57 protein-coding genes (2 of these 57 running past the window's edge) are annotated in these 54,320 nt (G+C 72.2%); 32 read left to right on the top strand and 25 right to left on the bottom strand.

Features of this window, described 5'->3' with window-relative positions; translation table 11 throughout:
• A protein-coding gene (locus tag ACWDX6_RS02515) for a rodlin (protein WP_451483100.1) crosses the window boundary here: on the bottom strand, positions 1–56 show its 5' end (the start). It extends 334 nt beyond the left edge of the window; 56 of the gene's 390 nt are visible here — the first part of the coding sequence; it begins with the start codon at positions 54–56; its stop codon lies off the left edge, out of view.
• A 278-nt stretch (positions 57–334) separates the two neighbouring features.
• Here ACWDX6_RS02515 and ACWDX6_RS02520 point away from each other — a divergent pair, with 278 nt between their 5' ends.
• Complete coding sequence (locus ACWDX6_RS02520) at positions 335–3,601, top strand: tetratricopeptide repeat protein (protein WP_451483101.1); 3,267 nt, start codon at positions 335–337, stop codon at positions 3,599–3,601.
• A 50-nt stretch (positions 3,602–3,651) separates the two neighbouring features.
• On the opposite strand, the gene ACWDX6_RS02525 is transcribed toward ACWDX6_RS02520, so the two are convergent.
• Both ACWDX6_RS02525 and mca read right to left on the bottom strand, forming a co-directional pair.
• Complete coding sequence (locus ACWDX6_RS02525) at positions 3,652–3,891, bottom strand: hypothetical protein (protein ID WP_451483102.1); 240 nt, start codon at positions 3,889–3,891, stop codon at positions 3,652–3,654.
• Positions 3,884–4,765 (bottom strand): mycothiol conjugate amidase Mca, encoded by an 882-nt coding sequence (gene mca, locus ACWDX6_RS02530; RefSeq protein WP_451483103.1) that lies wholly within the window; start codon positions 4,763–4,765, stop codon positions 3,884–3,886. The genes ACWDX6_RS02525 and mca overlap by 8 nt, the downstream gene beginning before the upstream one ends.
• A gap of 98 nt (positions 4,766–4,863) precedes the next feature.
• Between mca and ACWDX6_RS02535 the strand changes: the two genes are divergently transcribed.
• Positions 4,864–5,265 (top strand): DUF4307 domain-containing protein, encoded by a 402-nt coding sequence (locus ACWDX6_RS02535; RefSeq protein WP_451483104.1) that lies wholly within the window; start codon positions 4,864–4,866, stop codon positions 5,263–5,265.
• 188 nt (positions 5,266–5,453) lie between these two features.
• On the top strand, positions 5,454–5,951 hold the full coding sequence (gene greA, locus ACWDX6_RS02540; protein WP_403288124.1) for a transcription elongation factor GreA: 498 nt from the start codon (positions 5,454–5,456) through the stop codon (positions 5,949–5,951).
• Positions 5,952–6,042: 91 nt separating this feature from the next.
• On the opposite strand, the gene ACWDX6_RS02545 is transcribed toward greA, so the two are convergent.
• The 3 genes from ACWDX6_RS02545 to ilvA all read right to left on the bottom strand — a co-directional run bounded on the left by ACWDX6_RS02545 (position 6,043) and on the right by ilvA (position 9,369).
• Complete coding sequence (locus tag ACWDX6_RS02545) at positions 6,043–6,900, bottom strand: ABC transporter permease (protein ID WP_451483105.1); 858 nt, start codon at positions 6,898–6,900, stop codon at positions 6,043–6,045.
• A complete protein-coding gene (locus ACWDX6_RS02550; RefSeq protein ID WP_451483106.1) occupies positions 6,897–7,928 on the bottom strand; it encodes an ATP-binding cassette domain-containing protein in 1,032 nt (343 codons plus the stop codon). The genes ACWDX6_RS02545 and ACWDX6_RS02550 overlap by 4 nt, the downstream gene beginning before the upstream one ends.
• A gap of 211 nt (positions 7,929–8,139) precedes the next feature.
• Complete coding sequence (ilvA, locus tag ACWDX6_RS02555) at positions 8,140–9,369, bottom strand: threonine ammonia-lyase (protein ID WP_451483107.1); 1,230 nt, start codon at positions 9,367–9,369, stop codon at positions 8,140–8,142.
• A gap of 146 nt (positions 9,370–9,515) precedes the next feature.
• On the opposite strand from ilvA, the gene ACWDX6_RS02560 reads away from it, so the two are divergent.
• From ACWDX6_RS02560 to ACWDX6_RS02575, 4 genes are read left to right on the top strand one after another with little or no spacing between them, the layout of a single operon-like run.
• Positions 9,516–10,031: a MarR family winged helix-turn-helix transcriptional regulator gene (locus ACWDX6_RS02560; RefSeq protein WP_403288119.1), complete on the top strand. Its 516-nt coding sequence runs from the start codon at positions 9,516–9,518 to the stop codon at positions 10,029–10,031.
• Positions 10,032–10,062: 31 nt separating this feature from the next.
• Positions 10,063–10,542, top strand: a complete 480-nt coding sequence (locus ACWDX6_RS02565) for a sigma factor-like helix-turn-helix DNA-binding protein (protein WP_451483108.1) — start codon at positions 10,063–10,065, stop codon at positions 10,540–10,542.
• Positions 10,539–10,790 carry a hypothetical protein gene (locus ACWDX6_RS02570; RefSeq protein ID WP_451483109.1) on the top strand — a complete coding sequence of 84 codons (252 nt, stop codon included), beginning with the start codon at positions 10,539–10,541 and terminating at the stop codon, positions 10,788–10,790. Before ACWDX6_RS02565 ends, ACWDX6_RS02570 begins: the two co-directional genes overlap by 4 nt.
• A gap of 54 nt (positions 10,791–10,844) precedes the next feature.
• On the top strand, positions 10,845–11,036 hold the full coding sequence (locus tag ACWDX6_RS02575) for a DUF1059 domain-containing protein (protein ID WP_451483110.1): 192 nt from the start codon (positions 10,845–10,847) through the stop codon (positions 11,034–11,036).
• Between the two features lie 90 nt (positions 11,037–11,126).
• Here the strand turns inward: ACWDX6_RS02575 and ACWDX6_RS02580 are convergent, their stop codons facing one another.
• A complete protein-coding gene (locus tag ACWDX6_RS02580; protein ID WP_451483111.1) occupies positions 11,127–12,281 on the bottom strand; it encodes a cystathionine gamma-synthase in 1,155 nt (384 codons plus the stop codon).
• Between the two features lie 84 nt (positions 12,282–12,365).
• Between ACWDX6_RS02580 and ACWDX6_RS02585 the strand changes: the two genes are divergently transcribed.
• From ACWDX6_RS02585 to ACWDX6_RS02595, 3 genes are all read left to right on the top strand, one after another.
• Positions 12,366–13,475, top strand: coding sequence for a hypothetical protein (locus tag ACWDX6_RS02585; protein WP_451483112.1), 1,110 nt, complete (start codon positions 12,366–12,368; stop codon positions 13,473–13,475).
• 93 nt (positions 13,476–13,568) lie between these two features.
• Entirely contained in the window at positions 13,569–14,228 is a 660-nt protein-coding gene (msrA, locus tag ACWDX6_RS02590) for a peptide-methionine (S)-S-oxide reductase MsrA (RefSeq protein ID WP_451483113.1), read from the top strand.
• Positions 14,229–14,500: 272 nt separating this feature from the next.
• The gene (locus tag ACWDX6_RS02595; RefSeq protein ID WP_451483114.1) at positions 14,501–16,207 is read left to right on the top strand and encodes an ABC-F family ATP-binding cassette domain-containing protein; all 1,707 of its coding nucleotides are present in this window, start codon (positions 14,501–14,503) and stop codon (positions 16,205–16,207) included.
• On the opposite strand, the gene ACWDX6_RS02600 is transcribed toward ACWDX6_RS02595, so the two are convergent.
• Positions 16,190–16,558 carry a DUF1330 domain-containing protein gene (locus ACWDX6_RS02600; protein WP_451483115.1) on the bottom strand — a complete coding sequence of 123 codons (369 nt, stop codon included), beginning with the start codon at positions 16,556–16,558 and terminating at the stop codon, positions 16,190–16,192. The two genes, ACWDX6_RS02595 and ACWDX6_RS02600, sit on opposite strands and share 18 nt — an antisense overlap.
• Before the next feature lie 89 nt (positions 16,559–16,647).
• Positions 16,648–17,691 carry an NAD(P)-dependent alcohol dehydrogenase gene (locus ACWDX6_RS02605; RefSeq protein WP_451483116.1) on the bottom strand — a complete coding sequence of 348 codons (1,044 nt, stop codon included), beginning with the start codon at positions 17,689–17,691 and terminating at the stop codon, positions 16,648–16,650.
• Between the two features lie 129 nt (positions 17,692–17,820).
• Here ACWDX6_RS02605 and ACWDX6_RS02610 point away from each other — a divergent pair, with 129 nt between their 5' ends.
• The gene (locus ACWDX6_RS02610) at positions 17,821–18,684 is read left to right on the top strand and encodes a helix-turn-helix domain-containing protein (protein WP_451483117.1); all 864 of its coding nucleotides are present in this window, start codon (positions 17,821–17,823) and stop codon (positions 18,682–18,684) included.
• Positions 18,685–18,768: 84 nt separating this feature from the next.
• Here the strand turns inward: ACWDX6_RS02610 and ACWDX6_RS02615 are convergent, their stop codons facing one another.
• A complete protein-coding gene (locus tag ACWDX6_RS02615; protein WP_451483118.1) occupies positions 18,769–20,037 on the bottom strand; it encodes a L,D-transpeptidase in 1,269 nt (422 codons plus the stop codon).
• Between the two features lie 201 nt (positions 20,038–20,238).
• Positions 20,239–20,613 (bottom strand): hypothetical protein, encoded by a 375-nt coding sequence (locus tag ACWDX6_RS02620; RefSeq protein ID WP_451483119.1) that lies wholly within the window; start codon positions 20,611–20,613, stop codon positions 20,239–20,241.
• A 108-nt stretch (positions 20,614–20,721) separates the two neighbouring features.
• Here ACWDX6_RS02620 and ACWDX6_RS02625 point away from each other — a divergent pair, with 108 nt between their 5' ends.
• Positions 20,722–21,009 (top strand): hypothetical protein, encoded by a 288-nt coding sequence (locus ACWDX6_RS02625; protein ID WP_451483120.1) that lies wholly within the window; start codon positions 20,722–20,724, stop codon positions 21,007–21,009.
• A 167-nt stretch (positions 21,010–21,176) separates the two neighbouring features.
• Here ACWDX6_RS02625 and hutH read toward each other — a convergent pair whose 3' ends face one another.
• The 5 genes from hutH to ACWDX6_RS02650 all read right to left on the bottom strand — a co-directional run bounded on the left by hutH (position 21,177) and on the right by ACWDX6_RS02650 (position 27,082).
• Positions 21,177–22,718, bottom strand: coding sequence for a histidine ammonia-lyase (gene hutH, locus ACWDX6_RS02630; RefSeq protein ID WP_451483239.1), 1,542 nt, complete (start codon positions 22,716–22,718; stop codon positions 21,177–21,179).
• Between the two features lie 110 nt (positions 22,719–22,828).
• Complete coding sequence (locus tag ACWDX6_RS02635) at positions 22,829–23,944, bottom strand: diguanylate cyclase domain-containing protein (protein WP_451483121.1); 1,116 nt, start codon at positions 23,942–23,944, stop codon at positions 22,829–22,831.
• Between the two features lie 109 nt (positions 23,945–24,053).
• Positions 24,054–24,851, bottom strand: a complete 798-nt coding sequence (locus tag ACWDX6_RS02640) for an enoyl-CoA hydratase/isomerase family protein (protein WP_451483122.1) — start codon at positions 24,849–24,851, stop codon at positions 24,054–24,056.
• Between the two features lie 41 nt (positions 24,852–24,892).
• Complete coding sequence (locus ACWDX6_RS02645; protein ID WP_451483123.1) at positions 24,893–26,029, bottom strand: adenylate/guanylate cyclase domain-containing protein; 1,137 nt, start codon at positions 26,027–26,029, stop codon at positions 24,893–24,895.
• A 201-nt stretch (positions 26,030–26,230) separates the two neighbouring features.
• Positions 26,231–27,082, bottom strand: a complete 852-nt coding sequence (locus ACWDX6_RS02650; protein ID WP_451483124.1) for a biotin--[acetyl-CoA-carboxylase] ligase — start codon at positions 27,080–27,082, stop codon at positions 26,231–26,233.
• Positions 27,083–27,215: 133 nt separating this feature from the next.
• On the opposite strand from ACWDX6_RS02650, the gene ACWDX6_RS02655 reads away from it, so the two are divergent.
• The gene (locus ACWDX6_RS02655) at positions 27,216–28,808 is read left to right on the top strand and encodes an acyl-CoA carboxylase subunit beta (protein ID WP_451483125.1); all 1,593 of its coding nucleotides are present in this window, start codon (positions 27,216–27,218) and stop codon (positions 28,806–28,808) included.
• Positions 28,809–28,826: 18 nt separating this feature from the next.
• Positions 28,827–29,039 (top strand): acyl-CoA carboxylase subunit epsilon, encoded by a 213-nt coding sequence (locus tag ACWDX6_RS02660; protein WP_356885767.1) that lies wholly within the window; start codon positions 28,827–28,829, stop codon positions 29,037–29,039.
• Positions 29,040–29,126: 87 nt separating this feature from the next.
• Here the strand turns inward: ACWDX6_RS02660 and ACWDX6_RS02665 are convergent, their stop codons facing one another.
• Entirely contained in the window at positions 29,127–30,371 is a 1,245-nt protein-coding gene (locus ACWDX6_RS02665; RefSeq protein ID WP_451483126.1) for an SGNH/GDSL hydrolase family protein, read from the bottom strand.
• A 79-nt stretch (positions 30,372–30,450) separates the two neighbouring features.
• Here ACWDX6_RS02665 and ACWDX6_RS02670 point away from each other — a divergent pair, with 79 nt between their 5' ends.
• From ACWDX6_RS02670 to ACWDX6_RS02680, 3 genes are all read left to right on the top strand, one after another.
• Positions 30,451–31,089, top strand: a complete 639-nt coding sequence (locus ACWDX6_RS02670; protein WP_451483127.1) for a TetR/AcrR family transcriptional regulator — start codon at positions 30,451–30,453, stop codon at positions 31,087–31,089.
• 75 nt (positions 31,090–31,164) lie between these two features.
• Positions 31,165–31,293 (top strand): morphogenic membrane protein MmpB, encoded by a 129-nt coding sequence (gene mmpB / locus ACWDX6_RS02675; RefSeq protein ID WP_451483128.1) that lies wholly within the window; start codon positions 31,165–31,167, stop codon positions 31,291–31,293.
• A gap of 41 nt (positions 31,294–31,334) precedes the next feature.
• On the top strand, positions 31,335–31,940 hold the full coding sequence (locus ACWDX6_RS02680) for a Maf family protein (RefSeq protein ID WP_451483129.1): 606 nt from the start codon (positions 31,335–31,337) through the stop codon (positions 31,938–31,940).
• Between the two features lie 6 nt (positions 31,941–31,946).
• Here the strand turns inward: ACWDX6_RS02680 and ACWDX6_RS02685 are convergent, their stop codons facing one another.
• The gene (locus ACWDX6_RS02685; protein ID WP_451483130.1) at positions 31,947–32,378 is read right to left on the bottom strand and encodes a hypothetical protein; all 432 of its coding nucleotides are present in this window, start codon (positions 32,376–32,378) and stop codon (positions 31,947–31,949) included.
• Between the two features lie 359 nt (positions 32,379–32,737).
• Between ACWDX6_RS02685 and ACWDX6_RS02690 the strand changes: the two genes are divergently transcribed.
• Positions 32,738–34,492, top strand: coding sequence for an acetyl/propionyl/methylcrotonyl-CoA carboxylase subunit alpha (locus ACWDX6_RS02690; RefSeq protein ID WP_451483131.1), 1,755 nt, complete (start codon positions 32,738–32,740; stop codon positions 34,490–34,492).
• Between the two features lie 110 nt (positions 34,493–34,602).
• Positions 34,603–35,148 (top strand): TetR/AcrR family transcriptional regulator, encoded by a 546-nt coding sequence (locus tag ACWDX6_RS02695; RefSeq protein WP_451483132.1) that lies wholly within the window; start codon positions 34,603–34,605, stop codon positions 35,146–35,148.
• Between the two features lie 58 nt (positions 35,149–35,206).
• On the opposite strand, the gene ACWDX6_RS02700 is transcribed toward ACWDX6_RS02695, so the two are convergent.
• Positions 35,207–36,139 carry a DeoR/GlpR family DNA-binding transcription regulator gene (locus tag ACWDX6_RS02700; protein WP_451483240.1) on the bottom strand — a complete coding sequence of 311 codons (933 nt, stop codon included), beginning with the start codon at positions 36,137–36,139 and terminating at the stop codon, positions 35,207–35,209.
• A 213-nt stretch (positions 36,140–36,352) separates the two neighbouring features.
• A complete protein-coding gene (locus ACWDX6_RS02705; protein ID WP_451483133.1) occupies positions 36,353–37,792 on the bottom strand; it encodes an NAD(P)H-quinone dehydrogenase in 1,440 nt (479 codons plus the stop codon).
• A gap of 194 nt (positions 37,793–37,986) precedes the next feature.
• Here ACWDX6_RS02705 and ACWDX6_RS02710 point away from each other — a divergent pair, with 194 nt between their 5' ends.
• The 4 genes from ACWDX6_RS02710 to ACWDX6_RS02725 all read left to right on the top strand — a co-directional run bounded on the left by ACWDX6_RS02710 (position 37,987) and on the right by ACWDX6_RS02725 (position 42,624).
• Entirely contained in the window at positions 37,987–38,424 is a 438-nt protein-coding gene (locus ACWDX6_RS02710; RefSeq protein WP_385148936.1) for a gamma-glutamylcyclotransferase, read from the top strand.
• 230 nt (positions 38,425–38,654) lie between these two features.
• Positions 38,655–39,458, top strand: a complete 804-nt coding sequence (locus tag ACWDX6_RS02715) for a purine-nucleoside phosphorylase (protein WP_451483134.1) — start codon at positions 38,655–38,657, stop codon at positions 39,456–39,458.
• Between the two features lie 158 nt (positions 39,459–39,616).
• Positions 39,617–41,266, top strand: coding sequence for a phospho-sugar mutase (locus ACWDX6_RS02720; protein ID WP_451483135.1), 1,650 nt, complete (start codon positions 39,617–39,619; stop codon positions 41,264–41,266).
• A gap of 179 nt (positions 41,267–41,445) precedes the next feature.
• A complete protein-coding gene (locus ACWDX6_RS02725) occupies positions 41,446–42,624 on the top strand; it encodes a hypothetical protein (RefSeq protein ID WP_451483136.1) in 1,179 nt (392 codons plus the stop codon).
• Positions 42,625–42,754: 130 nt separating this feature from the next.
• On the opposite strand, the gene ACWDX6_RS02730 is transcribed toward ACWDX6_RS02725, so the two are convergent.
• Positions 42,755–43,381, bottom strand: coding sequence for a PH domain-containing protein (locus ACWDX6_RS02730; protein WP_451483137.1), 627 nt, complete (start codon positions 43,379–43,381; stop codon positions 42,755–42,757).
• A gap of 170 nt (positions 43,382–43,551) precedes the next feature.
• Here ACWDX6_RS02730 and deoC point away from each other — a divergent pair, with 170 nt between their 5' ends.
• Genes deoC through ACWDX6_RS02745 form a run of 3 tightly spaced genes read left to right on the top strand, consistent with a single transcriptional unit; the run spans position 43,552 to position 46,864 of the window.
• On the top strand, positions 43,552–44,544 hold the full coding sequence (deoC, locus tag ACWDX6_RS02735) for a deoxyribose-phosphate aldolase (protein WP_451483138.1): 993 nt from the start codon (positions 43,552–43,554) through the stop codon (positions 44,542–44,544).
• A gap of 6 nt (positions 44,545–44,550) precedes the next feature.
• The gene (locus ACWDX6_RS02740) at positions 44,551–45,987 is read left to right on the top strand and encodes an aldehyde dehydrogenase family protein (protein ID WP_451483139.1); all 1,437 of its coding nucleotides are present in this window, start codon (positions 44,551–44,553) and stop codon (positions 45,985–45,987) included.
• Entirely contained in the window at positions 45,980–46,864 is an 885-nt protein-coding gene (locus ACWDX6_RS02745; RefSeq protein WP_451483140.1) for an aldehyde dehydrogenase family protein, read from the top strand. The genes ACWDX6_RS02740 and ACWDX6_RS02745 overlap by 8 nt, the downstream gene beginning before the upstream one ends.
• A 132-nt stretch (positions 46,865–46,996) precedes the next feature.
• Here ACWDX6_RS02745 and ACWDX6_RS02750 read toward each other — a convergent pair whose 3' ends face one another.
• Positions 46,997–47,299, bottom strand: coding sequence for a hypothetical protein (locus ACWDX6_RS02750; RefSeq protein WP_451483141.1), 303 nt, complete (start codon positions 47,297–47,299; stop codon positions 46,997–46,999).
• Between the two features lie 119 nt (positions 47,300–47,418).
• Between ACWDX6_RS02750 and ACWDX6_RS02755 the strand changes: the two genes are divergently transcribed.
• Complete coding sequence (locus ACWDX6_RS02755; protein ID WP_451483142.1) at positions 47,419–48,048, top strand: ATP-binding protein; 630 nt, start codon at positions 47,419–47,421, stop codon at positions 48,046–48,048.
• Positions 48,049–48,154: 106 nt separating this feature from the next.
• Here ACWDX6_RS02755 and ACWDX6_RS02760 read toward each other — a convergent pair whose 3' ends face one another.
• Entirely contained in the window at positions 48,155–48,883 is a 729-nt protein-coding gene (locus ACWDX6_RS02760) for a SigE family RNA polymerase sigma factor (protein WP_451483143.1), read from the bottom strand.
• 159 nt (positions 48,884–49,042) lie between these two features.
• Between ACWDX6_RS02760 and afsQ1 the strand changes: the two genes are divergently transcribed.
• The 5 genes from afsQ1 (at position 49,043) to ACWDX6_RS02785 (ending at position 52,824) form a co-directional block, all read left to right on the top strand.
• Positions 49,043–49,720, top strand: coding sequence for a two-component system response regulator AfsQ1 (afsQ1, locus tag ACWDX6_RS02765; protein WP_175439295.1), 678 nt, complete (start codon positions 49,043–49,045; stop codon positions 49,718–49,720).
• A gap of 8 nt (positions 49,721–49,728) precedes the next feature.
• Positions 49,729–51,201 (top strand): ATP-binding protein, encoded by a 1,473-nt coding sequence (locus tag ACWDX6_RS02770; protein ID WP_451483241.1) that lies wholly within the window; start codon positions 49,729–49,731, stop codon positions 51,199–51,201.
• Positions 51,198–51,839 carry a hypothetical protein gene (locus ACWDX6_RS02775; RefSeq protein ID WP_451483144.1) on the top strand — a complete coding sequence of 214 codons (642 nt, stop codon included), beginning with the start codon at positions 51,198–51,200 and terminating at the stop codon, positions 51,837–51,839. The genes ACWDX6_RS02770 and ACWDX6_RS02775 overlap by 4 nt, the downstream gene beginning before the upstream one ends.
• 109 nt (positions 51,840–51,948) lie before the next feature.
• Complete coding sequence (locus ACWDX6_RS02780) at positions 51,949–52,563, top strand: VanZ family protein (protein WP_451483145.1); 615 nt, start codon at positions 51,949–51,951, stop codon at positions 52,561–52,563.
• A gap of 60 nt (positions 52,564–52,623) precedes the next feature.
• Entirely contained in the window at positions 52,624–52,824 is a 201-nt protein-coding gene (locus ACWDX6_RS02785; protein ID WP_451483146.1) for a PspC domain-containing protein, read from the top strand.
• Positions 52,825–52,905: 81 nt separating this feature from the next.
• Here ACWDX6_RS02785 and ACWDX6_RS02790 read toward each other — a convergent pair whose 3' ends face one another.
• A complete protein-coding gene (locus tag ACWDX6_RS02790; protein ID WP_451483147.1) occupies positions 52,906–53,271 on the bottom strand; it encodes a hypothetical protein in 366 nt (121 codons plus the stop codon).
• A gap of 161 nt (positions 53,272–53,432) precedes the next feature.
• Positions 53,433–54,320 carry the 3' portion of an adenosine deaminase gene (locus ACWDX6_RS02795; RefSeq protein ID WP_451483148.1) on the bottom strand. Its footprint extends 267 nt past the window's final position, so only the last 888 of its 1,155 coding nucleotides appear in the window; the start codon falls outside the window, past its right edge — the gene reads right to left on this strand; the stop codon is at positions 53,433–53,435.

Here is a 54,320-nt window from a genome sequence, read left to right on the forward strand (position 1 = left end):
GACATACCGACGACGGAGGCCGCAACTGCCGCCGTAGCGAGAACCTTCTTGATCACGAGATTTCCTTCTTGAGCTGGAGGGCCCTGGAATGCTCCGTTACCGAAGCGCCCTGATCAACTGCCGGGATGGGGATTGGTTCCGGCGGCTCACTCGGACGCGCTATTCGGCAGATGAACGCCACCGGACGTGAGGTCGACGGTCAGCCGTTCGATCCGGGCCGTTCCCGTGGGCGGTCCTGGTCGGGGCTCCGGTCCTCGGCCCCGCTCCCTCGCGCCGACGCGCGTCGCGCAGGACACTTGTTCCCGGAAGCGGAAGCTTGCGGAGGGGGACGCACATGCGGGACAGCCACCGGGCCGAAGCCGAGGGGTTGCTGGCACGCCTCGTGGAGGAGGAGGTGCGGCGCTCCGGGGGCCGCTCCGACTCCACCGCGCTGATGACGCGCGGCCGGGCCGCACTGGACACCATGGCGGCGGCCGCCGCCGACGAGTACGCGGCTTATCTGCGGGCCGTGGAGGGGGCGGAGGCCGGCCGGCGGTCACTGTCCGAAGCGTTCAGCGGGCCGGCGGTGGGCACCCCGGCGCTGGTCACCGCCGTGGCGGCGGCCGCCGCGATCGGCGCCGACCTGGTGCTGGGGACGGCGGCGGGGACGGCGCTGGGCGCCGGGGCGGTCGTGGCGGTGGCGGGTGCGGCGGCGACCGTCCTGAAGGTGACCGCCTCCCACTGGCCGGCCGCGCACCGCAGGGCCGGCGTGCTGAGCAGGCCGGGCGGGGCGGAGCAGTCGCGGCTGCGGTGGCTGTCGGCTCTGGAGGTACGGGGTGTGCGACCGTTCCTGGACCAGCAGCGGGTCCTGCTCGCGGGTGCGAAGGAGCCGCCGCGGAAGGTGGTGGCCCCGTTACGGGGCGTGGACCGCAGCGCGGCGGCCCGGCGCCGTACCGTACTGGAGCAGTCCTTCGGTCATCTCCCCGATCCGGCCGGGCCGTTCGCGGGGCGGCGGGCCGAACTGGCGCGGATCACCCGGTGGGTGCAGGCCGGGCGGGCGTCGACGGCGACCCGGCCGACGGTCGTGGTGCTGCACGGCGAGCCCGGTGCCGGACGTACGACGCTCGCCGTACGGGCGGCGCATGCGCTGAAGGACCAGTTCCGCGGGGCGTGCGTAGTGGATCTGCGGGGTGGCGGGACGCGGGGCGAGAAGCCGCTGTCGACGCGGGAGGCGCTGCTGCACCTGCTGAACCGGCTGGGCGCGCCGCGCGAGCAGCTGCTGTTCCGGGAGCGGTCGTCGCCCGAGCAGCAGGTGCGCCGCCTGGCGGAGTTGTACCACCAGCATCTGACCGGGCTGCCGGTGACGGTGGTGCTCGACGACGCGGTGGACGCGGAGCAGGTGCGGACGCTGCTGCCGGAGCGCTCGGACAGTCTGGTCCTGGTCACCTGCCGGGAGCCGCTGGAGCTGGGGGCCGACGTGCCGGCGGCCGTGCACCAGCTGCCGGTGACCGCCCTGGACGCGGCGGGCGCGGAGGAGCTGCTGCGGGAGGCGGCGGAGGCGCCCGACCCGGGGCCGTACGACTCCGACGCCTTCGACCGGATCCGGGAGCTGTGCGGCGGGCTTCCGCTGGCGCTGCGGGTGGCGGGGTCGTTGCTCGGGGGCCGTTCGATGAGCGATCTCGCCGGTCTGCTGGCGGGGGCCGGGAGCTCCGATCCCCTCGAACGGGCCTTGTCCGTACGGTACTCCGCCGATCTCGACGAGGACGGGCGGCGGTTGCTGCGCCGGCTGTCGCTGGCCGGGCGGGCCTCCCTGGGGGCGGCGGCGGCCGCCGCGCTGCTCGGCGGGAGGGGGCAGGACGGGGCCCGGCTGCTGCGGGAGCTGTCGCGGGCCGGTCTCCTGGACCATGTGCGCGGGGGTCCCGCCACGGCGCAGGGCGGGGGCGGGGAGCGGTACCGGCTGCACGACTCGGTGCGCGGTTTCGCGGCCGTCCGGCTGGCCGAGGAGGAGGACGCGGCGGAGGTCGCGGCGGCGCAGGAGCGGCTGATCCGGAACTACGCGGAGCTGGCGGACGCGGTGATCCGGATGGTCGACGGGAAGATGTCGACACGCGTCAACCGCGCTGACCGGTTCGGCGGGCACGGCTTCGGTTCGCTGGACGCGGCCCTGCGCTGGCTGGACGAGGAGTCGAGCTTCATCACGGCGGCGCTGCGGCACGCCGAGGGCGTCGACCAGCAGGCCGTGTCGAATCTGCTCGGCGCGCTCTGCGACTACTGCCTGTTGCGCGGCGACCTGTACCGGCTCGGGGAGATCAACGAGCTGACCGACGCCGTCGGGCAGGGCCTGCTGTCCCGGTCCGTGCAGTGGCGGACCGGTATCGCGGCCCGGCAGCTCGGTGATCTCGACAAGGCGCGCACCACGCTGGCGTCGGTGGTCTCCCTCTATCAGGAGGCGCACCAGGACGCGGAGGCGGCGCTCGCGCTCTGCTCGCTCGGGATCACCCTGCATCACCAGGGCAATCTGACGGAGGCGTCGGCGAAGCTGCGCGAGGCGCTCGTGCTGCAGGAGCCGGAGTCGCTCGCCGCCGACCGCGGCTGGACGCTGCACGCCCTGGCGGCGGTGGAGCGGGACCGGGGCCGGCCGGCGGAGGCGCTGTCCCTGCTCGACCGTGCGCTCGCGCTGCACCGGGAGAACGAGTCGCTGCACGGCGAGGCGTGGGCGCATTTCCAGCTCGGCCAGGTCTGTCTGCGGATGGGCGACGCGCGGGGCGCGGAGACGGCGCTGCGGCAGGCTCTCGACCGGTACGGACGGACCCACGACGGGCGGGGGCAGGCGTGGGCGATGACCCAGCTGGCCCGTGCCCGGCTCGTCGAGGGGGACGCCCCCGCGGCGGTCGACGGGCTGCGCGAGGCGCTCTCGCGGCACCGGGAGCAGGAGGACGTCCGGGGTGAGGCGTGGACCCTGTACTACCTGGGGCACGCCCTGGAGGAGTCCGGCGATCTGGACCAGGCGGTGCGGGAGCTGGAGCGGGCGCGCACGATGTTCTCGCGGATGCGGGACGTGTACGGGCTGGCCTGCGCGCGGCACCACTCGGGGCGGGTGACCCGCGACCAGCGCGCGGCCCGGACCGGCAATCTGCGCAACTCCGGTTTCGCCCGGCAGCTGCTGGTCGACGCCCGGGCGGACTTCCACCGGATCGGGGTGGCTCACGGCGAGGCGTGGACCTGCCTGGAGCTGGCGATCGTCGACGCGGGGAACAACCGGGCCGCGCAGGCGCTGGAGCTGTGCGAGGAGGCGGCCCGGCTGTTCCTCTCGTACGACGACCGCCGGGGCGCGGACTGGGCGCGCTTCTTGCGCTGCACGCTGCTTCCGTACGCCTTCCCCGGCGGTGCGGAGGCCGGTGCGGCGGCGGCGCGTGAGGAGCTGGCCCGGCTGGTCGAGGACCGGCACGCGACCCGCGACGGCAAGCTGGAGGACTGCGCGGAGGCCTACGGCCTGGTCCTGGAGCGGGGTGTCCGGTCCGCGGCGGGCTGGCAGGCCTGGGGCCTGGGCATGGTGCCGAACCGGCACGCCCGGGAGGTGATGGGGGTGCCGGTGCCGGCGAGGGGACAGGGGCGCCCCTGAGCGGGCCCCGGGCGGTCCCGGGGCCTCGCGTCAGGGGTGCGAGGGCCCTGCTACTCCCGCGTGGCCGCCTTCGCCGCCTTCGGTGCGGCGGCGGCCGGGTCCGGGGCCTCCTCGAAGGTGACCTTGCCCATGTGGCGGTTCATCGACTTCATCAGCATCCAGACGGCGGCGGCCATCACGGCGAAGACGACGAAGCCGAGGACGCCGGGGGTCACCTTGTTCTTGTCCAGCTCCTGGGCGGCCAGGGGGACAAGGTGGGTCAGTGCCAGGTGTGCGCTCATGTCAGGCATTGTCGCGGATGCCCGCGAAGAGGTCGCTCTCGGGGAGGGAGGTATCGACCAGCGACTTGCTGAGTTCGTACTCCTCCGTCGGCCAGACCTCCTTCTGGATCTCCATGGGCACGCGGAACCAGCCGCCGTCCGGGTCGATCTGCGTACGGTGGGCGACCAGGGCCTTGTCGCGGGTCTCGAAGAAGTCCGCGCACGGCACGGACGTGGTCAGCGTGCGCTCGGCGGGCTGGAACTCCTTCCAGCGCTCCAGCCACTCGCCGTACGGGGACTCCAGGCCCCGGTCGAGCAGCGCCTGGTGCAGGGCGAGCGTGCGGGGGCGGTTGAAGCCCTGGTTGTAGTAGAGCTTCTGCGGCTGGAAGGCCGGGCCGAACTCCGCCTCCGGGTACTTCTCGGTGTCCGCGGCGGCGTCGAAGGCGACCATCGTGATCTTGTGGGTCATGATGTGGTCGGGGTGGGGGTATCCGCCGTTCTCGTCGTAGGTCGTGATGACCTGCGGACGGAAGGAACGGATCTTGCGGACCAGCTCGCCGGCCGCCGTGTCGACGTCCTGCAGGGCGAAGCAGCCCTCGGGCAGCGGGGGCAGCGGGTCGCCCTCCGGCAGGCCGGAGTCGACGAAGCCCAGCCACTCCTGCTTCACGCCGAGGATCGCGCGGGCCTCGTCCATCTCCTTGCGGCGCACCTCGTGGATGTTCGCCTCGATGTAGGCGTCGCCCTGGAGCTTGGGATTGAGGATGGAGCCGCGCTCGCCGCCCGTGCACGTGACCACAAGGACGTCCACCCCCTCGGACACATACTTGGCCATCGTCGCCGCGCCCTTGCTCGACTCGTCGTCGGGGTGGGCGTGAACGGCCATCAGTCGCAGCTGCTCAGTCAAGACTCGGTCCTCGGTGATTCGTCGCGGAGGGAGGTCTCTATAGTGACGGAACCGGGGGGCGGAAAATTCCGGGTGCCCCGGCGTCGAGAGGAAAGACCATGAGCGCGGTGCGAGAGCAGCTGCCCGAGGGGCGCTACGGCCGCTCCGCGGACGAGCGCGCCGACCGGACGCTGAAGGTCGCCGGCGCTGTTCTGGGTGTGCTCTTCCTCGGCCTGATGGGCTGGTTCGGCTGGTACTACGTCGCCGACAACAAGATCAGCGCCGAGATGATCAAGTTCGACATCGTCAGCGACAGCGAGGTCCAGGTGCATCTGGAGGTCCGCAAGGACACCGGCGCCAAGGGCGTCTGCACGCTGCGTTCGCGCGCCGAGGACGGGGCGGAGGTCGGCCGCAAGGACGTCCGCGTCGAGGAGGCGGGCGACCGGATCGACCGCGTGTGGACGATCCGTACCACCGCGCGTGCGACCAGCGCCGAGCTCGTCGGGTGTAGCGCCCGGTAGCAGCGGGTAGGGACCCCTCGGCGAGGCGGACCGTGTCCACCCGCTGACCTGGGGCGACGGCATCCTGATGGTTGAGGTCCTCCCCCTTTCCGCCACTAATTGTTAGGCTCGTGGTTTCGCCCACTCAGGAGGGAAATCCTTCCGGGTAGGGCGATGCTTTGTATTCCCGGTACCTACGAGGAGCACCTGTGACCCAGACCAGCGACAACGTCACCTGGCTCACCCAGGAGGCGTACAACCAGCTCAAGGCCGAGCTGGAGTACCTGTCTGGTCCCGCGCGAACCGAGATCGCCGCCAAGATCGCCGCGGCGCGCGAGGAAGGCGACCTGCGCGAGAACGGCGGGTACCACGCGGCCAAGGAGGAGCAGGGCAAGCAGGAGCTCCGGGTGCGCCAGCTCACCCAGCTCCTGGAACACGCCAAGGTGGGCGAGGCCCAGGCCGACGAGGGTGTCGTCGCGCCCGGCATGGTCGTCACGATCGCGTTCGACGGTGACGAGGACGACACGATGACCTTCCTGCTCGCCTCCCGCGAGTACGCGAGCAGTGACATCGAGACCTACTCGCCGCAGTCGCCGCTCGGCGTGGGCGTCAACGGCAAGAAGGCCGGCGAGGACGCCGAGTACGAGCTGCCGAACGGCAAGAAGGCCACGGTGAAGATCCTGAGCGCCAAGCCGTACACCGGCTGACGCCTGCTCCTTCGAAGCGGAGGGCCGGACCCCACGGGGTCCGGCCCTCCGCTCTTCGGCGTCCTGGTGGTCTCGGGCTGTCCGCCCTGATTCACGCGGTCGCCGAGCGGTACTTCCGTACGGCCAGGGTGCGGAACACCAGGATGATCAGGACCGACCAGATGATCGAGGCCCACACCGGGTGCTGCATCGGCCAGGCGTCCGGCGCGCGGTAGCCCGGTGGGAGGTTGCCGAAGAGTTCGCGGGCCGCCTGGACCGTGGCGCTGAACGGGTTCCACTCCGCGATGTGCCGCAGGAAGGCCGGCATGTTGTTCGACGGCACGAAGGCGTTGGAGATGAACGTCAGCGGGAAGAGCCAGATCAGGCCGCCGGAGGTGGCCGCCTCCGGGGTCCGTACCGAGAGGCCGATCAGGGCGCCGATCCACGAGAAGGCGTAGCCGAGGAGGAGCAGGAGGGCGAAGCCTCCCAGGACCTTGCCCAGGTTCTCGTGCGTGCGCCAGCCCACCAGGAGTGCGACGACGGCGAGGACCACGATGGTGAGGGCGGTCTGCACCAGGTCGGCGAGGGTGCGGCCGGTCAGGACCGCGCCGCGCGCCATCGGCAGGGAGCGGAAGCGGTCGATGAGGCCCTTGTGCATGTCGTCGGCGATGCCCGCGCCCGCGCCGGCCGTGGCGAAGGTGACCGTCTGGGCGAAGATGCCCGCCATCAGGAACTCGCGGTAGGCGGCGGGCGAGGTGCTGCCGCCGACGGTGATCGAGCCGCCGAAGACGTAGCTGAACAGCACCACGAACATGATCGGCTGGATCAGCCCGAAGATGATCATCTCGGGGATCCGGGTCATCCGGATCAGGTTGCGTTGCGCGACGACCAGGGAGTCGCTGATCGACTGGGCCACTCCCCCGCGCGGCCTGGGGCCCTTGAGCCGCGGGGTCTCCGTCACTGCGGTCACTTGGCCGCCTCCTTCCGGCTCTTCGAGCGGCCCTTGGCGTCCTGCGGCGCCTCGCCGTTCTCCTCGTCCGCCAGTTCGGCGGCGTGGCCGGTCAGCGAGATGAAGACGTCGTCGAGGGTGGGCCGCCGCAGTCCGATGTCGTCTATCTCGACGCCCCGGGTGTCGAGATCGCGGATGACCTCGGCGAGCAGCTTGGCGCCGCCGGTGACGGGGACGGTCAGTTTGCGGGTGTGTTCCTCGACCGCGACCTCGCCGTGGCCGATGCCGGCCAGGCCGTAGCGGGCGAGCACGTCGCGGGCCGGGCCGATCATCTCGCGCTCGTGGACGACGACCTCGACCCGCTCGCCGCCCGTCTGGGCCTTGAGCTGGTCCGAGGTGCCGCGCGCGATGACCTTGCCGTGGTCGACGACGCAGATGTCGTGGGCGAGGTGGTCGGCCTCCTCCAGATACTGGGTCGTCAGGAGCAGGGTCGTACCGCCCGCGACCAGCTCCTGGATGACCTCCCACAGCGCCTGCCGGTTGCGGGGGTCGAGGCCGGTGGTCGGCTCGTCCATGAACATCACCGGCGGTGAGACGACGAGCGCGGCGGCGAGGTCGAGGCGGCGGCGCATGCCGCCGGAGTAGGTCTTGGCGGGGCGGTCGGCCGCGTCGGCGAGGTTGAAGCGCTCCAGGAGTTCGCCCGCCCGGGCCTTCGCCCGCTTGGCGTTCATCTGATAGAGCCGGCCGACCATCTGGAGGTTCTCACGTCCCGTCAGATACTCGTCGACGGCGGCGAACTGTCCGGAGAGGCCTATCGAGCGGCGCACTTCGTTGGGGTGCTTGAGGACGTCGATTCCGGCGACGACCGCCTTTCCGCTGTCCGGCTGGAGCAGTGTCGTCAGGACGCGGACGGTGGTCGTCTTCCCCGCGCCGTTCGGGCCGAGCAGACCCAGGACCGTGCCCTCGGGTACGTCGAGGTCCACTCCGTCCAGAGCTCGTACGTCGCCGAAGGTCTTCACCAGACCCTCGGCGTAGATCGCGCCTGGCATGTGGTTTCTCCCAGGGATGTGGGCGTTTCACGCGAGTTTAGGTTTGAAGGGCGGGCGTCGCCCACCGAATTTGTGATCCCACCACACGGTAACGCGATACATCGCGATACACAACCCCGCTCGTACGCGCATACGAGAACGGCGCGGGTGACCTCTCCGGTCTCCCGCGCCGTGCCGTTCCCGCTTCGGCTTCCGCTTCCGGCCGCCGCCGCTAGCCGATCACCGTGTACCCCGCCTCCCGCAGCGCCGTCGCGACCTCCTCGCAGTGCTCCGGGCCCTTCGTCTCCAGGTGCAGCTCGACCTCCGCCTCCGTGAGCCCCAGACGCGGATCGGTCCGCACATGGCTCACGTCCAGGACGTTGGCGTCGACCACCGTCAGCACGGCGAGCAGCGTCGCCAGCGCCCCCGGCCGGTCCGTGACCCGCAGCCGCAGGCTCAGATAGCGGCCGCCCGCCGCCATGCCGTGCCGCAGGACCCGCTGCATCAGGAGCGGATCCACGTTCCCGCCGGACAGCACGGCCACCACCGGCCCCTGGAACGCCTTCGGGTCGCTCAGCAGCGCCGCCACCGGGCTCGCGCCCGCCGGTTCGACCACCAGCTTCGCCCGCTCCAGGCAGAGCAGCAGCGCCGTGGAGAGCGCGTCCTCCGAGACCGTGCGGATCTCGTCGACGTACTCCTGGACGATCGCGAACGGCACGTCGCCGGGCCGCCCCACCTTGATCCCGTCCGCCATCGTCACCGGCGCGTCGATCGCGACCGGGTGCCCCGCGGCCAGCGAGGGCGGGTAGGCGGCCGCGCCCTCCGCCTGGACGCCGATGACCTTCACATCGGGGCGCACCGACTTCACCGCGAGCCCGACGCCGGCCACCAGGCCGCCACCGCCGACGCCGACCAGGATCGTGCGGACCTCCGGGCACTGCTCCAGGATCTCCAGGCCGACGGTGCCCTGCCCGGCGATGATGTCCGGGTGGTCGAAGGGGTGGATGAAGACCGCGCCGGTCTCCGCCGCGTACTGTTCCGCCGCCGCCAGCGTCTCGTCGACGACATGGCCGTGCAGCCGCACGTCGGCGCCGTACTCCCGGGTCGCGGCGACCTTCGGCAGCGGGGCCCCGACCGGCATGAAGACCGTCGCGTGGACGCCGAGGAGGGCGGAGGCGAGCGCGACCCCCTGCGCGTGGTTGCCCGCCGAGGCGGCGACCACCCCGGCCGCCCGCTGCTCGGGGCGCAGCCCCGAGATCCGCACGTACGCCCCGCGCAGCTTGAACGAACCCGTCCGTTGCAGGTTCTCGCACTTAAGGTGCACCGGCGCCCCCACCAGCGAGGACAGATAGCGGCTGCCCTCCATCGCCGTCACCCTGGCCACACCGGAGAGCATCTTCTGCGCCCCGCGCACATCGTCGAGGATCAGGGGATGCAAGGGGCGAGGCGTACGGAAGCTCATGACAGCAAGTCTCGCAGCTCACGGGCCCCATGGCCGCCCGGGGAGCGGGGCCGCATCGGGTTTGCGCAGCGCCGGTACGGACTCACGCCGCTCCGCGTACTCTGTCCCCCACCAACCGACCACCGCACGAGAGAGCCCCCACAGCCATGCCCACATCTCAGGACATGACGACTGAGCTCGACCCCGGTCTCCTCGATGCCCTCCAGCACCAGGTGGCCGTCTTCGCCCGCCGGGCCGAACAGACCCGCCTCGGCGGCACCGGCCAGCTCCGCAACTCCATGGACCGCGCCGCGTACCTGCTCCTCAACCGGCTGGACCAGGAGGGCCCGATGGGCGTCAAGGCGCTCGCGGCGGGCATGGGCATCGACTCGTCCACCGTCACCCGCCAGGTCGCCCCGCTCGTCGACACCGGCCTGGTCAAACGCACCTCGCACCCGGAGGACGGGCGGGCGGTCGTGCTCCAGCTCTCCCCGCGCGGGCTGGCCCGCCTGGAGGAGGTCCGTTCCTCGCGCCGGCAGCTGATGGCCGAGGTGACGGAAGGCTGGACCCCGGCCGAGCGCGAGTCGTTCTGCACCCTGCTCACCCGTTTCAACTCGGCCCTGTCCGCACGGCAGACGGGCCTTCCCGCGCACCCGGAAGCGGAGTCCTCCCCGACCTCTTGACCCGGGGCCCGGCCTGACCTCATATGAGGACGTGCGAGATCGGCGGGACGGTCCGGGCGGTGAAGGGCGCCGCCGCACCCGGCAGTTCGAGGGATTCGTGGCGGGCGCGGCGGGGCGGCTGCTGCATGCGGCGACCCTGCTCACCGCCGAGACCCGGGCCCGCAACCCGCGCGCCCAGGCGCTGTTGACCGCCTCCCTCGCCCACACCTACGCCCACTGGGACCGGCTGCGCGGGGAGGATCCGTACGACGTCACCCGTGCCGACCTCGCCGCCCGCTTCGCGCGCGCCGCCTGGCGCCACCATCGCGCCCGGGGCGGTGGCATCCTCGCCGCGCTCACTCCGCAGGAACGTCTCGTCGTGGTGCTGCGGCTGTACGAGGGGGTGGCCGAGGAACAGGCGGCGGCGCTCCTCGGACTGCCCGAGGAGCGGGTCCGGGCGATCTGCGCCCGCGCCGTCTCCGCCCTGAGCGACCGGCGGGCCGGCGCTCCGTCGAGGAGGGCGGCCTCATGATCCGGCCCGAGCGGCCGGAGGACCAGGTCCGGCGCATGCTCGAATCCCCGCACCCGCAGGTCCCCGGCGACCTGGCGGCGCGGGCGGTGGAGCGCGGCACCCGTCTGCTGCACCGGGGCCGGATGGTGCGCCGGGTCCTGTGGACGCTCCTGGCGGCGGCCGTGATCGCGTTCGCGGTGTGGGCGTCGGTGGCGGAGCCGTGGGCGGTCCCGCCGGCCGGGACCACGCCGCCTCTCGAAGGCTGGTGACAGGGGGGCTAGCGTGGAAGGTGCAGCAAGCGGTCCGACACCGAGGAGACCGTCATGACCAGGAAAGTCGCCGACTGCCGCAAGACGCCCAGCGTCATGAACTGCACGCTCACCATCATCGGCGAGGAAGAGGAAGTCGTACGGGCCGCGGCCGAGCACGCCGTCTCCGTGCACGGTCACGCCGACAGCCCCGAGCTGCGCGCGATGGTCCGCGAATCTCTGGAGGACGAGAAGGTCGACGCCTGAGCCGTAGCCGGGCGCCCCGACGGGAGCGCCCGGCCGACGACGTACCGACGGACCGGACGTAGGGACCGGGCGTACGGACCGGCGTACCGACTAGCCGAGCGCCTGGCGCAGGTCCGCGAGCAGGTCGTCGGCGTTCTCGATGCCCACGGAGAGGCGCACCAGGTCCGCCGGGACCTCCAGGGCCGATCCGGCGACGCTGGCGTGCGTCATCCGGCCCGGGTGCTCGATCAGCGACTCGACGCCGCCGAGGGACTCCCCGAGCGTGAACAGCCGCGCCCGGTTGCAGACCTCGACGGCCGCCTCCTCGCCGCCCGCCACCTGGAACGAGATCATTCCGCCGAACGCCCGCATCTGCTTGGCGGCGATCTCGTGGCCCGGGTGCTCCGCCAGACCCGGGTAGAGCACCTTGGTGACCTTCGGGTGCTGGGTGAGCATCTCGGCGATCTTGCCGGCGTTCTCGCTGTGCCGGTCCATCCGGACGGCGAGCGTCTTGATGCCGCGCAGCACGATCCACGAGTCGAACGGACCGGCGATCGCGCCCATCGCGTTCTGGTGGTACGCCAGCTCCTCGCCGAGCGCCTCGTCGGCCGTCACCAGCGCACCGCCGACGACGTCCGAGTGGCCGCCCATGTACTTGGTGAGCGAGTGCACCACGACGTCCGCGCCGAGGGCCAGCGGCTGCTGCAGATACGGGGAGGCGAAGGTGTTGTCGACGACCAGCTTCGCGCCGGCCGTGCGGGCCAGGTCCGCGACCGCCGCGATGTCGGTGATGCCGAGCAGCGGGTTCGACGGGGTCTCGACCCAGATCACCTTCGTACGGTCGTTGATCGCGCCTCGCACCGATGCCAGGTCGGAGCTGTCGGCGACCGAGAAGTCGACGCCCCAGCGCTGGACGACCTTGGCGAAGAGCCGGAAGGTGCCGCCGTAGGCGTCGTTCGGGACGACCACGTGGTCGCCGGGGGCCAGCAGCGTGCGCAGCAGGCAGTCCTCGGCGGCGAGCCCGGAGGCGAAGGCGAGGCCGCGGCGGCCGCCCTCCAGCGCCGCCAGGTTCTCCTCGAGGGCGGTACGGGTGGGGTTGGCGCTGCGGCTGTACTCGTAACCGCCGCGGAGCCCGCCCACACCGTCCTGCTTGTAGGTGGACACCTGGTAGATGGGCGGGACGACCGCGCCGGTCAGCGGGTCGGCGGTGTTGCCCGCGTGGATCGCGCGGGTCTCGAAGCTCTGGTGTGAGTGCTGGTCGCTCATGAGGCAGGAGCGTAGTCCGGACGACGGTCCCCCGCCGCCCACCGTCTCAGCCGGTGTCTCACGGGCGTACGGGAGAATGGGCGCATGGAGATTCTCTGGTTCCTGCTCGCGATGGGCCTGCTGTTCGCGGTCGTCGCTCCGTACGTCCGCCGCCGTCGGGGCGGTGGCGGCATCCAGCAGGTGGCGCCCGGCTCGCCCGACGCCGCCGACCCGGAGGCGTACGGCTTCCTGCGCCAGGAGGAGCAGGACGTACGGATGCCGGGGCCCGACCGGGATCTGATCGACGTCCTCGACGTGGTGCAGGCGACCCAGGACTGGCGGGCGGCCTCGCAGCTGCTCGCCGGCACCGACAAGGAGAGCGAGGTCCGCTGGCAGCGCGTCCAGGCGTTCGCGGGCGCGGCCTCCCTGGAGCTGCGGCAGCGGCCGGGGGCCGGCGGGGCGTGGCTGCGCGCCTGGCGCTCGGACTCGCCCAAGGACGCGGGCGGCGCGGCGGTGCACGCGGAGTTCCTGGTGCAGCAGGCGTGGCGGTCCTCCGCGGCCGGCACGGACGACTTCCGGATCATCCTCGAAGAGGCCCGAAAGGTGAGCGAGGAGGCGGCGCTGCTGGCTCCGGGCGACCCCGTTCCGTACATCACGCAGCTCGCGGTCGCGCGTGGACTCGGATACAGCCACGAGGAGTTCGACCAGGTCTGGGCGAAGATCATCGACCGGGCGCCGCAGCACATGGGCGCGCATCTGGCGGCCCTGCACTACTGGTGCGAGAAGTGGCACGGCTCGCGCGAGGACGCCGACCGCTTCGCGACGGCTGCCGCCGCCCGCGCCCCGCGGGGCTCGCTGCTCGCCGCCCTGCCGCTGTTCGCGGTGTACGAGCATCTGCCCGAGGTGGCGCTGGTGCGGGACTTCTACGGCTCCGCCGTGGTGAGCAGGGCGATGGAGGGCGCGCTGTACGCGGTCCACTCGGCCCGCCCCGACGACCCGATGCTCGCCCACGTCCGCCACCTCCTCGTCTTCTTCCTGGTCCGCGCGGAACGCTGGTCCGAGGCGATGCACCAGCTGGTGCACGTGGACGGCCATGTCGGCGCCCTGCCGTGGACGATGAACGGCGACCCGGCGGCGGAGTACACCGTCTACCGCAACCTGGCGGTGGCGGGCTACGAGGCGAACGGCGGCAGCCCGGCGACGCTGCCGCGGTAGGGGGTGCCGCTCCCGTTGCCCCGGCGGGGGCCCGGGGAATCCCTCCCGGGCGCCGGGTGTTGTGGGTAACGCCCACCGTCGAGGAGATGCCGCATGTTCCTGTCACGCACCCCCGTCCTCCCCACCCCCGAGCAGGCGCTCAAGGGGCGCCCGGAGCCCGAGTTCGCCGTGCCGGAGCGCCACACGGTCCTCGGCAACCCGCTGCTCGGGCCGTACCCCGAGGGTCTTGAGATCGCGGACTTCGGGCTCGGCTGCTTCTGGGGTGCCGAGCGCAAGTTCTGGCAGACCGAGGGCGTCTGGACGACCCTCGTCGGCTACCAGGGCGGTCTGACCCCGAACCCGGTCTACGAAGAGGTCTGCTCGGGCCTCACCGGCCACACCGAGGCCGTGCGGGTCGTCTTCGACCCGCGGACCGTCTCGTACGAGCGACTGCTCAAGCTCTTCTGGGAGTCCCACGACCCGACCCAGGGCTTCCGCCAGGGCAACGACGTCGGCACCCAGTACCGCTCGGCGATCTACACCCACTCCCCCGCCCAGGCCGAGGCGGCCGAGTCCTCCCGCGCCGCGTACCAGAAGGTCCTGACCGGCTCCGGCCACGGCACCATCACCACCGAGATCCTCCCCGCCGAAGGCCGCGCCTTCTACCCGGCGGAGGGGTACCACCAGCAGTACCTGGACAAGAACCCGGCCGGCTACTGCGGCATCGGCGGTACGGGCGTCTCGTGCCCGATCGGCGTGGCGAAGGCCGAGTAGCACCCGCCCGCCCCAGCGGCGTGATCCCGGCCCCGGTGACGTTCCCGGGGCCGGGCCCGTCCGCCCGCGCGCGAGTCGGTGGACGATATTCACCGCGTCGTCGGCGGGCCGCCCGTCTACACTCGAGCGCATGGGTACGTACTACTTCTTTCTCTGATTCCGGCCGTGGACACGGCTCGACCCGCTGATCGCGTCACAGGGCGCGACGGTGGCGGTCGCCGGTGTCCCTTCCTGACCGGCCCGAAGGAATCCAGCCCCCAGGGAAAGAACCCATGCGCGACCGCGCCCAGCTCACGCTCAGTCATGTCTCGAAGTCGTACGGGGACCGCTCCGTCCTCGACCAGGTCTCCCTCACCGTCCGCCCCGGCGAGAAGGCCGCCGTCATCGGGGAGAACGGCTCCGGCAAGTCCACCCTGCTCCGGCTGATCGCCGGGGCGGAGACCCCCGACACCGGGCAGCTCACCGTCCGGTTCCCCGGCGGCACCGCCCGTCTCGCCCAGACGCTCGCCGAGACGTTCGGCGTCGGCCCCGAGCAGACCGTGCGGGACACCGTCGACGCGGCCCTCGCCGAGCTGCGCGCGATGGAGCGGGAGCTGCGCGCGGCCGAGGAGCGGCTCGGCTCCGCGACCCCCGCTCAACTCGCCGCCTACGGCGAGCTGTCGACCCGGTACGAGGAGCGCGGCGGTTACCAGGCCGACGCCCGGGTCGGCGCCGCCCTGCACGGGCTCGGTCTCGGCCACGTGTCGTACGACCGCCGGATCGGCACGCTCTCCGGCGGGGAGCAGTCGAGGCTCGCCCTCGCCTGTGTGCTGGCCTCGGGCGCCGAGCTGCTGCTGCTCGACGAGCCGACGAACCATCTCGACCGGGCCGCCACCCGCTGGCTGGAGGAGCGGCTGCGGTCCCACCGGGGCACGGTGGTGGCGGTCACCCACGACCGGGCCTTCCTGGAGGGGATGGCGACGGCGATCCTGGAGGTCGACCGCGACACCCGCGCGGTGACCCGGTACGGCGACGGCTGGTCCGGCTACCGCGCGGCGAAGGCCGCGGCCCGCCGCCGCCGGGCGCAGGAGTACGAGGAGTGGCGGGAGGAGCTGGCCCGTACGGAGGAGCTGGTGGCGGCGGCCGGGCAGCGGCTCGCGGTCTCGGGCAAGGACCCCCGGCAGGGCTTCGGCAAGCACCGCCGCTCGCACGAGAACAAGCTGTCGGGCCAGGTCAGGGCGGCCCGCCAGCGGCTCGACCAGTTGCGCCGGGAGCCGGTCCCGGCTCCGCCGGAGCCCCTGCGGTTCACGGCGAGGATCACCACGGCGCGGCCCGCCCGGGCGGTGACGGCCGGCGCGTGGCCGGGCCCGGCCGGGGAAGGGACGGCGGGGCAGGAGACGGCCGCCGGAACCGGCACCGCCGCGCACGGTCCTCTCGCCGAGCTGTCCGGCATCGTCGTCGGCGACCGGCTGCGTCTCGACCGGCTGCGGATCGGGGCGGCGGACCGGCTGCTGGTCTCCGGCCCCAACGGCGCCGGGAAGACGACCCTGTTGCGCGTCCTCGCCGGTGACCTGGTGCCCGACAGCGGGACGGTCACCCGGCCGGCCCGGGTCGGCTATCTGCCCCAGGAACTGCCCGCCGTACCGTCCCGCGAGCCGCTGCTCACGGCGTACGCGGCGGGCCGCCCCGGCCCTCCCGAGGAGCACGCGGACGAACTGCTCGCCCTCGGGCTGTTCCGGGAGGAGGACCTGCGCGTACCGGTGGCCGCGCTCTCGGTGGGTCAGCGCCGCCGCCTCGAACTGGCCCGGCTGGTGACCCGGCCGGCCGACCTGCTGGTCCTGGACGAGCCGACCAACCATGTGGCGCTCAGCCTGGTGGAGGACCTGGAGGCGGCGCTCGCCGTGTTCGAGGGGGCGGTGGTCGCGGTCTCCCACGACCACCGCTTCCGCGCCGGCTTCGGCGGCGGGCGGCTCGACCTGCGCTCAGGCCGCGCCTCCTGAGGCGTCCGCCCGCGCGGCCCGCATCAGGGCCGCCGTCGCCGCCGGGTCGTAGTCGGGTCCGACGCCGTCGATCAGGAGGATGTCGCCGTCCATGTGCCGGGTCCGCAGCGGGATCAGCTCCTGGTAGGCGGCGGAGTCGTACCAGTCGCGGGCCAGGTCGAACGACGGGAAGCCGATGATCACCAGCCCGTTCGGCCACGTACCCTCGCGGACCTCGCGCCTCGGCGCGCCGTGGACGAGGAAGTGGCCGCCGAAGGGATCCAGCGTGGCCTGGATGCGCTCGATGTAGGTGAGGACCTCGTCGTCGACGACGGGCTGGGGGCGCAGGTTTCCGATGGCGTAAGCGGTCATGACGCAAGAGTGCCGGGGCATGCCGTACGGGGTCGATTACCCCGGAGGTCATGCCCCGGCACGCAGGCGCTCAGGCGCTCATCGGGGGGTCAGATCGTCGACGCGTCGATCACGAAGCGGTAGCGCACGTCGCTGGCGAGCACCCGCTCGTACGCCTCGTTGATCTGGTCGGCGCGGATGACCTCGATCTCCGCGCCGAGGCCGTGCTCCGCGCAGAAGTCGAGCATCTCCTGGGTCTCGGCGATGCCGCCGATCATCGAGCCGGCCAGTGTCTTGCGGCCGCCGATGAGGGAGAAGAGGTTGAGGGCGATCGGCTCCTCGGGGGCGCCGACGTTGACGAGGGCGCCGTCCGTCCTGAGCAGGCTCAGATAGGCGCCGAAGTCCAGCGGGGCCGAGACCGTGGAGAGGATCAGGTCGAAGGTGCCGGCGAGCTTCTCGAAGGTCTCCGGGTCGCTGGTGGCGTAGTAGTGGTCGGCGCCGAGCTTGAGGCCGTCCTCCTGCTTCTTCAGCGACTGGCTGAGCACGGTCACCTCGGCGCCGAGCGCGTGGGCGATCTTGACGCCCATGTGGCCGAGGCCGCCGAGGCCGACGATCGCGACCTTCTTGCCGGGGCCGGCGTTCCAGTGGGCCAGCGGCGAGTAGAGGGTGATGCCGGCGCACAGCAGCGGGGCGGCGACATCGAGGGAGAGGCTCTCCGGGATCCGCAGGACGTAGTTCTCGTCGACGACGATGTGGGTGGAGTAGCCGCCGTAGGTCGGCTCGCCGTTCTTGTCGAGGGCGTTGTACGTGCCCGTGCCGCCCTTGACGCAGTACTGCTCCAGGCCCTGGCGGCAGTACGCGCACTCCCGGCAGGAGTCGACGAAGCAACCGACGCCCACCCGGTCGCCGACGGCGTATTTGCTCACCCCGGTGCCGACCTCGGTGACGATCCCGGCTATCTCGTGGCCCGGCACCATCGGGAAGATGCCCTCGCCCCAGCCGTCACGGGCCTGGTGGATGTCGGAGTGGCAGATACCGGCGTACTTGATCTCGATGAGGACGTCGTGCTCGCCGACCGGGCGGCGCGGCACGGTGGTGCGCTCCAGGGGGGCGTTGGCGGCGGGGGCGGCGTAGGCGGAAACGTTCGTGGTCATGGCGCCCAGCCTGCCCGCACCGGCGGAACGTACCCAGGGCCCTGTTCTGCCTACGTCCAGCGTGCCTACCACTGGCAGGGACAGGAACGGCTTTCCGCCGGCGTCGTACGACCCGGATACTTGGGTCGTATGGATCTCAGTGCCGAACTCAGCGAATTCCTGCGCTCGCGCCGGGCGCGGCTGAAGCCCGAGGACGTGGGGCTGCCCGAGTTCGGGCGCCACCGGCGCGTTCCCGGCCTGCGCCGGGAGGAGCTGGCCCAGCTGGCCGGGGTGTCCGTGGCGTACTACACCCGGCTCGAACAGGGCAACGGCCGCAATGTGTCCATGGAGGTGCTGGACTCGATCGCGCGGGCGCTGCGGCTGAGCGACACCGAGCGGGCGCATCTGACGCACCTGGCGAAGCCGACCGTGAAGAAGAGGCAGCGGGCGGCGATCACCAGGCCCCAGCAGGTACGGCCGGGGCTGCGGCATCTGCTGGAGTCGCTGGACGGGATCCCGGCGTTCGTGATCGGCCGCCGGCTGGACATCCTGGCCTGGAACCGGATGGCGCGGGCGCTGCTCGGCGACTTCGCGGCGATGGAGCCGGAGGAGCGGAACATGGCGCGGCTCGTGTTCCTGGGGCCTCACGCGCGCGACCTCTATCTCGACTGGGAGTGCAAGGCGACCGAGGTGGTGAGCGTGCTGCGGCTGTACGCGGGCTGCTACCCGGACGATCCGGCGCTTCTCGCGCTGGTCGGCGAGCTGTCGGTGAAGAGCGAGGAGTTCCGCTCGCTGTGGGCGGCGCACACGGTCACGGACAAGGGGCACGGGACGAAGCGGCTGCGCCATCCGCTGGTGGGCGAGATGACGCTGGGTTACGAGACGTTGAAGGTGTCCGGCGGGGACCCCGACCTGGTGCTGGTGACCTATCAGGCGGAGCCCGGGTCCGCGTCGGCGGACGCGCTGCGGCTGCTCGCCAGCTGGGGCGCGGACGAACCCGTCGACGTACGGTGACGAGAACGGCGGCCCCCTCGGAGTGAGGGGGCCGCCGTTCTTCGTGTGCGTACGGGCGGGTCGGCTCGCGTACGCGCGGAAGGGTCAGAGCGCCGAGCCGGCCTTCCACTGCGACCAGCTCATGTTCCAGCCGTTGAGGCCGTTGTCGGGCGCGATCGTCTTGTCCTTGGAGTTCTTGACGATGATGACGTCGCCGACGATCGAGTGATCGAAGAGCCAGGCGGCCATCTGCTTCGGGTCGCCCGCGCCCTTCACGTCGTTCAGGCCCACGCAGCCGTGGCTGGTGTTGGAGTTGCCGAAGATCGAGTCCGGGCCCCAGTAGTTGCCGTGGATGAACGTGCCGGACGTGGAGAGCCGCATGGCGTGCGGGACGTCCTTGATGTCGTACTCGCCCTTGCCGTCGTCGTCGGTGAAGCCGACGGTGGCGCCGTTCATCCGGGTCTCCTTGAACTTCTCGGAGATCACCATCTGACCGTTGTAGGTGGGGTTCTCCGGGGAGCCGGCGGAGATCGGGATGGTCTTGATCGTCTTGCCGTCCTGCTTGACCGTCATGGTCTTGGTGGCGACGTCGACGGTCGAGACCTGGTTGCGGCCGATCTTGAAGGTGACCGTCTTCTGCTGGACGCCGTAGACACCCTCGGCGCCCTCGACGCCGTCGAGCTCCAGCTTCATGGTGACGGTCGAGCCCTCGGCCCAGTAGTTCTCGGGACGGAAGTCCAGGCGCTTGGAGTTGAACCAGTGCCCGACGACCTCCTGGCCGCTGCTGGAGGTGACCTTGATGCCGCTCTGGACGGCCTTCTTGTCGGTGATCGCCTTGTTGAAGTTGATCGAGACGGGCATGCCCACGCCGACGGTGGAGCCGTTGTCGGGGGTGAAGTTGCCGATGAAGCTGTTGGCCTGCGAGACGGTGGTGAAGGAGGAGTTCTCGTGCGCCTCCAGGCCGTCGGCGTCCTTCGCCGTGGCGGCGATCTTGTAGACGGTGGCCCGCTTCAGCTGTTCGCTGGGCTTCCAGCTCTTGCCGTCGGCGGATATCTCACCCTTGACGCTCGCGCCCTCGGCCGTGGTCATGGTGACCTCGGTGAGTGTGCCGTCGGTCACGGTGACCTTGGCGTCGTTGTTGATCGACGCGTTGGCGGCGCCGTTCTCCGGCGCGATGGTTATCTGCGCCTTCGACGTCTTCTGCGCCGCGGCTTCGTCGACCTGGGCCTGTGAGTTCGGCGTCGGGGCACCGGCGCTGCCGCCCTTGTCCCCGTCACCGCACGCCGAGAGCACCAATACGCCACCGAGCACCGCGGCCGCCGCCGCCAGGCTCTTGCGGCGGCGCTTGCTGTCCGTCATCACACGCTTCTCCATCGTCGCCGAATTCCCTGCCACTACCGCTGAAAACTTCCATGACACCCCGTCCGGTTCCGTGACCGGACAGTTTGTGGGGAACACCACTGATCGACACGCAGCCGCGGGGCGTCCGGTTCCCGTACCCGGAGAAGCCCCGGCGGGCGCCGCGACGAGCGACGCCGTACCGGGGCTCCGAGCCGGGGCCGATGCCGCCGCCCGCTACACCCGTTCGTCGTCCACGTCCGAGGCCACGTCGTCGCCTTCGTCGTCGTCCGTGTCCGGACCATCTTCCTCGTCGAGGTCCCACTCCTGTGCATCGGGGTCGTAGTCGATCTCCTCGCTGCTCCAGGAGGCCTGCACCAACTCGATCCCGGGCACCGTGCTGACCAGGTCGAAGGGCTCGACGAGATAGGCGAGGGCCTCGGCGCTGTCCTCCTGGACGGCGGAGCGGGCGTGGGCGCGCTCGTCCTCGGGCATGAACTCGTCGGTGTCGATCCGGCCGACGGCCGCCTCGGTCAGCTCCTCGGGGCCGTCGATCTCCAGGACGACCTCCACCCGAAGCCGTACATAGCGTGAAGTCTCGGAAGTACTCATACGAGGGAGCGTAGGCTGCCCCGGCTCCCGGCTTTCCCGCGACCCGCTGTGTTCATTAGCATCGGCGGACACACCAATTCGCGGTTTCCGCAAGGGGGATCGAAATCTGTGTCCGTCGCACGCCGCCCGCTGCTGACCGCCACCGCTGCCGGGACACTGCTGTGCGCGCTGTGGTTCGTCCCGTCGGCGAACGCCACCGATGAGGAACGCCCGGCCGGCGGCGTGCGGACGACGGTGACGCAGGACGGCGGCGGGGGCGGTGAGGCCGGCGGGGCGCGCCTGGCCGACACCGGTGGCCCGGACACGACGCCGTATCTGATCGGCGGGACGGGCTTTCTCGCGGTGGGAGCAGGGTTCGTGGCGCTGGCGATGCGACGCGGCGGTCGGGCCTCGTAAGCCGCGCTGGGACTTGGTGACCGGCGGCCGGGCCTCGTGAGCCGCGCCCGGGCTTCCGTACGCCGCGGCCCGACTTCGTAAGCCGCGCCCGGGCCTCCACGGCATGACGGAAGGGCCGCCTCCACACGGCGGTTTCCAGCGGCCCTTCCCGCGTCCGGTCGCGGTGGTTACGCGAGCGGTCCGGTGACCGGCTCCACGGCCGCGACGAGCTTGCCTTCCCGTACGAAGGCGTCGGCGGCCTCCAGGTCGGGGGCGAGGAAGCGGTCGGGGCCGGGGCCCTGGACGCCGGCGGCCCGCAGGGCCTCGATGGCGGCCCGTGAGGCGGGGGCCGGGGTCAGACCGTGGCGGAGCTCGATCCCGCGGGTGGCGGCGTAGAGCTCGACGGCGATGATCCGGTTGAGGTTGCCGATCGCGGTGCGCAGCTTGCGGGCGGCCGACCAGCCCATGGAGACGTGGTCCTCCTGCATGGCGGAGGACGGGATGGAGTCGGCGGACGCCGGGACGGCCAGCCGCTTCATCTCGCTGACCAGGGCGGCCTGGGTGTACTGGGCGATCATCAGGCCCGAGTCGACGCCGGCGTCGTCGGCGAGGAAGGGCGGCAGGCCGTGGGACCGGTTCTTGTCGAGGAGCCGGTCGGTGCGGCGCTCGGCGATGGAGCCGAGGTCGGCGGCGGCGATGGCGAGGAAGTCGAGGACGTACGCGACGGGGGCGCCGTGGAAGTTTCCGTTGGAGCGGACCTGGCCGTCCTGGAGCACGACGGGGTTGTCGACGGCCGAGGCGAGTTCGCGCTCGGCGACCAGGCGGGCGTGGGCCAGGGTGTCGCGGCCGGCGCCCGCGACCTGCGGGGCGCAGCGCACGGAGTACGCGTCCTGGACCCGGGGGGCCTCGTCGGCCTGGAAGTGGCCGGTGAGTCCGGAGCCCTTGAGCACGGCGAGCATGTTGGCGGCGGAGGCGCCCTGGCCGGGGTGCGGGCGGATGGCGTGCAGCTCGGGCTCGAGGACCTTCTCGGTGCCGAGGAGGGCTTCCAGGGAGAGGGCCGCGGTGATGTCGGCGGACTTGTAGAGGGTGTCGAGGTCGGCGAGGGCCATGAGCAGCATGCCGAGCATGCCGTCCGTGCCGTTGAGGAGGGCGAGGCCCTCCTTCTCGCGGAGCTCGACGGGCTGGATACCGGCGGCGGCGAGCAGTTCGCCGGCGGGCCGCACGGTCCCGTCGGGGCCTTCCGCGTCGCCCTCGCCCATGAGCGTCAGCGCGCAGTGGGAGAGCGGGGCGAGGTCTCCGGAGCAGCCGAGGGAGCCGTACTCGTGCACGACGGGGGTGATGCCGGCGTTGAGCACGTCGGCCATGGTCCGCGCGACCTCGGGGCGGACGCCGGTGTGTCCGGAGGCGACGGTCTTCAGCCGCAGGAACATCAGCGCGCGCACCACCTCACGCTCGACGCGCGGGCCCATGCCGGCGGCGTGCGAGCGGACGATGTTGCGCTGCAGCTGGGCGCGGAGCTCCTGGCTGATGTGCCGGGTGGCCAGCGCGCCGAAGCCGGTGGAGACGCCGTACACGGGCTCGGGCTTCGCGGCGAGCGCGTCGACGACGGCCCGGGACGCGGCGAGCGCCTCCACGGCTTCGGCCGACAGCTCGACGCGGGCGTCGTGACGGGCGACGTCGATGACGTCCTGCGCGGTGGTGCCGGAGGGTCCGAGGACGACAGAGTGCATATCCATATTCAGCAGCCTACGGATTGAATCCCAACGTGTCACTAGTCATCTGCGTGACGGCCCCTTACGGGCCGGGGTCCCGTGCTCGTGGGCCACCCGGCTCTGCCCTCTCACACCGGCGGGGCGTCGCGGAAGCGGCGGCGGTCGCGGCCGCCCGGCGGGGCGTCGGCGAGGGCGATGACCGTACCGTCCCGCCCGGCCACCACCGGCTTCGCGGAGCGCGCGGCCTTGGCCTGGTACTGCGCCGCGTCCGCCAGCCGGAAGAGCCGGCGCGCCGACTTCAGCGGGCCGATCGGGTCACCGGTGGAGGCCACCCCGCACGCCACCCCCTCACCGAGCTCCAGCTCCCCGGCCCGTACGCACAGCTCGTCCGCGACCGCCACCACCTCGTCGGCCGTCGGGCCCACCGACAGGAGGCAGAACTCGTCGCCGCCCAGACGCGCCGACAGCGCCCCCGGCAGCATCGCCCCGCACCGCGAGAGCACCGAGCCGAACCGTTCCAGCAGCCGGTCGCCGACCGCGTGCCCATGGGTGTCGTTCACCCGCTTCAGACCGTTCAGATCGCACACCACCAGGCTCACCACGGAGCCGTCCGCGCGGTAGCGCTCGACCGCCTCGTCCAGGCGGGTGTCGACCGCGCGCCGGTTCGCCAGGCCGGTCAGCGGGTCGGTGAAGGCCAGCTTCCGTACCTCCTCCAGGCGCTCCGCCTGCGCGATCCCCGCCGCCACCACGGCGGCGAGGACCGCCGCGAAGTCCGCGTCGTCGCGGTCGAAGGGCGGCGCCCCGGCCGGCCGCGCCACATACAGCTCGCCCCAGGCCCGCCCGTGCAGGATCACCGGCGCGACCACGCAGCAGCCGCGGCCGCGTCTGCGCAGCCCGGCGACCCGGCCGGTCACGACGTGGTCGTCCACCGTCTCCACCCAGGCGTCCGGCTCCCCGCCGCCCGCCCACCGCGCGTGCAGGAACTCGGTGATCTCGGGGAACTGATGGACCGGGTACGTCTCGGCGTCCGGGAACTCCTCCTCGCCGAGCGCCCGCTCCCCGGCGTTCACCAGCACCTTCAGCCGGCCGTGGTCACGCTCCCAGACGGACAGCGCGGCGAAGCTGCCGCCGAGCCCGTCGCGGGCGCCCAGCGCCGCCGCCCGCCAGAACTCGCGCGGGGTGTGCGCCGCCGCCATCGCCTGCGCCAGCGCCACCACGGCCCGCAGCCGCACGTCCTCTCCCATTTCTCCAGCTTAGGGACGTTTGGCTTGTTTTCACTGGTGGAGCGTCACGGAAAGTCACCTCACCGACCGTCGACGAGGCCTCCCGGCGTCCGCCCGGCGCCGGCGGTTCTCACTCGCCGGGCCACTGCGGCTTCCGCTTCTCGTTGAAGGCGGCCACACCCTCCGCCCGGTCGCCCGAGAACGCCACGGACCGCCACGCCGCGTCCTCGACCTCCAGGCCGGCCCGCAGGTCGAGCCCCTGCCCGAGCCGCATCGCCCGCTTGGCGGCCCGCAGCCCGACGGGGGAGTTCGCCGCGATCCGCCCGGCGAGCTCCAGCGCCGCCGTACGGGCGTCGTCCTCCAGGAGATCGACGAGACCCAGCTCTCGGGCCTCGGCCGCCTCCACCCGGCGCGCCGTGAAGACCAGCTCGGCGGCGCGCGCCGCGCCGACCCGGCGCGGGAGCAGCTGCGTACCGCCGCCGCCGGGGATGACACCCACGGAGACCTCGGGCAGACCGACGACGGCCGTCGCGTCGGCCACGATCACGTCGCAGGCCAGGGCCAGCTCGAAGCCGCCGCCGAGGGCGAAGCCGTGCACCGCCGCGACGGTCGGCATCGGCAGTTCGAGGACCCCGGTGTAGGCGCCGCGCGCGGTGGGCCGCTGGCGGACGAGCTCGGCGTCCGTGAAGGAGTTGCGCTCCTTCAGGTCGGCGCCGACACAGAAGGCCCGGTCGTTGGAGGAGGTCAGCACCGTCACCCGCACCGAGGCGTCGGCGCCGAGCGCGGCGCACGCCGCGCCGATGGAGCGGGCCATCTCGGAGGAGACGGCGTTCATCGCCTTGGGCCGGTCGAGGACCAGCTCGGCGACGTGCTCCGCCTTCCGGACCACGACGAACTCACCAAAGCGCTGCTCGGACTGGACCGACATGACCGCACACCCTCCCGGTTAACGACTGTTCACCGGGGACCCTAGCCGGGGCGGCGGCTCAGCTGCCAGGGCTCGACGACGCCGAGGCCGCGCACCGGGCGCTGCCACATCGGCTGGAGCGCGAAGCGGTACGCCGGGGGCTCCTCGCCCTCCTTCTCCGCGCGGGCCGCCTCCTCCGCCGCCTGGGTCTCCGAGACGGGCGCGTCGCCGGTCCTGGTGAGCTCCTCGGCGAGCGCCCCGTCGACCAGGACGGCGTCCTTGGGCGCTATCGAGGTGAGCCGGCTCGCCAGGTTCACGGTCGTGCCGAAGACATCGCCCATCCGGGTCGTGACCGTGCCGAAGGCGATCCCGACGCGCAGGGCGGGCATCGTCTCGTCGTGGCTGAGGGTCTCGATCAGCCGCAGCGCGATCTCGGCGGCGGTACCGGCGTCGTCCGCCGCGTACAGGACCTCGTCACCGAGGGTCTTGATCAGCCGCCCGCCGTGCGCGGCGACCAGGTCGGCGCAGGTCGTCTCGAAGGCCTCGACCAGCTCGCCGAGCTCCTCCTCCTCCAGGCGCCGGGTGAGCCGGGTGAAGCCGACGAGGTCCGCGAAGCCGACGGCGAGCCGCCGGTCGACCATCTCCTCGTCGTCGCCCGCCTGGACGACCCGGCCGGTGGCCGCGGCGAGCTGGCGGCGCCAGACGTAGATCAGGAACTCCTCCAGCTCGGGCAGGAGCAGCTCGACCAGCGGGTACGTGACCTCGGTGCGGGTCATCCCGGGTTCGGGCGGCTCGGTCAGGCCCTCCAGGAACGAGTCGATCTGCCACTCGGCGAGCCGGGCGGTGGTCTGGCCGGTGGAGCGGGCGACCTGCACGGCCATCGGCTCGCTGAGCAGTCCCGCCTCGACGAGACCGGCCAGCCGCCGCAGGGCGAGGACGTCGGCCTCGGTGAGGGCCTTGGCCTGCCCGATGTCGGCGAAGCCCATGGCGCGCCAGAAGCGAGAGGCCAGCTCCATGGAGACACCGGCGGTGCGGGCGGCCTGGAAGGGGGTGTAGCGGCGCTCGGCGCCGAGGATGAGCTGTTCGAGGCGGATGGCGAGGGGGTTGTCGGTCGGCTCCGCCGTGTGGTCGACGACATGGTGGGGGGTGGGATACGTGGTCGGCTCGTCCCCGCCCGCGTTCTCGTCGTCGACGGTCACCGGCCGCCTCCTGCCCGTTCCCTGCCCACTGCCCTGCCGATCTGTCGCCTGGATCGCGCTCCACGATACGACAGGTGTGTGCCAGCTCACGCCGCAACGGTGCCCGCGACCTCCTTCGGAGGGCTGGGCGTCCGCTCCTCCCCCGGGTTGGGTCCGGGGGAGAAACGCCTGCCCAGGCCGGGGCGGGCCGGGTGCGGTCGGTCAGTCGTCGGCACGTACGTGGACGATGTCGCCCGCCGAGACGGCCTCCGTGCCGCCGCCCTCCGTGGCCACCACCAAGCGGCCGTCGCCGTCCAGCGCCACCGCCTCGCCCTCCAGCATCCGCTCGCCGGGAAGCTCGGCCCGCACCCGGCGGCCCAGCGTCGCGCACCCCGCCGCGTACGCCGCCTGGAGCCCGCAGAGCTCGGGGTCGCCGTCCGCCCGTACCCAGTCCCCGTACCACTGCTCCAAGGAGCGCAGGACGGACCTCAGCAGCGTGTCGCGGTCGGTCGAGACGGCGTTCGCGAGGAGCAGGGAGCCGGCCGCGGGGACCGGCAGCTCGTCCTCACGCAGGGTGACGTTGATGCCGAGGCCGACGACGACGCCGTCCTCGCCGGACCGCTCGGCGAGGATGCCACCGGCCTTGCGCTCCTCGCCGCCGACGGAAACCAGCAGGTCGTTGGGCCACTTGAGGGACATGTCCACGCCTCCGGCCTTGGCGAGGCCGGTCGCGGCGGCGACGCCGGTCAGCAGCGGGAGCCAGCCCCAGCGGTGCACCGGCACGGCGGGCTTGAACAGGACGGACAGGAAGAGCCCGGACCGGGCCGGCGCCACCCAGTTGCGGTCGAGGCGGCCGCGCCCGGCGGTCTGCTCCTCGGCGATCAGGACCGCCCCCTCCGGCAGGTCGCCGGCGCGGGCGGCCAGGTCGGAGTTGGTGGAGCCGGTCGTGGTGACCACGTCGAGCGAGGTCCACAGGCCGTCGGGGTGCAGGAGCGCGCGGCGCAGCGCGGGGACGTTGAGCGGGGGCCGGTCCAGGTCGGACCAGGGGCCTCCTGAGCCATGTGAAGACGTCATGCAAGGCAGCGTAGGTGTGGCAAACACCGCAGTGCCGAACCGTATCGCCGTGGATACGCTACGGATCAGTAGCCCAGCACTAGCCCATTCGTACCCATCGAACCCCCGTGACCAGGCAGGGAGCCGCATCCCGATGTCCGAGCCGGTAGAGCCGCAAGAGATCGACATTCACACGACCGCGGGCAAGATCGCGGATCTGCAGCGCCGGATTGACGAGGCCACCCATGCCGGCTCCGCGCGCGCCGTGGAGAAGCAGCACGCGAAGGGGAAGCTGACCGCGCGCGAGCGGATCGAGCTGCTGCTCGACGAAGGCTCGTTCGTCGAGCTGGACGAGCTGGCCCGGCACCGCTCGACCAATTTCGGTCTGGAGAAGAACCGCCCGTACGGCGACGGTGTCGTCACCGGTTACGGCACGGTCGACGGCCGTCCCGTCGCCGTCTTCTCGCAGGACTTCACGGTCTTCGGCGGCGCCCTGGGCGAGACCTACGGCCAGAAGATCATCAAGGTGATGGACTTCGCGCTGAAGACCGGCTGCCCGGTCATCGGCATCAACGACTCCGGCGGCGCCCGTATCCAGGAGGGCGTCAGCGCGCTGGGCATGTACGGCGAGATCTTCCGCCGCAACACCCACGCCTCGGGTGTGATCCCGCAGATCTCGCTGGTCGTCGGCCCGTGCGCGGGCGGTGCGGTCTACTCCCCCGCGATCACCGACTTCACGGTGATGGTCGACCAGACCTCGCACATGTTCATCACAGGACCCGACGTCATCAAGACGGTGACCGGCGAGGACGTCGGTTTCGAGGAACTGGGCGGCGCCCGGACGCACAACACCACGTCGGGTGTCGCGCACCACATGGCGGGCGACGAGAAGGACGCGATCGAGTACGTCAAGTCCCTGCTGTCGTACCTGCCGTCGAACAACCTCTCCGAGCCGCCGGCCTTCCCCGAGGTCGCCGAGACCGAGGTGAACGACGAGGACCGCGAGCTGGACGTCCTGATCCCGGACTCCGCGAACCAGCCGTACGACATGCACCGGGTCATCGAGCACGTCCTGGACGACGGCGAGTTCCTGGAGACCCAGCCGCTGTTCGCACCGAACATCGTGACCGGCTTCGGCCGCGTGGAGGGCTTCCCGGTCGGCATCGTCGCCAACCAGCCGATGCAGTTCGCCGGCTGCCTGGACATCAACGCCAGCGAGAAGGCCGCGCGGTTCGTCCGCACCTGCGACGCGTTCAACGTCCCGGTCATCACCTTCGTCGACGTGCCGGGCTTCCTGCCGGGCGTGGACCAGGAGTACGGCGGCATCATCCGCCGCGGCGCGAAGCTGATCTACGCGTACGCCGAGGCGACCGTCCCGCTGATCACCGTCATCACGCGCAAGGCGTTCGGCGGCGCGTACGACGTCATGGGCTCCAAGCACCTGGGCGCGGACCTCAACCTGGCCTGGCCGACCGCGCAGATCGCGGTGATGGGCGCGCAGGGCGCGGTGAACATCCTGCACCGCCGCACCATCGCCGCGGCGGAGGACCAGGAGGCGGAGCGCGCACGTCTGATCCAGGAGTACGAGGACACGCTGCTCAACCCGTACACGGCGGCCGAGCGCGGCTACATCGACGGCGTGATCATGCCGTCGGACACCCGTCCGCAGATCGTGAAGGGTCTGCGTCAGCTGCGTACGAAGCGGGAATCCCTGCCTCCGAAGAAGCACGGCAACATCCCCCTCTAGGCCTGACTAGGAGCCGCTGTGATCAAGGTCGTTCGAGGCAATCCGACCCCGGAGGAGCTGGCCGCCGCACTGGCGGTGGTCCAGGCGCGGGCCGCCGCGACGGCGGCGGCGTCCGCCGCCGAGGGCGGTCCGGCGGTTCCCGAGGGCTGGTCGGACCCGTCGCGGATCGCCCGCGGGGTACGGCACCGGCCCGGGCCGCGCTCGTGGGCGCGCTCCTACTGGCCCGTCTGACACGGACACGGACGCCCGTCCGACACGGACACGGACGCGCGAAGGCCGGACCTCTTGTGCGGGAGGTCCGGCCTTCGCGCGTCGGGTTCAGACCAGGGGCGCGACCGCCTCGGCCATCAGGCGGTAGCCGGCGTCGTCGGGGTGCAGCCCGTCCGCGTACGCGTAGTCGGGGTTCAGCGCCTTGGGGTCGGCGGGGTCGGCCAGGAGCGTCGCGAAGTCGACGACCGCGTCGAACGCGCCGGATGTACGGATCCAGTGGTTGACCTCGGCGCTGGTCCGTTCGGCGGTCGGGCCCCAGTGGCTGGTGCCCTTGAAGGGCAGCAGAGTCGAGCCGACGATCCGTATCCCCCGGTCGTGCGCCGCGTCGGTCAACTCGCGGTAGGCGGCGATGATCTCGGCGGAGGAGACGACGGGCGAGGGCTTGTAGGTGGGCTGGGGATCGGGCTTGAGCGCCGCCTCGCTGAAGCCGATGTCGTTGAGCCCCTGCAACAGGACGACGGTCGAGACGCCGGGCTGGTCGAGGGCGTCGCGGCGGAAGCGGGCGGTGGAGCGTTCGCCGTACCAGGCCGAGTCGTTGAGGAGCAGGTTGCCGCCGATGCCCGCGTTCACGACGGGCCGGTCGACGCGTTCGGCGAGGGCGTCGGAGTAGCGGCGGTCGGCGTTCGGGGTGGAGCCGAAGCCGTCGGTGATGGAGTCGCCGAACAGCACCACGCCGCCGCGGCGGGGCGGGGTGCCGCCGCTCACCTCGACCCCGCTGAGGTAGTACCAGGACTGGGTGCGGGCGGTGAACGCCCGGCCGTGGACGTCGGCGCGGTGGTCGCCCTCGGCCCGGTAGGTGTCGGCCCATGCCTGGGAGTGGAAGGTGGCGGGCCCGGTCGTCCCGGCGAGGTAGAGCGTGACGGTGACCGACTCCAGGCGCCGCAGGCCCAGGGCTGCGGGATCGCTGCGCAGTTCGCCGTGGGCGGGGACGGTCGCGGAGCGCTTCCCGCCGAAGGTGAGGTGGCGGACGGAGCCCGGTTCGACCGCCGCGCCGGTGTCGGTTCGGGCGAGGGTGGCGCCGGTGACGGCGAGCGGCGAGGTGCCGTACGCGTTGGAGAGCCGGATACGGGCGTGGTCGCCGTCCTCGGTGAGACGGACGACCTGGCGGACGGTCTGGCGCGAGAAGCCCTCCTGGGACCAGTTGGGGGTGAACCCGGTGGCGGGGAGCTGCGGGGCGGCGCCCCAGGCGGCATGCCACGTGGGGGCGTGGGCGGGGCCGGCGCCGGCCTGGGTGCCGGAGAGCAGGGTGAGGCCGAGCGCGGTGGCGAGCAGCGGTGCGACGAGCTTCTTCATGACACGACCCTTCCGAGGCGTTAACGGGAACGAAGTTTCGTTAACATGTGGCAGGACCGTAGCAGACTCGGAGGCGCTAATGGAACAGCAGACCCGTTTGGGTGGGGGCGATGTGGACGGTACGCCGGGTTCCGTCCGTCCCGGCGGCCGTACGGCCAAGGTCCGCGCGGCCGTCCTGGAAGCGACCGAGGAGGCGCTGGCGAGCACCGGCTTCCACGCCCTGAACATGGACCGGATCGCCGCGAGCGCGGGCGTCGGCAAGACCACCGTCTACCGCCGCTGGGGCTCCCCGGTCGGCCTCGTCGCCGACCTCCTGCGGGACATGGCGGACCGGTCCCTGCCCGCCGCCGACACCGGCACCCTCGCCGGCGACCTGCGCGCCAACGCCGAACTCGTGCGCGAGACCCTCACCGACCCGCGGATGGGCGCCGTCTTCCGCGCGGTGATCGCCGCCGCGGCCTGCGACGAGGAGTGCGCCGCCGCCCTGAACGGCTTCTACCGCGCCCGCCTGGAGGAGTGGGCCCCGGTGGTGGACCGGGCCGCGGCGCGCGGCGAGGTCCCGGCCGGCACGGACGGCCTCGAACTGCTGCGCGCGGTCTCGGCCCCGCTCTACTACCGCTTCGTGGTCACGCGCGAGCCACTGGGCCCGCGGGACGCGGAGCGCGCGGTGGAGGCGGCCCTGACGGCCGCAGATGGCGGAGTGTTCACCCGCCGGTGAGTAGTCCGTCGGCACCGGGGCGCTTGAGTACGCGTACTCAGGCGCCCGGGCCGTCCCGCCCGCAGGATCGGAGGCATGCTCTGGTCCGACCCGAAGAACGAGCCGCCGAAGGAGATGCGCGACACGCAGGCCATGCTGCGCCGCGCGTCCATCCTGCTGGCCCTGGCGATGCTGGTGGCGATGTTCGCGGCCGGCCTGCACTGAGACGCGCCGCCCGACGGCCCGGTACTGGCTACGCTGCCCCCATGACTGCTGATCGCCGCCGTGTCGTGCTCGCCTCCGCCTCGCCCGCCCGTCTCGGACTGCTGCGCCAGGCCGGTCTCGCTCCCGAGGTCATCGTGAGCGGCGTCGACGAGGACAAGGTGCACGCCCCGACCCCCGCCGAACTCGCCCTCACCCTCGCCGAGGCGAAGGCCGCCCATGTCGCCGCCCGCCCCGAGGTGTTCGGCGCCCTGGTCATCGGCTGCGACTCGGTCCTGGAGCTCGACAAGCAGGCGCTGGGCAAGCCGGCCGACGCGGAGGAGGCCACGGCCCGCTGGAAGGCCATGCGGGGCCGGGTCGGCATCCTCCAGACGGGCCACTGCGTCTACGACACCGCCGCCAAGCGCTACGAGTCCGCGACCGCCTCCACCGTCGTCCGCTTCGGCGAGCCGACCGACGAGGAGATCGCCGCCTACGTCGCGAGCGGCGAACCCCTGCACGTGGCGGGCGCGTTCACGCTGGACGGCCGCTCGGCACCCTTCATCGACGGCATCGACGGGGACCCGGGCAACGTGATCGGCCTCTCCCTCCCGCTGCTGCGCACACTGCTCGGCAAGCTCGGGGTGTCGATCACCGACCTGTGGACCTGAGAGGGGTCAGGCGGGCGCCGGAGCCTCCTCCGCGACCGGGTCCCCGGCGCCCTTCCCGTACGCCACCAGCGTCAGCACGATCAGGCTCATCACCAGCATCATGAACGCGAAGGCGCCCCACCCGATCAGCCCGACCGTCACCGCGCCCAGCAGCCCGTGCACCACCGCGCAGCCGATGAGCAGGGCCCGGCCCGCGCGGCCGGGGCGGCGGTCGCGGATGCCGGTCAGGGCGGCCACCAGGGAGCACAGCCCCAGCAGGATGCCCGAGACGATGCCCAGGGCCCACGTGCCCGTCACCATCGCGCCCGGGTCGAGGCCGTCGAGCGACATCGACTGGATCTCCACGAACCTCGCCATCACGGCGTTGAGGGCGACGATGGCCGGCGCCTCCAGGAGGAGCACCGCCGCCGTCACGAGCGCTATCGGTCTGCGGGCCACGTGGGCCACCCCCCGGGTACGGGTTACCAGCAGTACGGACGATGGCGCGAAGGCTACTGACTGGTAAACCTCTCGACAAGGGTCCGCGCGGGCGCGGTCGACGGCAAAGAATCATTGAGCCATTCGTAGGGACTCCACAAAGAAACCCCTCCGGCGACTGGTCGCCGGAACAGAGACCTGCGCCACACCTCGGAGCTACTGTGCCGTAAAGGAACCCTGCGTACCGTGGTACGACAAGGGATTTCACGACCCCGAACGCCTCGTATCACGCTCCGTGTGGGCAAGCTCACCACTGGGGACGGGTCGAGAAGCCGTGTCGGCAGTCCCTAAACTCAGCTTGTTTCAAGGAGGGAGCCATCGTGCGCAAGGTGCTCATCGCCAACCGTGGCGAAATCGCTGTCCGCGTCGCCCGGGCGTGCCGGGACGCCGGGATCGCGAGCGTAGCCGTCTACGCCGATCCGGACCGGGACGCTCTGCATGTCCGCGCGGCCGACGAGGCGTTCGCTCTGGGCGGTGACACCCCGGCCGCCAGCTATCTGGACATGGCCAAGGTGCTGCAGGCGGCCAAGGACTCGGGGGCGGACGCCATCCACCCCGGTTACGGCTTCCTCTCCGAGAACGCGGAGTTCGCCCAGGCCGTGATCGAGGCCGGTCTGACCTGGATCGGCCCGCCGCCGCAGGCCATCCGCGACCTGGGTGACAAGGTGGCGGCCCGTCACATCGCCCAGCGCGCGGGCGCGCCGCTCGTCGCGGGCACCCCCGACCCGGTCTCGGGCGCGGACGAGGTCGTCGCCTTCGCCGAGGAGCACGGTCTGCCGATCGCGATCAAGGCCGCCTTCGGCGGTGGCGGTCGCGGTCTGAAGGTCGCCCGCACCCTCGAAGAGGTGCCGGAGCTGTACGACTCGGCCGTCCGCGAGGCGGTCGCCGCCTTCGGTCGCGGCGAGTGCTTCGTCGAGCGCTACCTCGACAAGCCGCGGCACGTCGAGACCCAGTGCCTGGCCGACACCCACGGCAACGTGGTCGTCGTCTCCACCCGTGACTGCTCCCTCCAGCGCCGCCACCAGAAGCTGGTCGAGGAAGCCCCCGCGCCGTTCCTGTCGGACGAGCAGAACGCCCAGCTGTACGCGGCGTCCAAGGCGATCCTGAAGGAGGCCGGCTACGTCGGCGCCGGCACGGTGGAGTTCCTCGTCGGCGTCGACGGCACGATCTCCTTCCTGGAGGTCAACACCCGTCTCCAGGTCGAGCACCCGGTCACCGAAGAGGTCACCGGCATCGACCTGGTCCGCGAGATGTTCCGTATCGCCGACGGCGAGGAGCTCGGCTACGGCGACCCGGCGGTGCGCGGTCACTCCTTCGAGTTCCGTATCAACGGCGAGGACCCGGGCCGCAACTTCCTGCCCGCCCCCGGCACCGTCACCACCTTCCAGGCGCCCAGCGGCCCCGGCGTCCGCCTCGACGCCGGTGTCGAGGCCGGTTCGGTCATCGGCCCCGCCTGGGACTCGCTGCTCGCCAAGCTGATCGTCACGGGCGCCACCCGCGAGCAGGCGCTCCAGCGCGCCGCCCGCGCGCTCGCGGAGTTCAAGGTGGAGGGCATGGCCACGGCCATCCCGTTCCACCAGGCCGTCGTGGTCGACCCGGCGTTCACCGCGGACCCGTTCCGAATCCACACCCGCTGGATCGAGACGGAGTTCGTCAACGAGATCAAGCCGTTCGTCCCGGCCGGTGCCGAGACCGACGAGGACGAGAGCGGTCGCGAGACGATCGTCGTCGAGGTCGGCGGCAAGCGCCTGGAGGTCTCCCTGCCGTCCTCCCTCGGCATGACCCTGGCCCGCACCGGCCTGGCCGCGGGTGCCAAGCCGAAGCGCCGGGCGGCGAAGAAGTCCGGCCCGACCGCCTCCGGTGACACCCTCGCCTCCCCGATGCAGGGCACCATCGTGAAGGTGGCCGTCGAGGAGGGCCAGGAGGTCAAGGAGGGCGATCTGATCGTCGTCCTGGAGGCCATGAAGATGGAGCAGCCCCTCAACGCGCACCGCTCCGGTACGGTCAAGGGCCTGTCCGCCGAGATCGGCGCGTCCGTCACCTCCGGCGCCCCGATCTGCGAGATCAAGGACTGATCCCCGCTCACCGGTACGGTACGAAGGGCCCGCAGGCGCACCGCCTGCGGGCCCTTCGTCGACATCGACCGCCATACACATCGAGACACGGGAACGGGAGACTGGGGCTGATGCGTGCCGACGCGCGCCGCAACCACGAACGGCTGCTCGCCGAGGCCCGTGCCGCGTTCGCGGAACACGGCACGGACGCCTCTCTGGAGGACGTCGCCCGGCGCGCGGGCGTCGGGATCGGCACCCTCTACCGGCATTTCCCGAACCGCGACGCCCTGATGAACGCGGTCTTCCAGGAGGCGCTGGCGGCACTCCTCCAGCGCTCCCGCGAGCTCGCCGGGGCCGAGGAGCCGTGCCGGGCGCTCGTGGAGTGGCTGCGCGCCCTGGTCACCCACGCGGGTGAGTACCGGGGCCTCGCGCGTGCGCTCATGTCGGCTTCGTACGACGAGACTTCGGCACTCTCGCAGTGCAGCGTCCCGCTGCGCGCCGCCGGTGAGCGCCTGCTCGACCGGGCCCGTGAGGCCGGAGCGGTCCGCGACGACGTGTCGATCGGGGATCTGATGCAGCTCACCAACGCGATCGCCCTCGCGGCCGAACAGTCCCCGGACGACGAGGGCTTGGCGGACCGGCTCCTCACGCTGACCTTGCGGGGCCTCAAGCGCTGAGGCCCCGCGAGTCAGCGCACGGCATGCCCGCCGGCCTCCAGCGCTCAGGCCTCGGAGGTCAGCGGCGGCGCATGTCCGCGACGCGCGCCGTGCGTTCCGGTGCGAGCGGCTCGGCAGCCATCGCGGCGGTGACGCCGCGGAACTGTCCGGACGGATGCCTGCCGCCGCGCTGACCGGGGAGGGGCACGTCACGGCGCGGGCGGCCGCCCGGGGGGACCGGGTCACCGCCCGTGCCCGCACCCGCGCCCGTACCGGCCACGGCGATCTGGACACCCTGGTCGGCCAGCGCCTGGAGCTCCGTCGCGGCCCGGTCGTCATGTGCCGGGGGCTCGTCGGTGACGAGCCGGGTGATCACATCCGTCGGCACCGTCTGGAACATCGTGTCGGTGCCCAGCTTGGTGTGGTCGGCGAGGACCACGACCTCCGCCGCCGCCTGCACCAGCGCCCGGTCCACGCTCGCCGAGAGCATGTTGGACGTGGACAGACCGCGCTCGGCGGTCAGTCCGCTGCCGGACAGGAAGGCGCGGGAGACCCGAAGCCCCTGGAGGGACTGCTCGGCCCCGCTGCCCACCAGCGCGTAGTTCGAGCCGCGCAGCGTGCCGCCGGTCATGACGACCTCGACCCGGTTGGCGTGGGCGAGCGCCTGGGCGACGAGCAGGGAGTTGGTGACCACGGTCAGACCGGGCACGCGGGCGAGCCGGCGGGCCAGCTCCTGCGTGGTCGTCCCGGCGCCGACGACGATGGCCTCGCCCTCCTCGACGAGGCTCGCGGCGACGTCGGCGATCGCCGTCTTCTCCGCGGTCGCGAGATGGGACTTTTGCGGGAAGCCGGACTCTCGCGTGAACCCGCCCGGCAGTACCGCACCGCCGTGCCGGCGGTCGAGGAGTCCTTCTGCCTCCAGCGCCCGCACGTCTCGCCGTACGGTCACTTCTGAGGTCTGGACGACGCGGGCGAGCTCACGGAGCGACACGGCCCCGTTGGCGCGCACCATTTCGAGGATCAACTGACGACGTTCTGCAGCGAACACGAAACTGACAGTAACCTGAGCGGCAGATACTTTTCAGCACTATGCGGTGAATTGCAGAAGTTGCACACAGACGGGGCCTCCAAGTGATAAGGGAGGCCCCGTCGTTGTCTGCTCCATGCCCCTGCTTGCCGGGGGTTGTCCGGATCTCCCCGGGCGCGAGGGCGTCCCGGGCGGGCGCTAGCTCTCGCCGCCGGTCTTTCGGGTGTGCAACTGCCGTGCCACTTCCGCGATCGAGCCCGACAGGGAGGGGTACACGGTGAACGCGTTCGCGATCTGTTCGACCGTCAGATTGTTGTCGACCGCGATCGAGATGGGATGGATCAGCTCGCTCGCCTTCGGGGCGACGACACAGCCGCCGACCACGATCCCCGTGCCCGGGCGGCAGAAGATCTTGACGAAGCCGTCCCGGATGCCCTGCATCTTCGCGCGGGGGTTGCGCAGCAGCGGCAGCTTGACCACCCGGGCGTCGATCTTGCCCGCGTCCACGTCCGCCTGGGTGTAGCCGACGGTCGCGATCTCCGGGTCGGTGAAGACGTTCGAGGAGACCGTCTTCAGGTTCAGCGGGGTCACCGCGTCGCCGAGGAAGTGGTACATCGCGATCCGGCCCTGCATCGCCGCCACCGAGGCCAGCGCGAAGACACCGGTGACGTCACCGGCCGCGTAGACGCCCGGGGCGGAGGTGCGGGAGACCTTGTCGGTCCAGATGTGCCCGGAGTCCCTCAGCCGGACCCCGGCCTCCTCCAGACCCATGCCGGCCGAGTTCGGGATCGCGCCGACCGCCATCAGGCAGTGCGTGCCGGAGATGACCCGGCCGTCGGCCAGGGTGACCTCGACGCGCTCGCCCACGCGCTTGACGGACTCGGCGCGCGAGCGGGCCATGACGTTCATGCCGCGACGGCGGAAGACGTCCTCCAGGACGGCGGCGGCGTCCGGGTCCTCGCCGGGCAGCACGCGGTCGCGGGAGGAGACGAGGGTGACCCGGGAGCCGAGGGCCTGGTAGGCGCCGGCGAACTCGGCACCCGTCACACCGGAGCCGACCACGATGAGCTCCTCGGGGAGCTCCTTGAGGTCGTAGACCTGGGTCCAGTTCAGGATCCGCTCGCCGTCGGGCTGCGCGTCGGGGAGCTCGCGCGGGTGCCCGCCGGTCGCGATCAGCACGGCGTCGGCGGTCAGCGACTCCTCGGAGCCGTCGGCGGCGGTCACGATCACCTGGCGCGAGCCGTCCACGGCCTGCCGGCCCGACAGCCGGCCCCGGCCTCGCAGCACGCGGGCGCCCGCCCGGGTGACGGAGGCCGTGATGTCGTGGGACTGGGCGAGCGCGAGGCGCTTCACCCGCCGGTTCACCTTGCCGAGGTCGACGCCGACGACGCGGGCGGCCTGCTCCACGTGCGGGGTGTCGTCGGCCACGATGATGCCCAGCTCCTCGTACGAGGAGTCGAAGGTGGTCATCACCTCGGCCGTCGCGATGAGGGTCTTCGAGGGGACGCAGTCGGTCAGGACGGACGCGCCGCCGAGGCCGTCGGTGTCGACGACGGTCACCTCCGCGCCGAGTTGGGCGCCCACGAGGGCCGCCTCGTATCCGCCGGGTCCGCCGCCGATGATCACGATCCGGGTCACTGGGATCTACGCCTCGCGCTCTCGTTCTGCCGGGGGGTCCCCCGCTGGGCTGCAGTGCGTACGCCATTGTCCCGCACGCTTCAAGTGCGTACCCCATTGTCCCGTACGCCCGGGGCGGCCACTCGTCGGGGCCTCCGTACGGCCCCGCCGCGGACTTCCGCGATCACCCCTCCCCCTCCCGTACCCTCGATCCCATGTCGCTCTACGCCGCGTACGCCGGCAACCTCGACGCGCGGCTCATGACCCGCCGCGCCCCGCACTCCCCGCTGCGCGGCACCGGCTGGCTCAACGGCTGGCGGCTGACCTTCGGCGGTGAGCAGATGGGCTGGGAGGGCGCGCTGGCCACGATCGTGGAGGCACCGCGTTCCCAGGTGTTCGTGGCGCTGTACGACATCGCGCCGATGGACGAGGACTCCATGGACCGCTGGGAGGGTGTCGGCCTCGACATCTACCGCCGGATGCGGGTGCGGGTGCACACCCTGGACGGCGAGGAGCCGGCGTGGCTGTACGTCCTCAACGCGTACGAGGGCGGTCTGCCGTCCGCCCGCTACCTCGGCGAGATCGCGGACGCGGCCGAGTCGGCGGGCGCGCCGCACGACTATGTGATGGAGCTGCGCAAGCGCCCCTGCTGAGGCCCGCGCGCCGCGGGTCGCCGGGGCACGTGCCCCGAGTGGCCGGATCGGCTCGGCGGAACGTCTTGCACGCGGCCCGCCGGGCCGTTCGTCGGAAACGACAAGACAACGATCGCATGTCCGTCAGCATCGTCATCTACGCGCGTAGGGATTCTCGGGCTACGCTTCTGCGCGTATGAAATCCGTCCGGGGCCTTCCTCGGACACCCCCTCCCCGAGGCGAGAGAGTCAGTGAACGCAACTGCCACCCCGTACGAGGCCGCCGAGGCCGCTGCCGCGCGTCTTCGCGAGCTGACCGGCACCGAGAACCACGACGTCGCCCTGGTGATGGGTTCCGGCTGGGCGCCGGCCGTCGACGCGCTCGGAGCGCCGGAGGCCGAGTTCCCGGTCACCGAGCTGCCCGGCTTCCCGCCCCCGGTCGTCGAGGGCCACGGCGGCAAGGTCCGCTCGTACAAGATCGGCGAGAAGCGGGTGCTGGTCTTCCTGGGCCGCACGCACTTCTACGAGGGCCGGGGCGTCGCCTCCGTCGCCCACGGTGTGCGCACCGCCGTCGCCGCCGGCTGCAAGACGGTCGTGCTCACCAACGGCTGCGGCGGTCTGCGCGAGGGCATGCGCCCCGGCCAGCCGGTCCTGATCAGCGACCACATCAACCTGACGGCCGCCTCCCCGATCGTCGGCGCGAACTTCGTGGACCTCACCGACCTGTACTCGCCGCGGCTGCGCGCGCTGTGCCAGGAGGTCGACGAGACCCTCGAAGAGGGCGTCTACGTCCAGTTCCCCGGGCCGCACTACGAGACCCCGGCCGAGATCAACATGGTCCGCGTCCTCGGCGGCGACCTGGTCGGCATGTCCACCGTCCTGGAGGCCATCGCGGCCCGCGAGGCCGGCGCCGAGGTCCTCGGCATCTCCCTGGTGACCAACCTGGCGGCGGGCCTCTCGGGCGAGCCGCTGAACCACGAGGAGGTCCTCCAGGCGGGCCGTGACTCGGCCGCGCGCATGGGCGAGCTGCTCACCCGGGTGCTCGACCGGATCTGACGGCCGCCTTCCGGCGCCACCGGGGTACGGGTAGGAGCGAGGCGGGCCGCGGGGGCGCGCGACCGGCGACGGCCGGTCGGAGCGCCCCTCAGGCCCCTCGGCAGAGCGGGGGTACCCGTACCCCGCACGTGTAAGACAGCAGCAGAGAGGCACACACCGTGACGCAGGACCTCATCGCCCGGGCCGAGGCGTGGCTCGCCGAGGACCCCGACAGCGAGACCCGCGAGGAGCTCGCCCAGCTCATCGAGGCCGGTGAGAGCGAGGAGCTCGCCGCCCGGTTCAGCGGCACACTCCAGTTCGGTACGGCCGGGCTGCGCGGCGAGCTGGGCGCCGGGCCCATGCGGATGAACCGTTCCGTCGTCATCCGGGCCGCCGCCGGTCTCGCCGCGTACCTCAAGGCCGAGGGGCAGGCCGGCGGACTCGTCGTCATCGGCTACGACGCCCGCTACAAGTCGGCCGACTTCGCCCGGGACACCGCCGCGGTGATGACCGGCGCCGGACTGCGCGCCGCCCTGCTCCCCCGCCCGCTGCCGACGCCCGTCCTCGCCTTCGCCATAAGGCATCTGGGCGCCGTCGCGGGCGTCGAGGTGACCGCGAGCCACAACCCGCCGCGCGACAACGGCTACAAGGTCTACCTCGGTGACGGCTCGCAGATCGTGCCGCCGGCCGACGCGGAGATCGCCGCCGAGATCGACGCGGTGCGCTCGCTGCACGACGTGCCCCGCCCGTCGCAGGGCTGGGAGACCCTGGGCGACGAGGTCCTGGACGCCTATCTCGCCCGTACCGACGCCGTTCTGACCCCGGGCTCGCCCCGGACCGTGCGGACCGTCTACACCGCCATGCACGGCGTCGGCAAGGAGGTCCTGACGGCCGCCTTCGCCCGCGCCGGCTTCCCGGCGCCGGCGCTCGTCGCCGAGCAGGCCGAGCCGGACCCGGCGTTCCCGACGGTCGCGTTCCCGAACCCGGAGGAGCCGGGGGCGATGGACCTCGCCTTCGAGGCGGCCCGTGTCGTGGAGCCCGACATCGTCATCGCCAACGACCCGGACGCCGACCGCTGCGCGGTGGCGGTGCCGGACGGCACCGTCGAGGGCGGCTGGCGGATGCTGCGCGGCGACGAGGTGGGCGCGCTGCTCGCGGCGCACCTGGTCCACAAGGGGGCCCGGGGCGTCTTCGCCGAGTCGATCGTGTCGTCCTCGCTGCTCGGCCGGATCGCCGAGGCCGCCGGGGTCGGCCACGAGGAGACCCTGACCGGCTTCAAGTGGATCGCCCGCGTCGAGGGCCTGCGGTACGGCTACGAGGAGGCGCTGGGCTACTGCGTCGACCCCGAGGGCGTCCGCGACAAGGACGGCATCACGGCCGCGCTGGCCGTCGCCGAGCTGGCCTCGGAGCTGAAGGAGAAGGACCGTACGCTGACGGACCTCCTCGACGACCTGGCGGTGGCCCACGGGCTGCACGCGACCGACCAGCTGTCGGTGCGGGTGGAGGACCTGAGCGTCATCGCGAACGCGATGAGCGCGCTGCGCGAGCGGCCGCCGGTGTCGCTGGCCGGGCTGACCGTCACGGAGGCGGAGGACCTGACGAAGGGCACGGCGACGCTGCCGCCGACGGACGGTCTGCGCTACTACCTGGACGGCGCGTACAAGGCCCGGGTCATCGTCCGCCCGAGCGGCACCGAGCCGAAGCTCAAGTGCTACCTGGAGGTCGTGGTCCCCGTCGGCGGTGCGAGCGAGCTGTCGTCGGCCCGCGCGAAGGGCGCCGAGATCCTCGCGGCGATCAAGCGGGACCTGGCGGACGCCGCCGGTCTCTGAGCGCCGCCTCCACAAGTGCTTTCGGCCGAGGGGCCCCTGTCCGCAGGGGCCCCTCGGCGTGGCGGGTGTCCCGTACGAGTGAATCCGGTACGGCAACGGACCCAACGCGCGTCCCGCGCACAGCGGGTCCGGGCCAGGGTGACCCGGTGTCCCGCCACCCACCGCCTGGAGCCGCCGCAGTGCCCCCGGTCCTGACCGTACGACCGACCGTTCCCGCCTCCCGGCGACCCCCGTCCCCGCCCCGGGACGGCCTGCCGGAACGGGTGCGCGGCACCGTGCGGCACGCGGCCCCGGCGCTTCTGGGCTATCTGGCCGTACGGCTCGTGGGACTGGCCGTGCTGGCCCGCTGGACGCATCTGAAGGGCCACGGCGTCTGGCCGGAGCTGGCAGCGAGCTGGGACTCCCGCTGGTACCTCGGGATCGCGGAGCACGGGTACGGGGACAGCGCTTCCGGCGACCCGAGGAGCATGGCGTTCTTCCCGCTCTACCCGGCGCTGGTGAAGGCTCTCGCGGCCGTCACGCCCGGTTCCCGGGCCTCCGTCGGCCTGGTGCTCGCGGTGGTCTGCTCCCTGGTCGCCGCCTGGGGGATCTTCGCGGTCGGCGACCGGCTCCACGGCCGCCGGGTGGGAACGGTCCTCGCGGTGCTGTGGGGCTCGCTGCCGGTCGCCGTCGTCCAGTGGATGGGGTACACGGAGTCGCTCTTCACCGCGCTCGCCGCCTGGGGGCTGTACGCGGCGCTCGACGGCCGCTGGGCGTGGGCGGCGGGGCTCTCCGTCGCGGCGGGACTGACCCGGCCCACCGGGGTCGCGGTCGCGGCGGCGGTGGTCGCCGCCGGTCTCCTCGCGGCCCGGCGCGGCAGCCGCCCGGCGCTGGCCGCCGCGCTCGTCGCGCCGCTGGGCTGGCTGGGCTACGTCGGATGGGTGGGGTGGCGCCTCGGCCGCTGGGACGGCTACTTCGCGGTGCAGAAGCTGTGGGGCAACGAGTGGGACGGTGGCGAGGTCACCCGGCTCGCACTGCGCACGCACCTCGTCTACAACAAGGACCCGCAGTTCTTCCTGGCGGTCGTGTCGGTGGTCCTGGTGGTGTCCACGGGCCTGTACCTGCTCTGTCTCGCCGACCGTCAGCCACTGCCGCTGCTGGTCTTCGCGGGGGTGCTGCTCCTGGTGGTCCTGGGCAGCGGGGGCGTGTACTTCCCGCGCGCCCGCTTCCTGCTCCCGGGCTTCCCCCTGCTGCTCCCCCTGGCCCTCGCGATCAGCCGCGCCCGCCGCCACGTGGCCGCCATGGCGCTGACCGGCGCGGCCCTGTCCTCGGCGTGGCTGGGCGGCCACATGCTCCTGGTCTGGTACGGGCCGCCGTGAGGCCGCCGCGTCGGGGGCGGGGGCGGGCGGCCGGTGCGTGCGGCCCCCGTCTTCACGGCCCCCCCGTCCGGAGCGGTGCGGGGCCACGTCCGGGGCGGACTCAGCAGCCCCCCGGTCCGGCGCGGCGCGCTCAGCGGGTGGCGAGCAGCACCACGAGCAGGAGCAGGCCCGCCACCGCCGGCGCGATGATCTCGTACGCCCAGCGCACCTCCGGCTCGCCCTGTGCGCCGGGGCGGCCGGCGCAGCGCTCCGCGAGGTCGCGGAGGTCGGCGATCGTCTGGTCGGCCGGTGCCCGCCGGCCCGCGTCGGCCGCGCCGGCCGTGCGGCCCTGCGGGGCGCCCTGCGCGGCGTCGCGCGCCTGGCGGAGGGCCGCGCTCTTGCGCCGACGCAGGGAGACGGGGATGGACCAGAGCTGGTACTTGTCCCCCTCCTGCGTGAAGACCTCGCTGGAGTATCCGGCCCGGACGTCGGCGACGGCCGCCCACGGCAGGGTGATGTCGCGGAACGGGTTGCGGACCCGGAGCCGGTCCTCGTTGGCGAACACGGCGGGCCGGATCGTGAAGGCCGCGATGAGCGGCACCACCAGGAGCAGCGCGGCCAGCGCCAGCCACGGCGTCCGGCCCTCGCCGCGCACGATCGCGTCGCCGCAGAACCAGGCGCTGAGCCCGATCATCAGGACACCGCCCGCGATCCCGAGGGGCGAGCGGAAGACTCGGTCGGCGTAGGCGGGCTCGGCGGGCGGCTGGGGGCTCGTCATAGGGCCGATTCTGCCTCAGGGCGTCCCCGGCGGGTTCGGGCGGCTCGACGGGCCCGGTCCGGTCTGTGACAGCCGTCACGGCGACACGTCTCGACCAGGGTGTTCGTCCCGGAGACAGACCCCGGCCCTGTACAGGTCGCTACGCGCGTAGATATGCTCGACTGGTGACCATGCCCACCACTGCACCCGCAGCACCCTCCCCCGCGGCCTTCGGCGCGGGAGGTGCCCCCATTGCCGCCGACGTGACCGCGTCCGACAGTGCGCTGCGCCGCTTCCTCCACGGGCTGCCCGGCGTCGACGCCGTCGGCCTGGAGGCGCGCGCCGCGTCCCTCGGCACCCGCTCGATCAAGACCACGGCCAAGGCGTACGCCATCGACCTGGCCATCTCGATGATCGACCTGACGACGCTCGAAGGCGCGGACACCCCGGGCAAGGTCCGGGCGCTCGCCGCCAAGGCCGTCAACCCCGATCCGACCGACCGTACGACCCCGACGACCGCCGCCGTCTGCGTCTACCCCGACATGGTGGCCACCGCCAAGGCCGCCCTCGCGGGCTCCGACGTCAAGGTCGCCTCCGTCGCCACCGCCTTCCCGGCCGGGCGCGCCGCGCTCCCCGTGAAGCTCGCGGACACCGCCGACGCGATCGCCGCCGGCGCCGACGAGATCGACATGGTCATCGACCGTGGCGCCTTCCTCGCCGGCCGCTATCTGGAGGTCTTCGAGCAGATCTCCGCCGTCAAGGCCGCGTGCGGCGACAGGGCCCGCCTCAAGGTCATCTTCGAGACCGGCGAGCTGTCCACGTACGACAACATCCGCCGCGCCTCCTGGCTCGGGATGATGGCGGGCGCCGACTTCATCAAGACCTCGACGGGCAAGGTCGCGGTCAACGCCACCCCGGCCAACACGCTGCTGATGCTGGAAGCCGTGCGCGACTTCCGCGCCCAGACCGGCGTCCAGATCGGCGTGAAGCCGGCCGGCGGCATCCGCAACACCAAGGACGCCGTCAAGTTCCTGGTGCTGGTCAACGAGACCGCGGGGCCGGACTGGCTGGACAACCACTGGTTCCGCTTCGGCGCCTCCAGCCTGCTCAACGACCTGCTCATGCAGCGTCAGAAGCTGGCGACCGGCCGCTACTCCGGCCCCGACTACGTCACGGTGGACTGATCGATCATGGCATCTGTATTCGAGTACGCACCGGCGCCCGAGTCGCGCTCGGTCGTGGACATCGCCCCGTCGTACGGCCTGTTCATCGACGGCGAGTTCGTCGAGGCGGCCGACGGCAAGGTCTTCAAGACCGTCTCGCCCTCCTCCGAGGAGGTCCTCTCCGAGGTGGCCCGCGCGGGCGCCGAGGACGTCGACCGCGCGGTGAGGGCGGCCCGCGCGGCGTTCGCCAAGTGGTCGGCGCTGCCCGGCTCCGAGCGCGCCAAGTACCTCTTCCGCATCGCCCGGATCATCCAGGAGCGCAGCCGTGAGCTGGCCGTCCTGGAGACCCTGGACAACGGCAAGCCGATCAAGGAGACCCGCGACGCGGACCTCCCGCTGGTCGCCGCGCACTTCTTCTACTACGCCGGCTGGGCCGACAAGCTCGACCACGCCGGCTACGGCGCGAACCCGCGCCCGCTCGGCGTGGCCGGCCAGGTCATCCCGTGGAACTTCCCGCTGCTGATGCTGGCGTGGAAGATCGCCCCGGCGCTCGCGACGGGCAACACGGTCGTCCTGAAGCCCGCCGAGACCACCCCGCTGTCCGCCCTCTTCTTCGCGGACATCTGCCGCCAGGCCGGACTGCCCAAGGGCGTCGTCAACATCCTGCCCGGGTACGGGGACGCCGGCGCCGCGCTGGTCGAGCACCCGGACGTGAACAAGGTGGCCTTCACCGGCTCCACCGCCGTCGGCAAGTCCATCGCGCGCTCGGTCGCCGGCACGCACAAGAAGCTGACCCTGGAGCTGGGCGGCAAGGGCGCGAACATCGTCTTCGACGACGCGCCGATCGACCAGGCCGTCGAGGGCGTCGTCAACGGCATCTTCTTCAACCAGGGCCAGGTCTGCTGCGCGGGCTCGCGCCTGCTGGTCCAGGAGTCGATCCAGGACGAGCTGCTGGACAGTCTGAAGCGGCGGCTCTCGACGCTCCGCCTCGGTGACCCGCTGGACAAGAACACCGACATCGGCGCCATCAACTCGGCCGAGCAGCTGTCCCGGATCACCGCGCTGGTGGAGAAGGGCGAGGCGGAGGGCGCCGAGCGCTGGTCGCCGGCCTGCGAACTGCCCAGCTCCGGTTACTGGTTCGCCCCGACACTCTTCACGAACGTCACGCAGGCGCACACCATCGCCCGCGACGAGATCTTCGGCCCGGTCCTCTCCGTGCTGACGTTCCGTACGCCGGACGAGGCGGTCGCCAAGGCGAACAACAGCCAGTACGGCCTGTCGGCCGGCATCTGGACGGAGAAGGGCTCGCGGATCCTGGCCGTGGCCAACAAGCTCCGGGCCGGTGTCGTCTGGGCCAACACGTTCAACAAGTTCGACCCGACCTCGCCGTTCGGCGGCTACAAGGAGTCGGGCTACGGCCGCGAGGGCGGTCGCCACGGCCTGGAGGCGTACCTCGATGTCTGACCGTTTGAGCGTCCTCAAGACCTACAAGCTGTACGTCGGGGGCAAGTTCCCCCGCTCCGAAAGCGGCCGGGTGTACGAAGTGACCGACTCCAAGGGCAAGTGGCTGGCCAACGCGCCGCTCTCCTCGCGCAAGGACGCCCGTGACGCGGTCGTCGCGGCGCGCAAGGCGTTCGGCGGCTGGTCGGGGGCGACGGCGTACAACCGGGGCCAGATCCTCTACCGCGTCGCCGAGATGCTGGAGGGCCGCAAGAGCCAGTTCGTGCACGAGGTGGCGCACGCGGAGGGCCTGTCCAAGTCCAAGGCGGCGGAGGTCGTCGAGGCCGCGATCGACCGCTGGGTCTGGTACGCGGGCTGGACGGACAAGATCGGCCAGATCGCGGGCGGGGCGAACCCGGTCGCGGGCCCGTTCTTCAACCTGTCGACGCCCGAGCCGACGGGCGTGGTGGCGGTCGTCGCCCCGCAGGAGTCCTCCTTCCTCGGCCTGGTGTCGGTGATCGCGCCGGTGATCGCGACGGGCAACACGGCCGTGGTGATCGCTTCGGAGAAGTCCCCGCTGCCGGCGCTGTCCCTGGGCGAGGTGCTGGCCACCTCCGACCTGCCGGGCGGTGTGGTGAACATCCTCTCCGGCAAGGCCGCGGAGATGGGCCCGCACCTGGCGGCCCACCAGGACGTCAACGCGATCGACCTGACGGGCGCGGACGCGGAGCTCGCGCGCGACCTGGAGATCGCGGCGGCGGACAACCTCAAGCGCGTCCTGCGCCCGCGTGCGACGGAGTTCACGACGGACCCGGGCACGGACCGCCTGACGGCCTTCCTGGAGACGAAGACGGTCTGGCACCCGACGGGCAGCCTGGGAGCCTCCGGCTCCGCTTACTAGCTGTGATGGGGCTGTGGGCCTTCGTTCCGCCGAGTCGGAGCGAAGGCCCACACCTGTCCGCGCCCCCTGACCGTTTCGGTCTCGGGGTCCCTGGGACGCCTCCGGGCCCGCTCGGGACACGGCGAGCGGTGCTCATCCCCGCTCGACCGTCGGGGCCGCCGGCTCGGCGTCGGCGGCCTCGGTGTCGGCCTCCGGGTCCAGCCGGAACCGTGACAACGGGCCCATGTGGCGGCCGACGTCGCCGGCCAGCTCCTGGCCGAGTTCGGTCGCGTCGCTGCCGAGGAGCGTGCTCACGGGCGTCGGCGCGGGGGTGACCGGGGCCGCCTGGGCGGTGGCGGCCAGCGCGAGGACCGCCGCTCCCGCGGCCGTCGCGGTCAGCCCGGCCTTCAGCAGGGCGCCGCGGCGAAGGGTCCTGGGGTGTGCGTGACGCGCCATGAGAGTCCTTAGACGTGGAGTGATCGCGAGGCGACAGAGCGTAGTTGAGATGTGACGCTCGATACCACCGCCTCCCTGGGGGGTCCCCGGCCCGGGGGAATGCCTCACACTGGTGTCCCGTGAGTTCCCAACCGATCCCGACCCGTGTCGTCCTGCTCGCGGGCCCCTCCGGCTCCGGCAAGTCGTCCCTCGCCGCCGTCACCGGCCTTCCGGTCCTGCGTCTCGACGACTTCTACAAGGAGGCCGACGACCCGACGCTCCCGCTGGTGGCCGGCAGCGCCGACATCGACTGGGACTCCCCGCTCTCCTGGGACGCGGACGCCGCCGTCGCGGCGATCGTGGAGCTGTGCGGCACCGGCCGGACGGACGTCCCCGTGTACGACATCGCCGCCAGCGCGCGCGTGGACCGCGAGCGGCTGGACATCGGGCGGACGCCGCTGTTCGTCGCGGAGGGCATCTTCGCGGCGGAGATCGTGGCCCGCTGCCGGGAACTGGGCGTCCTGGCCGACGCGCTGTGCCTGCGGGGCCGCCCGTCGACGACGTTCCGCCGCCGGCTGCTGCGGGATCTGAGGGAGGGCCGCAAGTCGGTCCCCTTCCTGCTGCGCCGCGGCTGGCGCCTGATGCGCGCCGAACGCGCCATCGTCGCCCGCCAGGCGGCCCTGGGTGCCCATCCCTGCGCGAAGCCGGAGGCTTTGGGCCGCCTCACCGCGGCCGCCGCCGGCCGCCACCGCACGCCGGCCGCCCGCTGAAGCACACCCGTCACGCACGACGCGGGCCGTACGAGCCCCCCCGGCTCGTCCGACCCGCGTCTTTCCCCCGTACCCCCGTACGCCCCCCGTTGTCCCCCGTGCGCCCTCAGGCCACCAGCTCGCCGAAGGACTCCTCCTCGTCACGGCCGAAGCTGAGGACCTCGTCCTCGCGCAGCCGGCGCAGGGAGCGCCAGATGCTCGACTTCACCGTGCCGACACTGATGTCCAGGATCTCCGCGATCTCTGGATCCGTACGGCCCTCGTAGTAGCGCAGCACCAGCATCGTGCGCTGGATCTCGGGCAGTCGGGCCAGCGCCTGCCACAGCACGGCCCGCAGCTCCGTCCCGCGCATCGCGTCCGTGTCGCCCGCCGTCTCCGGCAGCTCCTCCGTCGGGTACTCGTTCAGCTTGCGCCGGCGCCACGCGCTGATGTGCAGATTCGTCATGGTGCGGCGCAGATAGCCGCCCACGGCCGCCTTGTCGCTGATCCGGTCCCAGGCCCGGTACGTCGAGAACAGCGCGCTCTGGAGCAGGTCCTCGGCCTCGAAGCGGTCACCGGTCAGGTGGTAGGCGGTGGCGTACAGGGAGGCGCGGCGCTCGGCGACGTAGGCGGTGAACTCCGCCTCGGACGCCGTCTGCCGCTCCCCCGTGACCTCCCCGTACGCCGCTCCCCCGTCAGCCACGGCGACCATGTAGGACGCCTTGTGCTGACGCCCGGCGCTGCGAACACACCCCCGTCCGTTCACGACGCCGGACTTCTCCGTACCGCCCCGCACGACGACATCGTGGAGACGCGTGACAACTGCGCTTGAGGTGGTGCTGTGCAGTGCGTTCATCTCGCGCCCCCCGTCGGTTGGAGTCTGCTTCGGTCCGTGTGCCAAGAAGCCTGCCCGGCCGACTTCATCGCGCTGTCCGCCGACTGTCACAGCCGTGTCACAGGCCGAGGTGGTGCCGCACAGTCGAACTCGGGCGGCCGCATGGGACAGAATGGCGCCGTGCCTTTCCTGTTGCTCATCGAGGACGACGACGCCATCCGCACGGCCCTCGAACTCTCCCTGTCACGCCAGGGCCACCGAGTGGCCACCGCGGCGACGGGCGAGGACGGCCTGAAGCTGCTGCGCGAGCAGCGGCCGGACCTGGTCGTGCTGGACGTCATGCTGCCCGGGATCGACGGTTTCGAGGTGTGCCGGCGCATCCGGCGCACCGACCAGCTGCCGATCATTCTGCTGACCGCGCGCAGCGACGACATCGACGTGGTCGTCGGCCTGGAGTCCGGGGCCGACGACTACGTCGTCAAGCCGGTCCAGGGGCGGGTCCTCGACGCCCGGATCCGTGCGGTGCTGCGGCGCGGCGAGCGGGAGTCCACCGACTCGGCGACGTTCGGTTCACTCGTCATCGACCGTTCGGCGATGACGGTGACGAAGAACGGGGAGGATCTCCAGCTCACGCCGACCGAACTGCGGCTGCTCCTGGAGCTGAGCCGGCGGCCCGGGCAGGCGCTGTCGCGCCAGCAGCTGCTGCGCCTCGTGTGGGAGCACGACTACCTGGGCGACTCGCGTCTGGTCGACGCCTGTGTCCAGCGCCTGCGCGCCAAGGTGGAGGACGTGCCGTCCTCCCCGACCCTGATCCGTACCGTACGGGGCGTCGGGTACCGACTGGACGTCCCTGCGTGAGAAAGGGGATGTTCGCCGGGCTGCGCTTGACCAGCCTGCGACTGCGTCTGGTCGTCGTCTTCGCCCTGGTCGCGCTCACCGCCGCCGCGTCCGCCTCCGGCATCGCCTACTGGCTGAACCGCGAGGCGGTCCTCACCCGTACCCAGGACGGGGCGCTGAACGACTTCCGGCAGGAGATGCAGAACCGGGCCGCGACGCTGCCCCTGCACCCCACCGAGGAGGAACTGGGGCGCGCCGCCGAGCAGATGGCGAGCGGCAGCGCCGGGTACAGCGTGCTGCTGCTCGGGGAGCGGGACGAGGGCAAGCCGATCGTCGGCGCCTCGAACCCGGACACGTTCACGCTGAAGGACGTCCCGCCCGAGCTGCGCAAGCAGGTGGAGACGGCGCGGCCCGTGACGGACGCCAACGCCTACCCGTACCACCTGTTCTGGCAGCGCACCCAGCGCGGCGGGACGCCGTACCTGGTGGGCGGGGCGAAGGTCGAGGGCGGTGGCCCGACGGGGTACATGTCCAAGTCGCTGGAGGCCGAGCGGGCGGATCTGAACTCGCTGGCCTGGTCGCTGGGGATCGCGACCACGCTCGCCCTGATCGGCTCCGCGCTGCTCGCGCAGGCCGCCGCCACGACCGTGCTGCGGCCGGTGCACCGGCTCGGGGAGGCGGCCCGGCGGCTGGGCGAGGGGAAGCTCGACACCCGGCTGCGGGTGTCGGGTACGGACGAACTGGCCGAGCTGTCCCGGACGTTCAACAGCGCGGCCGAGTCGCTGCAGAAGCGGGTCGCGGAGATGAGCGCGCGGGAGGAGTCCAGCCGGCGCTTCGTCGCCGACATGTCGCACGAGCTGCGCACCCCGCTGACGGCGCTGACCGCGGTGACCGAGGTCCTGGAGGACGAGCAGGACTCCCTGGACCCGATGATCGCGCCGGCGGTGGCGCTGGTGGTGAGCGAGACGCGCCGCCTCAACGACCTGGTGGAGAACCTGATGGAGGTGACCCGCTTCGACGCGGGCACCGCCCGGCTCGTCCTGGACGACGTGGACGTCGCCGATCAGGTCACCGCCTGCATCGACGCGCGGGCGTGGCTGGACGCGGTGGAGCTGGACGCCGAGCGCGGCATCGTGGCGCGGCTCGATCCGCGCCGCCTCGACGTGATCCTGGCGAATCTGATCGGCAACGCGCTCAAGCACGGCGGATCGCCGGTGCGGGTGGCGATCCGTACGGAGGACGGGGAGCTGGTCATCGAGGTACGGGACCACGGTCCGGGCATCCCGGAGGAGGTCCTGCCGCATGTCTTCGACCGGTTCTACAAGGCGAGCGCGTCACGGCCGCGTTCGGAGGGCAGCGGTCTGGGTCTGTCGATCGCCATGGAGAACGCGTTGATCCACGGCGGTTCGATCACGGCGGCGAACTCACCGGACGGCGACGGCGCGGTCTTCGTGCTGCGGCTGCCGAGCCAGGGGGAGCCGGGAGAGGGTGGGGAGCGTTGATACGACGTCGCCGTACGGGAGTGGGGCGCCGTACCGGGGCGGGCGCCGCGGCGACGGCCGTGGCCGTGCTGTCGGTGCTGCTCCAGGGCTGCGGGATCAGGACCACGTCCGTGCCCGTGGACGCGGGTCCGGCCCCGTCGCGGGTGCCGTGCAGCGTCTCCGGGGAGGACGTCACCACGCAGTCGGCGGGGATTCCGGTCCGGGTCTTCCTGGTGTGCGGTTCGCAGTTGACGGCGGTGGACCGCCGGGCGCCGCTGCCGCAGGAGAAGGCGAGCGGGGATCCGGTGCCGACCGCGTCGGCGCTGCTGGACCAGTTGCGGGCCGAGCCGTCGGAGAGCGAGCGCGAGGCCGGGTTCTCCACGGCCGTGAAGGGGCCGCTGTCCGTCACCGGCGGGCGCGGGGGCGATCCGGCGGGCACGCTGCGGCTGAGCCGGCAGCCGGAGGATCTGACGGCGACCGCGCTGTCGCAGATCGTCTGCACCTTCGCGCGCAGTTCCGCGGGCGCGGGCGCGGACACCGTCGTGCTCGGCGGTCCCGGCGGCTACGCGCCGCGCCGCTACCAGTGCACGACCGAGCTGCGGGAGCGACCGGAGTCGGTGGCCCCGACGGTGCCCGTGGCGTCGCCGTCGGCCTCCTGACCCGGGGCCCGGGCGCCCGCTGGGGGCCGACTCGGCGGAACGTTCCTCCGAACGAGGTGCTCCGCGCGGCGGCGGAACCGATTCCGGGCCGGTGCGCGTCTAGGGGTGCGTGCAGCGTCAAGGTTCGAGCGGCAGTGCCGCCGTGGTCGTACGCGTGGCGGGGTTCGCCCTTCTCCTCGCACATCTGATGCTCGTCGCCTGGGTGACGCTCCGCCCACTCGACGTGGCCTGGGTGGCGGCGCCGAACCTGACCCCCCTCGCCGGGATCAAGGCCGATCTGGCGCTCGGTCCGGCCGAGGCGGCCCGCCGCTTCGGCGAGGGCCTGCTGCTGCTCGCCCCGCTCGGTGTCCTGCTGCCGATGGCGGAGGGGCGGCTGTACGTGTCGCCGTGGGCGTCCCTGGCCCGGACCGTCGCGGCCGGGGTGCTGGTGTCCCTCGCCGTGGAGCTGCTCCAGACCGCCGTGCCCGGGCAGGTCGTGGACGTGGACTCGCTGCTGCTGAACAGCGCCGGGGTGGCGCTGGCCCATCTGCTGGTGGTGCCCGCGGGGCGGGCGCGCCTGCGCCGCCGGGAGGACGCCGGAGGGGGCCGGTCCTCCTCGGGGGCACGTCGCGGTCCGGGCGCGGCCCTGCTGCGGGAGGAGAGCCCTCAGGGGCGTACCCCGACGATTACCAGGGTCGGAGTCGCCCCGTGGACCGACGTTTTGTCCCCCGGTTCGGGGCGATGATGGATGCATCGGGAGCCCGACGGAGCGGCTCCCGGTACACGCCTCTCGAAGGAGCCCACCATGGCCGCACTTGTCCGCCCCCGTGACGGCCGCATGATCGGCGGAGTGTGCGCAGCGCTGGCACGGCGCTTCGGCATGTCGGCCACCACCATGCGCGTCATCTTCCTCGTCTCGTGCCTGCTGCCCGGTCCGCAGTTCCTGCTCTACCTGGCGCTGTGGATACTGCTGCCGGCGGAGAAGCCGGCGAGCACGGCCTGGTAGTCCGCCGCGGGGACACGCACGAGGGCGCCCACCCCTGCCCGGGGTGGGCGCCCTCGTGCCGTACGGGTCCGTACGGGAGGCTCAGAGGCCGAGGCCCAGCGGCAGGCCGCCGAGGAGGTTGGTGACCTGGCCGACCGGGGCGCCGTCGAGCAGGTCGGTCGCGCCGTCGACGCGGACGCTCTCCATGGGGTGGGCCAGCGCGCCGGGGACCGCCTTGAGGCCCTGGTCGAGACCGTTGCCCAGCGCGCCCTCCCCGGCGACGAGGGTCTCCGAGACGCCGACGGGGAGCTCGGTCAGGCCGTCGCCCAGCGGCACCGTCTGGGTCACCAGACCCAGGGCGGCGGGTTCGGCGGGCGCGGCCGCGGCGGCGGCCGTGCCGGCGGCGGCAGCGGCGAAAGCGGCGCCGAGAGCGGCGACACCGAGCGTCTTGGCGGCAGACTGCTTCATCAGAAAATCATCCTTGGGGATCTTGGAGCTTCCGGGAAAGCGGAATTCGGAGAATGCGGAGCGGCTTCGAAACCTAGCCAGCAAAAGAAGCTCCCGCAAACACCGAAAAGCGGCCGGGATCGTGTCACCCGGCCGCTTCGGCCTTTTTCCCGGATGCTGTATCAGCCGTCCCGGCGGGGAGACTCGCTGGTCGTGGCGGTCTGCTGGAACAGCCATTCGGACTTCAGCTCGGCATATCCTGGCTTGATCACGTCATTGATCATGGCGAGGCGTTCGTCGAAAGGAATGAAAGCTGATTTCATCGCATTGACCGTGAACCACGCCATGTCATCGAGCGTGTAATCGAACGCCTCGGTCAGCAGCTCGAATTCCCGGCTCATGCTCGTCCCGCTCATCAGCCGATTGTCGGTGTTGACGGTGGCGCGGAAGTGCAGCCTGCGGAGCAGTCCGATGGGGTGCTCGGCGATGGAGGCGGCGGCGCCGGTCTGGAGGTTGGAGGTCGGGCACATCTCCAGCGGGATGCGCTTGTCCCGTACGTACGCGGCGAGCCTGCCGAGCTTCACCGAACCGTCGTCGGACACCTCGATGTCGTCGATGATGCGGACGCCGTGGCCGAGCCGGTCGGCGCCGCACCACTGCAGGGCCTGCCAGATGGACGGCAGCCCGAAGGCCTCACCGGCGTGGATGGTGAAGTGGTTGTTCTCCCGCTTGAGGTACTCGAAGGCGTCGAGGTGGCGGGTGGGCGGGAAGCCGGCCTCGGCGCCGGCGATGTCGAAGCCGACGACGCCGGAGTCGCGGTACTGGTTGGCCAGTTCGGCGATCTCCAGGGCACGGGCCGCGTGCCGCATGGCGGTCAGCAGGGCGCCGACCCGGATGCGGTGGCCGTTCGCCCTGGCCTGGCGCTCGCCCTGCCGGAAGCCCTCGTTGACGGCCTCGACGACCTCTTCGAGGGTGAGTCCGGCCTCCAGGTGCTGCTCGGGGGCGTACCGCACCTCGGCGTAGACGACACCGTCCTCCGCGAGATCCACCGCGCACTCGGCGGCGACGCG

It is taken from the genome of Streptomyces sp. NPDC003027 (assembly GCF_053591435.1).

Excerpts from the sequence above, each read along its gene's own strand:
- ACWDX6_RS02580 (WP_451483111.1), bottom strand. The coding sequence starts at position 12,281 with ATGAGCGACCAGCACTCACACCAGAGCTTCGAGACCCGCGCGATCCAC.
- ACWDX6_RS02745 (WP_451483140.1), top strand. The coding sequence starts at position 45,980 with ATGTCTGACCGTTTGAGCGTCCTCAAGACCTACAAGCTGTACGTCGGG.
- ACWDX6_RS02770 (WP_451483241.1), top strand. The coding sequence starts at position 49,729 with ATGTTCGCCGGGCTGCGCTTGACCAGCCTGCGACTGCGTCTGGTCGTC.
- ACWDX6_RS02740 (WP_451483139.1), top strand. The coding sequence starts at position 44,551 with ATGGCATCTGTATTCGAGTACGCACCGGCGCCCGAGTCGCGCTCGGTC.
- ACWDX6_RS02640 (WP_451483122.1), bottom strand. The coding sequence starts at position 24,851 with ATGTCGGTCCAGTCCGAGCAGCGCTTTGGTGAGTTCGTCGTGGTCCGG.
- ACWDX6_RS02695 (WP_451483132.1), top strand. The coding sequence starts at position 34,603 with ATGCGTGCCGACGCGCGCCGCAACCACGAACGGCTGCTCGCCGAGGCC.
- ACWDX6_RS02605 (WP_451483116.1), bottom strand. The coding sequence starts at position 17,691 with ATGACCACGAACGTTTCCGCCTACGCCGCCCCCGCCGCCAACGCCCCC.
- hutH (WP_451483239.1), bottom strand. The coding sequence starts at position 22,718 with ATGCACTCTGTCGTCCTCGGACCCTCCGGCACCACCGCGCAGGACGTC.
- deoC (WP_451483138.1), top strand. The coding sequence starts at position 43,552 with ATGCCCACCACTGCACCCGCAGCACCCTCCCCCGCGGCCTTCGGCGCG.
- ACWDX6_RS02615 (WP_451483118.1), bottom strand. The coding sequence starts at position 20,037 with ATGGAGAAGCGTGTGATGACGGACAGCAAGCGCCGCCGCAAGAGCCTG.
- ACWDX6_RS02700 (WP_451483240.1), bottom strand. The coding sequence starts at position 36,139 with ATGGTGCGCGCCAACGGGGCCGTGTCGCTCCGTGAGCTCGCCCGCGTC.
- ACWDX6_RS02650 (WP_451483124.1), bottom strand. The coding sequence starts at position 27,082 with ATGACGTCTTCACATGGCTCAGGAGGCCCCTGGTCCGACCTGGACCGG.
- ACWDX6_RS02595 (WP_451483114.1), top strand. The coding sequence starts at position 14,501 with ATGCGCGACCGCGCCCAGCTCACGCTCAGTCATGTCTCGAAGTCGTAC.
- ACWDX6_RS02750 (WP_451483141.1), bottom strand. The coding sequence starts at position 47,299 with ATGGCGCGTCACGCACACCCCAGGACCCTTCGCCGCGGCGCCCTGCTG.
- ACWDX6_RS02730 (WP_451483137.1), bottom strand. The coding sequence starts at position 43,381 with ATGACGAGCCCCCAGCCGCCCGCCGAGCCCGCCTACGCCGACCGAGTC.
- ACWDX6_RS02575 (WP_451483110.1), top strand. The coding sequence starts at position 10,845 with ATGACCAGGAAAGTCGCCGACTGCCGCAAGACGCCCAGCGTCATGAAC.
- ACWDX6_RS02585 (WP_451483112.1), top strand. The coding sequence starts at position 12,366 with ATGGAGATTCTCTGGTTCCTGCTCGCGATGGGCCTGCTGTTCGCGGTC.
- ACWDX6_RS02570 (WP_451483109.1), top strand. The coding sequence starts at position 10,539 with ATGATCCGGCCCGAGCGGCCGGAGGACCAGGTCCGGCGCATGCTCGAA.
- ACWDX6_RS02680 (WP_451483129.1), top strand. The coding sequence starts at position 31,335 with ATGACTGCTGATCGCCGCCGTGTCGTGCTCGCCTCCGCCTCGCCCGCC.
- ACWDX6_RS02670 (WP_451483127.1), top strand. The coding sequence starts at position 30,451 with ATGGAACAGCAGACCCGTTTGGGTGGGGGCGATGTGGACGGTACGCCG.
- mmpB (WP_451483128.1), top strand. The coding sequence starts at position 31,165 with ATGCTCTGGTCCGACCCGAAGAACGAGCCGCCGAAGGAGATGCGCGAC.
- ACWDX6_RS02710 (WP_385148936.1), top strand. The coding sequence starts at position 37,987 with ATGTCGCTCTACGCCGCGTACGCCGGCAACCTCGACGCGCGGCTCATG.
- ACWDX6_RS02525 (WP_451483102.1), bottom strand. The coding sequence starts at position 3,891 with ATGCCTGACATGAGCGCACACCTGGCACTGACCCACCTTGTCCCCCTG.
- ACWDX6_RS02610 (WP_451483117.1), top strand. The coding sequence starts at position 17,821 with ATGGATCTCAGTGCCGAACTCAGCGAATTCCTGCGCTCGCGCCGGGCG.
- ACWDX6_RS02760 (WP_451483143.1), bottom strand. The coding sequence starts at position 48,883 with ATGAACGCACTGCACAGCACCACCTCAAGCGCAGTTGTCACGCGTCTC.
- ACWDX6_RS02520 (WP_451483101.1), top strand. The coding sequence starts at position 335 with ATGCGGGACAGCCACCGGGCCGAAGCCGAGGGGTTGCTGGCACGCCTC.
- ACWDX6_RS02620 (WP_451483119.1), bottom strand. The coding sequence starts at position 20,613 with ATGAGTACTTCCGAGACTTCACGCTATGTACGGCTTCGGGTGGAGGTC.
- ACWDX6_RS02655 (WP_451483125.1), top strand. The coding sequence starts at position 27,216 with ATGTCCGAGCCGGTAGAGCCGCAAGAGATCGACATTCACACGACCGCG.
- ACWDX6_RS02550 (WP_451483106.1), bottom strand. The coding sequence starts at position 7,928 with ATGCCAGGCGCGATCTACGCCGAGGGTCTGGTGAAGACCTTCGGCGAC.
- ilvA (WP_451483107.1), bottom strand. The coding sequence starts at position 9,369 with ATGAGCTTCCGTACGCCTCGCCCCTTGCATCCCCTGATCCTCGACGAT.
- ACWDX6_RS02665 (WP_451483126.1), bottom strand. The coding sequence starts at position 30,371 with ATGAAGAAGCTCGTCGCACCGCTGCTCGCCACCGCGCTCGGCCTCACC.
- ACWDX6_RS02790 (WP_451483147.1), bottom strand. The coding sequence starts at position 53,271 with ATGAAGCAGTCTGCCGCCAAGACGCTCGGTGTCGCCGCTCTCGGCGCC.
- ACWDX6_RS02785 (WP_451483146.1), top strand. The coding sequence starts at position 52,624 with ATGGCCGCACTTGTCCGCCCCCGTGACGGCCGCATGATCGGCGGAGTG.
- msrA (WP_451483113.1), top strand. The coding sequence starts at position 13,569 with ATGTTCCTGTCACGCACCCCCGTCCTCCCCACCCCCGAGCAGGCGCTC.
- ACWDX6_RS02560 (WP_403288119.1), top strand. The coding sequence starts at position 9,516 with ATGCCCACATCTCAGGACATGACGACTGAGCTCGACCCCGGTCTCCTC.
- ACWDX6_RS02600 (WP_451483115.1), bottom strand. The coding sequence starts at position 16,558 with ATGACCGCTTACGCCATCGGAAACCTGCGCCCCCAGCCCGTCGTCGAC.
- ACWDX6_RS02635 (WP_451483121.1), bottom strand. The coding sequence starts at position 23,944 with ATGGGAGAGGACGTGCGGCTGCGGGCCGTGGTGGCGCTGGCGCAGGCG.
- ACWDX6_RS02535 (WP_451483104.1), top strand. The coding sequence starts at position 4,864 with ATGAGCGCGGTGCGAGAGCAGCTGCCCGAGGGGCGCTACGGCCGCTCC.